The sequence below is a fragment of the Shewanella sp. SM21 genome (genome assembly GCF_025654335.1).
GTDB lineage: Bacteria > Pseudomonadota > Gammaproteobacteria > Enterobacterales > Shewanellaceae > Shewanella > Shewanella oncorhynchi.
On sequence record NZ_JAKKRL010000015.1, the window covers coordinates 1 to 57671 of the forward strand.

Annotated in this window: 59 protein-coding genes (1 of these 59 running past the window's edge); 18 read left to right on the plus strand and 41 right to left on the minus strand. The window is 47.6% G+C overall.

The genetic code is table 11. The annotated features are described in order from the left end of the window. Together L5L94_RS17895 and L5L94_RS17900 are read left to right on the plus strand one after the other, a co-directional pair. The coding region (locus tag L5L94_RS17895; RefSeq protein WP_263163063.1) for a transposase at positions 1-211 on the plus strand (211 nt) is incomplete at its 5' end. Between the two features lie 7 nt (positions 212-218). Next, positions 219-389, plus strand: a complete 171-nt coding sequence (locus tag L5L94_RS17900; protein WP_263164350.1) for a YqaE/Pmp3 family membrane protein — start codon at positions 219-221, stop codon at positions 387-389. A 72-nt stretch (positions 390-461) separates the two neighbouring features. On the opposite strand, the gene L5L94_RS17905 is transcribed toward L5L94_RS17900, so the two are convergent. Next, complete coding sequence (locus L5L94_RS17905; protein WP_263164352.1) at positions 462-2639, minus strand: TonB-dependent receptor; 2178 nt, start codon at positions 2637-2639, stop codon at positions 462-464. Positions 2640-3063: 424 nt separating this feature from the next. Between L5L94_RS17905 and L5L94_RS17910 the strand changes: the two genes are divergently transcribed. Then, positions 3064-3255 carry a DUF2986 domain-containing protein gene (locus L5L94_RS17910; protein WP_113941341.1) on the plus strand — a complete coding sequence of 64 codons (192 nt, stop codon included), beginning with the start codon at positions 3064-3066 and terminating at the stop codon, positions 3253-3255. A gap of 19 nt (positions 3256-3274) precedes the next feature. Here the strand turns inward: L5L94_RS17910 and L5L94_RS17915 are convergent, their stop codons facing one another. The 4 genes from L5L94_RS17915 to L5L94_RS17930 form a co-directional block, all read right to left on the minus strand. Continuing rightward, a complete protein-coding gene (locus tag L5L94_RS17915) occupies positions 3275-3787 on the minus strand; it encodes a M23 family metallopeptidase (RefSeq protein ID WP_263164354.1) in 513 nt (170 codons plus the stop codon). Between the two features lie 37 nt (positions 3788-3824). Further along, positions 3825-4415: a hypothetical protein gene (locus L5L94_RS17920; protein WP_263164356.1), complete on the minus strand. Its 591-nt coding sequence runs from the start codon at positions 4413-4415 to the stop codon at positions 3825-3827. A gap of 12 nt (positions 4416-4427) precedes the next feature. After that, complete coding sequence (locus L5L94_RS17925) at positions 4428-5048, minus strand: CHAP domain-containing protein (protein ID WP_411569225.1); 621 nt, start codon at positions 5046-5048, stop codon at positions 4428-4430. Positions 5049-5283: 235 nt separating this feature from the next. Next, entirely contained in the window at positions 5284-6627 is a 1344-nt protein-coding gene (locus L5L94_RS17930; protein ID WP_105251110.1) for an anaerobic C4-dicarboxylate transporter, read from the minus strand. 264 nt (positions 6628-6891) lie between these two features. Here L5L94_RS17930 and L5L94_RS17935 point away from each other — a divergent pair, with 264 nt between their 5' ends. After that, positions 6892-8070: a PrnB family protein gene (locus tag L5L94_RS17935; RefSeq protein ID WP_105251111.1), complete on the plus strand. Its 1179-nt coding sequence runs from the start codon at positions 6892-6894 to the stop codon at positions 8068-8070. A gap of 4 nt (positions 8071-8074) precedes the next feature. Beyond that, positions 8075-9196 (plus strand): aminotransferase class V-fold PLP-dependent enzyme, encoded by a 1122-nt coding sequence (locus L5L94_RS17940; RefSeq protein ID WP_113941336.1) that lies wholly within the window; start codon positions 8075-8077, stop codon positions 9194-9196. 165 nt (positions 9197-9361) lie between these two features. On the opposite strand, the gene L5L94_RS17945 is transcribed toward L5L94_RS17940, so the two are convergent. Then, positions 9362-9685: a YceK/YidQ family lipoprotein gene (locus L5L94_RS17945; RefSeq protein WP_173242710.1), complete on the minus strand. Its 324-nt coding sequence runs from the start codon at positions 9683-9685 to the stop codon at positions 9362-9364. Between the two features lie 549 nt (positions 9686-10234). On the opposite strand from L5L94_RS17945, the gene L5L94_RS17950 reads away from it, so the two are divergent. The 5 genes from L5L94_RS17950 to L5L94_RS17970 all read left to right on the plus strand — a co-directional run bounded on the left by L5L94_RS17950 (position 10235) and on the right by L5L94_RS17970 (position 15244). Beyond that, positions 10235-11050 (plus strand): hypothetical protein, encoded by an 816-nt coding sequence (locus tag L5L94_RS17950; RefSeq protein WP_263164359.1) that lies wholly within the window; start codon positions 10235-10237, stop codon positions 11048-11050. A gap of 182 nt (positions 11051-11232) precedes the next feature. Next, complete coding sequence (locus L5L94_RS17955) at positions 11233-12102, plus strand: hypothetical protein (protein ID WP_263164361.1); 870 nt, start codon at positions 11233-11235, stop codon at positions 12100-12102. 159 nt (positions 12103-12261) lie between these two features. Beyond that, on the plus strand, positions 12262-13128 hold the full coding sequence (locus tag L5L94_RS17960) for a hypothetical protein (protein ID WP_263164362.1): 867 nt from the start codon (positions 12262-12264) through the stop codon (positions 13126-13128). Between the two features lie 188 nt (positions 13129-13316). Beyond that, a complete protein-coding gene (locus tag L5L94_RS17965) occupies positions 13317-14189 on the plus strand; it encodes a hypothetical protein (RefSeq protein WP_263147822.1) in 873 nt (290 codons plus the stop codon). Positions 14190-14371: 182 nt separating this feature from the next. Further along, on the plus strand, positions 14372-15244 hold the full coding sequence (locus L5L94_RS17970; RefSeq protein ID WP_263164364.1) for a hypothetical protein: 873 nt from the start codon (positions 14372-14374) through the stop codon (positions 15242-15244). A 326-nt stretch (positions 15245-15570) separates the two neighbouring features. Here the strand turns inward: L5L94_RS17970 and glnA are convergent, their stop codons facing one another. After that, complete coding sequence (gene glnA / locus L5L94_RS17975; RefSeq protein ID WP_113941334.1) at positions 15571-16980, minus strand: glutamate--ammonia ligase; 1410 nt, start codon at positions 16978-16980, stop codon at positions 15571-15573. Between the two features lie 1010 nt (positions 16981-17990). Between glnA and typA the strand changes: the two genes are divergently transcribed. Further along, a complete protein-coding gene (typA, locus tag L5L94_RS17980; RefSeq protein WP_105251119.1) occupies positions 17991-19802 on the plus strand; it encodes a translational GTPase TypA in 1812 nt (603 codons plus the stop codon). Positions 19803-19917: 115 nt separating this feature from the next. Here typA and L5L94_RS17985 read toward each other — a convergent pair whose 3' ends face one another. From L5L94_RS17985 to L5L94_RS18005, 5 genes are all read right to left on the minus strand, one after another. Then, positions 19918-20940 (minus strand): GGDEF domain-containing protein, encoded by a 1023-nt coding sequence (locus L5L94_RS17985; protein ID WP_263164366.1) that lies wholly within the window; start codon positions 20938-20940, stop codon positions 19918-19920. A 457-nt stretch (positions 20941-21397) separates the two neighbouring features. Then, entirely contained in the window at positions 21398-21814 is a 417-nt protein-coding gene (locus L5L94_RS17990; protein WP_263164368.1) for a hypothetical protein, read from the minus strand. A gap of 282 nt (positions 21815-22096) precedes the next feature. Continuing rightward, positions 22097-23311 (minus strand): 4Fe-4S binding protein, encoded by a 1215-nt coding sequence (locus L5L94_RS17995; protein WP_105251123.1) that lies wholly within the window; start codon positions 23309-23311, stop codon positions 22097-22099. Between the two features lie 266 nt (positions 23312-23577). Continuing rightward, positions 23578-24231 carry a DUF2959 domain-containing protein gene (locus tag L5L94_RS18000; RefSeq protein WP_263164370.1) on the minus strand — a complete coding sequence of 218 codons (654 nt, stop codon included), beginning with the start codon at positions 24229-24231 and terminating at the stop codon, positions 23578-23580. Positions 24232-24259: 28 nt separating this feature from the next. Then, complete coding sequence (locus L5L94_RS18005) at positions 24260-24481, minus strand: hypothetical protein (RefSeq protein WP_263164372.1); 222 nt, start codon at positions 24479-24481, stop codon at positions 24260-24262. An 81-nt stretch (positions 24482-24562) separates the two neighbouring features. On the opposite strand from L5L94_RS18005, the gene L5L94_RS18010 reads away from it, so the two are divergent. From L5L94_RS18010 to azoR, 6 genes are all read left to right on the plus strand, one after another. After that, positions 24563-25534, plus strand: coding sequence for a virulence factor BrkB family protein (locus L5L94_RS18010; RefSeq protein WP_263164374.1), 972 nt, complete (start codon positions 24563-24565; stop codon positions 25532-25534). Positions 25535-25569: 35 nt separating this feature from the next. After that, positions 25570-26523 carry an alpha/beta fold hydrolase gene (locus tag L5L94_RS18015; protein WP_263164376.1) on the plus strand — a complete coding sequence of 318 codons (954 nt, stop codon included), beginning with the start codon at positions 25570-25572 and terminating at the stop codon, positions 26521-26523. After that, positions 26520-27125, plus strand: a complete 606-nt coding sequence (locus L5L94_RS18020; protein ID WP_263164377.1) for a hypothetical protein — start codon at positions 26520-26522, stop codon at positions 27123-27125. Before L5L94_RS18015 ends, L5L94_RS18020 begins: the two co-directional genes overlap by 4 nt. Before the next feature lie 16 nt (positions 27126-27141). Continuing rightward, entirely contained in the window at positions 27142-27579 is a 438-nt protein-coding gene (gene dtd, locus L5L94_RS18025) for a D-aminoacyl-tRNA deacylase (RefSeq protein WP_131524019.1), read from the plus strand. A gap of 92 nt (positions 27580-27671) precedes the next feature. Beyond that, a complete protein-coding gene (locus tag L5L94_RS18030) occupies positions 27672-28109 on the plus strand; it encodes a thioesterase domain-containing protein (RefSeq protein WP_263164379.1) in 438 nt (145 codons plus the stop codon). Between the two features lie 181 nt (positions 28110-28290). Further along, the gene (gene azoR / locus L5L94_RS18035; RefSeq protein WP_105251130.1) at positions 28291-28887 is read left to right on the plus strand and encodes an FMN-dependent NADH-azoreductase; all 597 of its coding nucleotides are present in this window, start codon (positions 28291-28293) and stop codon (positions 28885-28887) included. Between the two features lie 166 nt (positions 28888-29053). Here azoR and L5L94_RS18040 read toward each other — a convergent pair whose 3' ends face one another. The 3 genes from L5L94_RS18040 to L5L94_RS18050 form a co-directional block, all read right to left on the minus strand. Further along, positions 29054-29239: a hypothetical protein gene (locus tag L5L94_RS18040; RefSeq protein ID WP_263140776.1), complete on the minus strand. Its 186-nt coding sequence runs from the start codon at positions 29237-29239 to the stop codon at positions 29054-29056. Positions 29240-29314: 75 nt separating this feature from the next. Next, positions 29315-29638, minus strand: coding sequence for a rhodanese-like domain-containing protein (locus L5L94_RS18045; protein ID WP_105251132.1), 324 nt, complete (start codon positions 29636-29638; stop codon positions 29315-29317). Between the two features lie 119 nt (positions 29639-29757). Then, positions 29758-30333 (minus strand): helix-turn-helix domain-containing protein, encoded by a 576-nt coding sequence (locus L5L94_RS18050; RefSeq protein ID WP_263164381.1) that lies wholly within the window; start codon positions 30331-30333, stop codon positions 29758-29760. Positions 30334-30496: 163 nt separating this feature from the next. Between L5L94_RS18050 and L5L94_RS18055 the strand changes: the two genes are divergently transcribed. After that, positions 30497-31684, plus strand: coding sequence for a benzoate/H(+) symporter BenE family transporter (locus tag L5L94_RS18055; protein WP_263164383.1), 1188 nt, complete (start codon positions 30497-30499; stop codon positions 31682-31684). A 51-nt stretch (positions 31685-31735) separates the two neighbouring features. On the opposite strand, the gene L5L94_RS18060 is transcribed toward L5L94_RS18055, so the two are convergent. From L5L94_RS18060 to L5L94_RS18185, 26 genes are all read right to left on the minus strand, one after another. Next, positions 31736-32212: a GNAT family N-acetyltransferase gene (locus tag L5L94_RS18060; protein WP_263164385.1), complete on the minus strand. Its 477-nt coding sequence runs from the start codon at positions 32210-32212 to the stop codon at positions 31736-31738. A 165-nt stretch (positions 32213-32377) separates the two neighbouring features. Next, positions 32378-32887, minus strand: coding sequence for a hypothetical protein (locus L5L94_RS18065; protein ID WP_263147790.1), 510 nt, complete (start codon positions 32885-32887; stop codon positions 32378-32380). A 609-nt stretch (positions 32888-33496) separates the two neighbouring features. After that, a complete protein-coding gene (locus L5L94_RS18070; protein ID WP_263147787.1) occupies positions 33497-34240 on the minus strand; it encodes a hypothetical protein in 744 nt (247 codons plus the stop codon). Between the two features lie 21 nt (positions 34241-34261). Next, positions 34262-35530, minus strand: a complete 1269-nt coding sequence (locus tag L5L94_RS18075; protein WP_263147785.1) for a beta-ketoacyl-ACP synthase — start codon at positions 35528-35530, stop codon at positions 34262-34264. After that, positions 35531-36256: a 3-ketoacyl-ACP reductase FabG2 gene (locus L5L94_RS18080; RefSeq protein WP_263147783.1), complete on the minus strand. Its 726-nt coding sequence runs from the start codon at positions 36254-36256 to the stop codon at positions 35531-35533. A 112-nt stretch (positions 36257-36368) separates the two neighbouring features. Further along, positions 36369-36902, minus strand: a complete 534-nt coding sequence (locus tag L5L94_RS18085) for a hotdog family protein (protein WP_219251353.1) — start codon at positions 36900-36902, stop codon at positions 36369-36371. Positions 36903-36906: 4 nt separating this feature from the next. After that, on the minus strand, positions 36907-38106 hold the full coding sequence (locus L5L94_RS18090) for a beta-ketoacyl-[acyl-carrier-protein] synthase family protein (RefSeq protein WP_219251354.1): 1200 nt from the start codon (positions 38104-38106) through the stop codon (positions 36907-36909). Between the two features lie 46 nt (positions 38107-38152). Beyond that, a complete protein-coding gene (locus L5L94_RS18095) occupies positions 38153-38917 on the minus strand; it encodes a DUF3261 domain-containing protein (protein ID WP_173242750.1) in 765 nt (254 codons plus the stop codon). Positions 38918-38921: 4 nt separating this feature from the next. Continuing rightward, positions 38922-40211, minus strand: a complete 1290-nt coding sequence (locus L5L94_RS18100; protein ID WP_263164387.1) for an NAD(P)/FAD-dependent oxidoreductase — start codon at positions 40209-40211, stop codon at positions 38922-38924. A 23-nt stretch (positions 40212-40234) separates the two neighbouring features. After that, positions 40235-42673 (minus strand): MMPL family transporter, encoded by a 2439-nt coding sequence (locus L5L94_RS18105; RefSeq protein WP_263164389.1) that lies wholly within the window; start codon positions 42671-42673, stop codon positions 40235-40237. Between the two features lie 2 nt (positions 42674-42675). Next, positions 42676-43446, minus strand: a complete 771-nt coding sequence (locus tag L5L94_RS18110; RefSeq protein WP_263147773.1) for an outer membrane lipoprotein carrier protein LolA — start codon at positions 43444-43446, stop codon at positions 42676-42678. Next, a complete protein-coding gene (locus L5L94_RS18115; RefSeq protein WP_063884990.1) occupies positions 43446-43877 on the minus strand; it encodes an acyl-CoA thioesterase in 432 nt (143 codons plus the stop codon). Before L5L94_RS18115 ends, L5L94_RS18110 begins: the two co-directional genes overlap by 1 nt. Further along, on the minus strand, positions 43874-45448 hold the full coding sequence (gene hutH / locus L5L94_RS18120) for a histidine ammonia-lyase (protein WP_263164391.1): 1575 nt from the start codon (positions 45446-45448) through the stop codon (positions 43874-43876). Before hutH ends, L5L94_RS18115 begins: the two co-directional genes overlap by 4 nt. Further along, complete coding sequence (locus tag L5L94_RS18125) at positions 45445-47301, minus strand: glycosyltransferase family 2 protein (protein ID WP_263164392.1); 1857 nt, start codon at positions 47299-47301, stop codon at positions 45445-45447. The genes hutH and L5L94_RS18125 overlap by 4 nt, the downstream gene beginning before the upstream one ends. Beyond that, positions 47295-47702: a thioester dehydrase gene (locus tag L5L94_RS18130; protein WP_113941117.1), complete on the minus strand. Its 408-nt coding sequence runs from the start codon at positions 47700-47702 to the stop codon at positions 47295-47297. The genes L5L94_RS18125 and L5L94_RS18130 overlap by 7 nt, the downstream gene beginning before the upstream one ends. Then, positions 47695-49059, minus strand: coding sequence for an AMP-binding protein (locus tag L5L94_RS18135; RefSeq protein WP_113941116.1), 1365 nt, complete (start codon positions 49057-49059; stop codon positions 47695-47697). The genes L5L94_RS18130 and L5L94_RS18135 overlap by 8 nt, the downstream gene beginning before the upstream one ends. After that, entirely contained in the window at positions 49056-49604 is a 549-nt protein-coding gene (locus L5L94_RS18140) for a hypothetical protein (RefSeq protein ID WP_263140735.1), read from the minus strand. The genes L5L94_RS18135 and L5L94_RS18140 overlap by 4 nt, the downstream gene beginning before the upstream one ends. Next, the gene (locus tag L5L94_RS18145; protein WP_011787696.1) at positions 49604-49852 is read right to left on the minus strand and encodes an acyl carrier protein; all 249 of its coding nucleotides are present in this window, start codon (positions 49850-49852) and stop codon (positions 49604-49606) included. Before L5L94_RS18145 ends, L5L94_RS18140 begins: the two co-directional genes overlap by 1 nt. A 9-nt stretch (positions 49853-49861) precedes the next feature. Then, complete coding sequence (locus tag L5L94_RS18150) at positions 49862-50116, minus strand: phosphopantetheine-binding protein (RefSeq protein WP_113941114.1); 255 nt, start codon at positions 50114-50116, stop codon at positions 49862-49864. After that, complete coding sequence (locus tag L5L94_RS18155) at positions 50100-50975, minus strand: lysophospholipid acyltransferase family protein (RefSeq protein ID WP_263164394.1); 876 nt, start codon at positions 50973-50975, stop codon at positions 50100-50102. Before L5L94_RS18155 ends, L5L94_RS18150 begins: the two co-directional genes overlap by 17 nt. Beyond that, positions 50968-51705: a beta-ketoacyl synthase chain length factor gene (locus L5L94_RS18160; RefSeq protein ID WP_113941113.1), complete on the minus strand. Its 738-nt coding sequence runs from the start codon at positions 51703-51705 to the stop codon at positions 50968-50970. Before L5L94_RS18160 ends, L5L94_RS18155 begins: the two co-directional genes overlap by 8 nt. A 337-nt stretch (positions 51706-52042) precedes the next feature. Further along, positions 52043-52939, minus strand: a complete 897-nt coding sequence (locus L5L94_RS18165) for a DUF3014 domain-containing protein (protein ID WP_219255063.1) — start codon at positions 52937-52939, stop codon at positions 52043-52045. Positions 52940-53142: 203 nt separating this feature from the next. Then, positions 53143-55218, minus strand: a complete 2076-nt coding sequence (recG, locus tag L5L94_RS18170; RefSeq protein ID WP_263164396.1) for an ATP-dependent DNA helicase RecG — start codon at positions 55216-55218, stop codon at positions 53143-53145. Positions 55219-55409: 191 nt separating this feature from the next. After that, on the minus strand, positions 55410-56006 hold the full coding sequence (locus tag L5L94_RS18175) for a DNA-binding response regulator (protein ID WP_113941110.1): 597 nt from the start codon (positions 56004-56006) through the stop codon (positions 55410-55412). Then, positions 56006-57085 carry a sensor histidine kinase gene (locus L5L94_RS18180; protein ID WP_263164398.1) on the minus strand — a complete coding sequence of 360 codons (1080 nt, stop codon included), beginning with the start codon at positions 57083-57085 and terminating at the stop codon, positions 56006-56008. The genes L5L94_RS18175 and L5L94_RS18180 overlap by 1 nt, the downstream gene beginning before the upstream one ends. A gap of 118 nt (positions 57086-57203) precedes the next feature. Further along, positions 57204-57671, minus strand: partial view of a hypothetical protein gene (locus L5L94_RS18185; RefSeq protein ID WP_263164399.1) — the 3' portion only. The gene runs 237 nt beyond the window's last position; the window shows 468 of its 705 coding nt (coding positions 238-705); its start codon lies off the right edge, out of view; the stop codon is at positions 57204-57206.

A 57671-nucleotide genomic window follows, 5' to 3' on the forward strand; every position in this document is an offset into this window, starting at 1 on the left:
GAAATCTGTTATTCCAAGGCGCCGCTATAAGAATACACCTCAAGAAAGAGTCGATTGGTGCTTATATCGGTATCGACATTTAGTGGAGAATGCTTTTGGAAGAATTAAGCACTATCGAGCAATATCAACAAGATATGACAAGCTAGCAAGAAATTACGCCAGTATGGTGTCACTGGCGTTTATGTTAATGTGGCTGCCGATGTATTGCTGAACAACATTTGTACAGCAAAGATCAACAGACCCTAGTCATTATTGCGATTTTATTGCCCCCAGTTGCTGTATTTTTGAAGGCGGGAGCGGGTAAAGATCTGCTAATAAACATAGTGTTATGTTTACTGTTCTGGTTCCCTGGTTTATTACACGCACTCTGGGTCGTGACCAAGGCATAATTTGCTTTCTTCCACACAATAAAAAAGCGCAATTTAATTGCGCTTTTTTATGTTTCAAAATGGGTCTTTCACTTAGAAAGGCAAGGTGTAGCCTATTGTTGCAGTACGTCCCATCCCTTTGAAATAACGATCATTTGTACCCATGGTTTGTGAGTAATAATTGAAATAATCCTTATTAAATAGATTTTGCAAACCTAGGCTCAGGGTGCCAGTGTAAAGCGGCATTGAGAAGGAAGCATCGACTGTCGTGTAACCATCAAACTCTGCATACTTATTGCCCGCCGCGTTTTTAAAATCGCGGTCCATGTAGTAATTAGCTTGAACGCGGGTCGACATTTCATTATCGAAGCTATGGGTCCAGAACAGGTTGATACGGTTTGGCGAAATATTTGCACCATCGAGATCGGTATCGACTTGGCTATCACCATTTGAATCGTATTCGCCCTGCTGGAAGGCGATATTCATGCCGAGATCATCATTGCTGGTAATGTAGGCGGTGACATTGGCTTCAATACCATCGATCACACTCTTTTCGCGCTTCACGTCGTAGAAACCATCACTATTTAAGGCCAAACGTGAGCCAAAATCAGTGGCGGAACGATAGTAAGCTAGCTTAGCGCTTAAGTATTTACCTTGGTAATCGGCGCCGACTTCAACGTTATCTGTGACGATCGGTGTGAGCGCCAGTGAGCCATCTATGCTGGGATTGTCGCCGGGGAAGCTTTTACCATCACGCAGAATTCGGCCGATATCCGGCATGCCAAAACCTTGGTTATAGCTGGTATAAACGCGAATGTCAGGAGTGATTTTATAAGAGATACCGACGTTAAATAAGGTTTCATCGAAGGTGGCTGAACCGCCCGCAATTTGCTTATTGCCTGCACCCCATAGGGTTTTGTAGTCATCGACACTTAACTCGGCATGTTCGTAACGAACACCGGTCGATAAGGTTAAATTTTCAATTAAGTCATAATCTAACTGCAAGTATGGCGCAACGTTGTCATAGGTACTTTCGGGAACCCATGAAAAGCCTGTTTTTACTAAATCTTGCTCAGTGGTGTCGCGGAAAAGGTCGACACCGTAGGCCGCATCAATTCCTGAACCAGCAATATCCTTAGCGATTAAGGCGCTTTTTAAGCCCCATTTAACCGAAGAGTTACGCGATTGCTCGTAGTACAAGCTTTCACCTTTACTGCCGACACCGCATTGGATGACTTGGTCGCTGCCTTCGAAGGATGGATCGTAGAAGCTATCGAAACAGCCACCGCCATAAACCGCTTTAAAATCTTGATTAAAGAGTTGCAGGCTAAGTTGCTGGCCACCAATATTGGCGTGGGTGTAAGTCAAACTTGTGGTGGTCACTTGGTTGTTGGCGGCTTCCCATGGCTGAGTTTCTTTAACTGCACCTGTGGGTACACCATTGGGCTTGTCACCTGCAACGGGCATCCAATCGCCATTGTTGTCTGCATTGTAATGGTTAACCATTAATTCAAGGCGTGACTCATCGAAGTTATGGCCAAGCTTGATGAAGAAGTCTTTGCTTTGACTATCCATCGACTCGCCTTGAGTCGTGTCGACACCCACTACGTTATGATTGGCATCGTAATAGACGCCATTATTGCGGTAGCTAACCGAACCTATCATGTCGATAAATTCTGACTCGCCAGAAAACGCATAGCTAGCACCAAAGGTTAAGCCATTGGATTTCATTGAATCAGGCACTGTGACATCGAAACTGGCAACCTGTTCGCTGTCGCCTGTAGGCTTTTTAGTGATGTAGTTGATGATGCCGCCTTGGGCACCGAGGCCGTGCATGGCATTGGCGCCGTGAATGATTTCGATGCGCTCAATCATGGCAGGATCTATGGTTTGTCCCTCTCTACCACCACTGCGAAGTGGGTTCGATTGAGGCACTCCGTCGATCATAATCAATGGTGGACGACCACGCAGGGTTTCACCTGTGTTACTCATCTTCTGGCGGCTCGGTGAAAAGCTAGGCGCTAAGTTACCGATAATCGTCGATAAATCTTTAGTGGTGCGGAACTGTTCTTCTAATTGGGCACGGTCGATGATAGTGACAGTATTGGGGATCGAGCTGGGAGATTTATCCATTCGACTTGCGGTGACAGTGATTTTTTCTATGTCTTTATTTTTGTTGTTTGGACTGTTGTCGGTGGCATCTTGGGCCGCAGCGGATTGGGTTAACGCTGCCAATACGGCTAAAGCAACAAACGAGGTTTTGAATGTCATATAACTTCCTGCTAAGGGCGAATGAGTTTGTTACACCGGCTCCCTTGGCATAGGTTAATATTCCATTAAATTGTATTGCAAATGATAACGATTTTTATTATTCGCGATTTTAGGGGAGGAATTACAGCTTGTCTAGTCACGCCATACAGGAAATTACATGATTTGACGACAGTATGAATAAATTGCGACACAGCACTCGGTATCGAGAGGTTTTACTGTAAAGGCCATGCATATAGTGCGAGTTCATGTCGGTAAGGCATTACTTTTTTTGCATTTGTCTTTGATTTAGGCTGACCTATGCTTTAGTCGCAGGTTTGATTATTTGATTGGATCACGCGTTTGCCTTAGTGCTTTCGATTGTCTGGCGTGTTGATGGAAGGCTATAATCGCGCCCCTTTATACCGTATCTCGCATTGGTACTCTGATGAACCGTAAAAAGAAGATTAATCAAACCTTGAAGAGCAAGGCAAAAAAGGCCAATGCCAAACTGCAATCTAGCAATAAACCTAAATATATTGCGAAGGCAGAGAGAGAAGCATTAGCTGCGGCAGTTGAGCATGAAACCCCATCAAAAACCGCAGAACCTCAGCTTGATATTGCACTGCCAATAAGCTGATTAAAGTAAGTAGTTAAGCCTATAGTGCAGTTAAATACTCGATAGGGTTTTGATAAAAGGCCTTTTTATAACCTTGGGTTGAAGTATCCATCAGCCAAGGTTTAGGCAATAAGCTCAAAATGGAATAGTGCAAATGGGGCGGTTTACCTTGTGCATTGCCCGTATCGCCGACAGTGCCCAAAGTGTCACCTTGGTAGGCAATCAATCCCGTGGCTGATTCAATTTGTGCTAAATGGGCAAAGTAATGAATTTGCCATTTAGGACCTAAACCAACCACTACATTTCCTCCTTTGAAGAAGTCACCTCGATACAAGAGCAGCATAGGCGTTGGCGCAATCACTGCGGTGTTTTTGGCGGCGAAAATATCTATCCCCTTGTGAACGCCCGATGGACCCCAAGGTTCATACCAAAAGGTTTGGCTGTTCCAATCTTTACTGCTGGCACCTTTTACTGGGATCGCGGGTGACTCAGGGATCAGATAACCACCAAGTAGCAGTAACGTCAGTGCTAATCCAACATATTTCAATTTCATTTTTTATCCTGCATTAAGTGTTTGCGTACCTTAAGTTTTAATGAAACTCGCTAAATTCCCGCCAACTTTCAGGATATTGCAAGCGCTCAGTTTCTGAGAGTGATAGCCAATAGGGGCGCCAAAAATAGCTGCACCAAAAGTCGATATTACCTTGAAGACTGCCGAGGGTATCGGGATCGATATTGGGAAAGCTTTCCCATGGATTGGGCGGGGCGGATTTGAATCTGATTAATGCTTCTAACAAGGGTTTGTCATTGGTCACTAAGGTTATGCACACACCCGCAAAATCGTCATATTGGTTCAGCAATACGCAGGTCGCTTGGGTTGGATGTTCGATAAAACCGTTAAAGTTGACCGTTTGCTCGGGCAATGTGTTAAAGCTTGCCTGGCTAAGTAAAGTGTTTAAGGCCTCTTTCCCTTGGTATGTCAGCAAGCAATGCAATTGATATGCAAAAATATCTGCTCTGTCCATAGGTACAACGAGTGGATAGGTTTGTATGATTGGCAAGCTGATATTGGGCATCTGGGTTTGATGAAAAACAGTGCGTAACTCAGTTTGTGGCCTAGATTGCTTGAAGCTATCACTATTACGTGCAAGGCGTTGTTTAATCCAAGTTAATACTGACATTATTGTTATTTCTCAGTGAACCTTACTGGGGAATGGCGTATTTGCGGATTCTGCAATCGGGGATGCCGTGATTTCCGGGGCCTGCCATCTTAACCAACCTTTTACTCGAGGCGCATCAATATACCAGAGGCCGTTTTGTTGAATTAATGCCAACCGTTCGCGTGATGGGCCAAAGGGGCCGGGATTTTGCTGAGCAATTTCAATACTGCTATCGGTAACTGAGGCAATGATTGCAACGTGACCATAGGGGTTAAATATCCATGGAGAAAACACGAGTAGATCATCCTGCATAGGTTTGGTCTGACTCGCATTAGTGTATTGCCGCATAGCGCGTTTTTCATTCCACATGCCATCGCTTAACTTGTTATCAAAAAAGTCTCTAGCATGGCCTAAAGCGTCAGGCATTTTATGCTGGTAGCGTTGGTAAAAGTAGCGTTTAACAAATTCAACACATTGATATTGAATACCTAAGTTATAACCATCTATAGATAGGTTGCGTCCTGAATGGGTATTAACTCCTCCGTTATAATAGATATTAACCCCGTTTAGAGTGTCGATGACTTCTCCTACTTGATGGTGGGAATTAAAGTTAATCCGAGTTATCAGACTGTAGGCACAGTATACGAACCCCATCAGTATCGCGAAAAAAGCTAATAGAATGGATAAGCGTCTAATCATCTTTAGTACGGCAAGCTAAAAAGAGTTGTTGAGTAAGATACTTATCTCACTTTCGGGCTGCGTATTTTATGTTCTGAAGAACATGGACGTCTAGGGTGTGGGTTTTATATTGGCACAGGTTAATACTTTTGTGTGATCTAAGGTTATCTAAAACAAAGGCCGCATCAGCGGCCTTTGTTATTTGTGGAGGTTAGAGTAAAGCGGTTGCGAGTAGATAACCGACAGCCGATGCTGTCGCTACACCGATAAAGCCTGGAATGATAAAGCTGTGGTTAATAATGAACTTACCTATTTTAGTCGTACCTGAACGGTCAAAGCCGATACAGGCCAGATCACTTGGATAGGTTGGTAGCACGAAATAACCGTAGCTTGCAGGGAGGAAGGCGATTAAGAGTTTTGGATCGACCCCTAAGGCGAGTCCCATAGGTGCGATTGCAGTAAGTGCTGCCGCTTGGCTATTAACAAGCTTAGAGATGAGAAACAGCACTAAGGCATAGGTCCAAGGCTGGCTTTGTACTACATGGGACAGGTTTTCCTGCAGTACATCCATATGGCTGATGAAGAAAGTATCACTCATCCAAGCCACACCAAATACTGAGAAAATTGCCACCATGCCCGCTTTAAAAACGGGACCGTTAGAGATGTTAGTCGGTTTGACTTTACAGGTCATCAGGATAAATGCACCTGCAATTAACATCATCATCTGGATCACTAAGTTCATCGAGAGCAAGGTCGACTTACCTTTAACGTCAAAGGCGGGACGCAATTCACTAAATGAACCTAACAGTACCACAGCAGCGATAGCGGTGAAGAAAATCCCCGTTGCCCAGTAAGCTTCCTTCGGATATTTTTGATTTAACAGGGTTTCGCTTTTGTCATAGATAAAGGCTCTTTGGACTGGGTCTTTTATGCGTTCTTGAAACTCTTCGTCTTTATCTAAATCTTTACCACGACGCAGACTCCAAAGTGCAGCAGCCATGACACCGCAAAGTGATGCTGGCACTGACACCATTAAAATTTCGAGCAGATTGTAAGCGCGGCCTACACCCTGTTGTGATGCCAGAATCGACACCATAGACACTACCGCTACCGACACGGGCGAAGCACAAATCGCCATTTGTGAAGCGACAGATGCCACCGCCATTGGGCGTTCTGGGCGAATATTTTTCTTCAGCGCGATATCGGAAATAATCGGGAACATGGTGTAAACCACATGACCAGTACCGCAAAGGAAGGTCAGCGTCCACGTGGTCAATGGCGCCAGAATCGTGATGTATTGTGGATGACGGCGCAGTAAGCGCTCGGCATACTGCATCATCACATCTAATCCACCCGCGGTTTGCAATACGGCTGCACAGCCAATGACTGCAAGTATGGTTAGCATAACTTGCACTGGCGGTTGTCCCGGCGCTAAACCGAAAACAAAAATCAGTAAAAATAAGCCAATACCGCTGATGAGGCCGAGTCCCATGCCGCCGTAGCGGGTACCTAGCAGTAGGCAGCTAAGCACTACTATAAATTCCATTAAAATCATCCGATTTACCTCTGCGGAACTTACCGCTTAGCTATTAGTTGAGTGATGAGTGTCTTCAGGAACATTCTGCGGAGTAAAAGTGTTTGAAAAATTGCGCTGGCGCATGGTGTAAATAAAAAATGGCATTAGTTTTTTCGGAAATTTGACCTAACGCTAGAAACACGTGGCGATAAGTTGCATTCTGGTTACGAGTTTTACGGATTGGGCTAACGCTTTGAGCTCACTCCGTTTAAAAGAACGATAACAATACTCAAGGATAAGCCCGTGAAACCTGCCACCTTTAATACCGAAGCCTTTGATGATTGGATCCGCAGCCGCTTTGTGGAACTCAATTCCGAGCTAGAACAGCTTTACTACCAACAAACAGATCGGGCCAATGTGCTCGATATCGGCGCAGAAGCTAAGTTGGCGCTGGAGAGCGAAGGGCGAGAGTTGATTAAGACCTTGCTCGATGAGGGGAATACTGATGAAGGTTTCGACAGTGCCTTCGATTTACTCGGCAATGTGGGCTTGTATATGGCGGCCTGTCGGCGCCATGAAATTACCGAGCCCTCGCGGGAAACGACATCGCCATTAGCTGAGGCTTCTGCGCTCGCCATGCATATTGGCGCTTCAATAGGCGTCACGCCGCGCTTTGCCACCGCACATTTAACTACTCACAATCGTGCCCACAATGGCATTTATAAGCGCTTTACCGATCTGAGCGCCGAAAAGCTGTTTGTGGATTACAACACTAAAGGCATTTTGGCCTATAAACGCGCCGCCGATGCGCTATTGAAGATCCAGCCTTTGGGCATTTCCCATCCCATCAGTCACGATTTACTGCGAGTCGCTAAACAGGCATTGCAAGATGTGATTGAGTCAAATACCCAATTATTTAATCGATTAGATACTGACCGTTTCTTTTACTGTGTTCGCCCTTACTACAAGCCTTATCGGGTGGGCTCAGTCATCTATCGCGGTGCCAATGCAGGGGATTTTGCGGGGATTAATGTCATCGATTTAACGCTAGGTCTTTGTTTCGCCAATGAAGCTTCCTACTCGCAAATGCTGGTGGACAAGTTTTTATACATGATGCCGGAGGATCAACAGATATTGCGCGAGTGCATGCGTCGGCCGAATTTGATGGATGACTTCCTGCAGGCAAAAGACTGCTCAACCCAAGATTGGTATCAAGAAAACTTGCGACTCTTTATCGAAGTCTGCGAATTACATGGCGAGACTGCGATTCAGCACCATAATGAGTTAGTGACTAAATATATTGCTGAGCCTTCGACAAGTATGGAGCAGCAGCATTTAGCTAAAGTTACCGCCAGTGGTCCGCCACTGCATGTGCTACTCGGCTCATTGGAGCGACTCAGAGACAGACGCGCCGCCGCTCAACGCAGCGATATTCGGACGCGTTATTGTGATATTAAAAAACTAAAAGAGAGTTTGAGATAACACTATGTTTGAAGATTTTAAAAAGGACTTTTACCTAGCAGGTCCAGGATATCTATTAAACCATTCCGTTGGCCGGCCATTAAAATCGACCGAGCAGGTCTTTAAAGAAGCCTTTTTTGCGCCTTGGCAGGAGTCGGGGCGTGAACCTTGGGGCCAGTGGCTGGGTGTGATTGATGATTTTACCTTTGCTTTATCTAAACTATTTAACGGCCACCAAAAGGATTTTTGCCCTCAGGTCAATCTTTCCAGTGCGCTGACTAAAATTGTCATGTCCCTCGACAGATTGAACCGCGAACACGCCGTTGTGTTAATGAGTGAGATTGATTTCCCCAGCATGGGTTTTGCCCTTAAAAAAGCGCTGCCTGCCAGTTGCGAAGTACGTTTTATTCCTAAAGGGCTCGATATCACCGACCCTAATGTGTGGGATGCGCATATCAGCCGCGATGTGGATCTGGTGTTTGTCAGCCATGCTTACTCGAATACGGGGCAGCAGGCGCCATTAGCCAATATTTTCACCATAGCCCGTGAGCGAGGCTGTTTGAGCTTAGTGGATGTAGCGCAATCGGCGGGGATTATTCCGCTGGATCTCGCGCGCCTACAACCCGATTTTTTAATCGGTTCGAGTGTGAAATGGCTCTGCGGCGGCCCTGGTGCTGCCTATCTTTGGGTTAATCCCGCCATATTGGATAGTTGTCAGCCTAAGGATGTTGGTTGGTTTAGCCACGAGAATCCGTTCGAATTTGATATCCATGATTTTCGTTACCAGCATTCCGCACTGCGCTTTTGGGGAGGGACACCATCAATCGCGCCTTATGCCATTGCCACCCATAGCATTCATTATCTTGCTGGTTTAGGTACTCCGTTGCTGCGTAAATACAATCAGCAATTGATTGATGCTGTGGCGCAAGAGCTCGACCATGAGTTTGTGTCGCCGCGGGATACTGAAAAGCGCAGCGGCACGCTTATTCTGCAGTTTGGTAAACAGCAGCATCAAATGATGACGGCATTGGCGAACGCGAATATTAGTGTCGACGCCCGCAGTATGGGGATCCGGATTTCTCCGCATATTTATAACAATATGGCTGATATCAAGTTGTTACTTGATGTGATTAAAGCAAATCGCTAACTTAAATGATTTAAAATGGCTTGCTAGGCTAGGTTGTACCACGTAATTACAACTAACAAGGCACAACACTCTGGGAGGCAAACCGCGACATGGTCGTTCCCGTATGCCGGCGTTAACTCACCGTCACACAGGCAACTTGAGGTTATTTATTGGGTGCGATCATGCTTAAATCTTATAGTCATAGCGGCAGACCATGGGTCGCGGGGTGTGGAGCTTGGGATCGCTGGGCGTGATCGCTAAATCTGCAGGTAGCATAACAGTATCGATGATCAACGCACTGCTCATATCAACGAGTGTCAGCGGGATGGTAAAGAGCAGTAAGGGTGGGGCCGCTAACGCGGAGATCATCATACACTCCTCGCCATTATCAACAGCCGTTTGCACACTTGAGAAAGAGTGACCCCAAGTTGAATTTTCTCCCATCCTCGACGTTATCGTTGCACATCCCGTGAGAGAACAGCACACGACCAACCAAGTCAACCAACGCATAACCACTCCATTGTTTATATGTGAAAAACTGCATTGCTTCGGTATGATCTACTCACTTGATCAACTGAGAGCGTTAGTGATGTGGAACCAGATCAGGTTTCATTTGACGCCAACCTGTTCTGTTTCAACAGCTTGGCATTCTAACTATATGATTATATCTGTCAATTATTCATCAACAGAAACGAGATACAACCAAGCTCAATAACCTAGTTGTTAACGGCGACTCTTGTTTTGGATTGGTATTAAACATGGAGGTTTGTATGCCGTGCCCTTGCAGAACTCAGATGAGTTTTGAACATACTCTTTAAAATCAGTCTCCACTTCCCTCACTGGCCATCTAGCTACTTTTATTACTTTCCTTAAAACTGTTTCAGTAAATATTCGCTTGAGGGTAGGCCGAGAGCATATTATGTTGCTGATTTAAAATGGATGACTGGATTTACTGCCTGGCGATGGCCACGCTACAAGTAGAGTCTACCGAGAGGTAACAGGATGAACAATAAAGCAGCGTCGCCGCAGTCGGCGTCGACAGAGCAAGAGACACAACCGTTGGACGACAGCCGGTATGAAGACCTGCCGCGCAGTGAGTACCTGCAATTACCCCAAGAGGAGCAAGACCGGCTCAATAAGCTACGTCAGCAGCGGGTACGCGAGGCACCGACCCTCTATGAGTGGGATATTAAGGTAGCGACCGTGTATAGCATGGGGTGGCTCGTTGTCATTATTCCCTGCGGGATAATGGTGCTGATTGGCTTGGTGGCGTACTGGTATGAGTCTGACCAATGGTATGGTTTTTTTTTCATGGCACTGATTTTTGCGCCATTTATCCGCTACCTCTGGTTGGCCGACAAACAGTACCATTATCGGCTCACCACCGAGGGGTTAGTTACCACCTATCATGATGCGATTCCAGATGCAGCCTACGCGGTAGTACGGGGGCTGGCTTGGTTTGGGGTGGTAGTTTGTATTGTCGGAGTGGCTTTTTTAGGCCCAGCAGCACTGATTGGTGCAGGCGGAATGGCTCTGGGGGCATTTTTCTTCACAGGTTTTAAAAATATAGAGACAACTTATGAGAGTCCTATAAAAAATGGGCATCGTCATTTGATTAAGGTAACGCGGAATCGTCCATTTATTGCCTGCCAATCGGATGTACGAACAATGGGCTTACGTGCAAGTATCCGTCTTCATTGCCCATTGGATAAGATGCACATTATCTTGTCATTGCTGATGACGCAGTTACCTGATTCTGAAATCCGTGTATTTAAAAATGAGCGCGTGTTAGATGGCGTACCATTTGCGTCATTTGAGTCAGGCGAACCTGCCCAACTGTCAGATTTCGCCCCTGAGAATCCCCAGCCCAGTTAACGTTTTTTCTCGCGCCTGTTATTGGCGTGAGATTCGGTGTCATCAGTGGCAGCTTTGCCACCAAGATGCTAACAGGCCTTATAGCGGCAAGATCGTCAAGGGCGAGAAGAAATTAAGTACGAGCCGTGTGGGTAGGTTAATGATGACCGTGCAGTCCGTGGGTACAGCAAAGGAATAGCTATATGAATAAGAGAGCAGCGCCGCAGCAGTCGGCGTCGACAGAGCAAGAGACACAACCGTTGGACGACAGTCGGTATGAAGATCTGCCGCGCAGTGAGTTCCTGCAATTACCCCAAGAGGAGCAAGACCGGCTCAATAAGCTACGTCAGCAGCGGGTACGCGAGGCACCGACCCTCTATGAGTGGGATATTCGGGTGGCGACTGTGTATGGCATTGGGTGGATCATGGTCCTTATTCCGTGCGGGATTACGGCTCTAGTTGGGTTGGTGACATACTGGTATGGATTTGAGCAATGGTATTATTTTCTCATCGTAGTGATGATTTTTGGGCCATTTATGCGCTACCTCTGGTTGGCCGACAAACAGTACCATTATCGGCTCACCTCCGAGGGTTTAGTTACCACCTATCATGACGCGATTCCGGATGCAGCCTACGCGGTAGTGCGGGGGCTGGCTTGGTTTGGGGTAGTTGTTTGCATCGTCGGCGTGGCGTTGTTAGGCCCGGCCGCCTTGGTCGGCGCGGGTGGTTTTGCCGTGATGGCATTTTTCTTTACTGGTTTTAAAAATGTAGAAACCACCTCAATAAGTGCTATCAAGCGTGGACATCCCCACATGATAAAAGTGACCCACAAGAGGCCATATATATCGTGTGATACAGACAGGTTTTATTTCGGATATTATTCAAATCTCGACTGTTATTGCCATCCCGAAGATATTCATAAAGTGTTGTCGCTACTGATGAAGCAATTACCGGGGTCGAAACTCTTTTTATTGAAAAATGAACGAATAGTTGGTCTCTCTAAAGTTGGCACCCGTGACGGCGAACCAGTCCAATTGTCAGATTTTGCCCCTGAGAATACTCAGCCCAGTTAGCGTTTTTTCTCGCGCCTGTTATTGGCGCTAATTACGACCATTATCTGGATACAGGCTAACAGACCTTTAGCGGCGAGGTCGTCAAGGGTGAGAAGACATTAAGTTCGAGCTGTTAACGATGACCATGCAGTACCGTGGGCACAGCAAAGGAATAGCTATATGAATAAGAGGGCAGCGCCGCAGTCGGCGTCGACAGAGCAAGAGACACAACTGTTGGACGACAGTCGGTATGAAGACCTGCCGCGCAGTGAGTACCTGCAATTACCCCAAGAGGAGCAAGACCGGCTCTATCAGTTGCGTCTGCAGCGGGTGCGAGAGGCGCCCACGCTTTATGAGTGGGATATTCGGGTGGCGACTGTCTATGGTCTATTTTGGTTAACCTTCCTGATCCCGTGTGGCTGTTTAGCACTTATAGGGAGCTATTTGTTATCTGGCGATACTAGCTTGGGTATGGGGTTAATCATCATGGCCCTAATAATGTTCCTATCTGCTCGTTACCTCTGGTTTGCAGACAAGCAGTACCATTATCGGCTCACCACCGAGGGGTTAGTTACCACCTATCATGATGCTATTCCGGATGCAGCCTACGCGGTAGTACGGGGGCTGGCTTGGTTTGGAGTGGTGGTTTGTATTGTCGGGGTGGCCTTTTTAGGCCCAGCAGCGCTGATTGGTGCAGGCGGAATGGCTCTGGGGGCATTTTTCTTTACTGGTTTTAAAAATGTAGAAACCACCTCAATAAGTGCTATCAAGCGTGGACATCCCCACATGATAAAAGTGACCCACAAGAGGCCATATATATCCTGTGATACAGACAGGTTTTATTTCGGATATTATTCAAATCTCGACTGTTATTGCCATCCCGAAGATATGCATAAAGTGTTGTCGCTACTGATGAAGCAATTACCGGGGTCGGAACTCTTTTTATTGAAAAATGAACGAATAGTTGGCCTCTCTAAAGTTGGCACCCGTGACGGCGAACCAGTCCAATTGTCAGATTTTGCCCCTGAGAATACCCAGCCCGGTTAACGTTTTTCTTGCGCCTATTATTGGTATTGGCGCGAGATTCGGTGTCCATCAGTGGCAGCATTGCCACCAAGATGTTGACAGGCCTTTAGCGGCAAGGTCGTCAAGGGTGAGAAGACATTAAGTACAAGCCGTGTGGGTAGGTTAACGATGACCATGGAGTACCGTGGGCACAGCAAAGGAATAGCTATATGAATAAGAGAGCAGCGCCGCAGCAGTTGGCGTCGACAGAGCAAGAGACAAAACTGTTGGACGACAGTCGGTATGAAGACCTGCCGCGGAGTGAGTTCCTGCAATTACCCCAAGAGGAGCAAAGCCGGCTCAATAAGCTACGTCAGCAGCGGGTGCGTGAGGCGCCTACGCTTTATGAGTGGGATATTCGGGTGGCGACTGTGTATGGTATGGGGTGGATCATGGTCCTTATTCCGTGCGGGATTACGGCTCTAGTTGGGTTGGTGACATATTGGTATGGATTTGAACAATGGTATTATTTTCTCATCATAGTGATGATTTTTGGGCCATTTATGCGCTACCTCTGGTTGGCCGACAAACAGTACCATTATCGGCTCACCACCGAGGGGTTAGTTACCACCTATCATGACGCGATTCCGGATGCAGCCTACGCGGTAGTGCGGGGGCTGGCTTGGTTTGGGGTGGTGGTTTGTATTGTCGGGGTGGCCTTTTTAGGCCCAGCCGTCTTAGTCGGCGCGGGTGGTTTTGCCGTGATGGCATTTTTCTTCACAGGTTTTAAAAATGTAGAGACAACTTATGAGAGCCCTATAAAAAATGGGCATCGTCATTTGATTAAGGTAACGCGGAATCGTCCATTTATAGCCTGCCAATCGGATGTACGAACAATGGGCTTACGCGCAAGCATTCGTCTTCATTGCCCATTGGATAAGATGCACACTATCTTGTCATTACTGATGACGCAGTTACCTGATTCTGAAATCCGTGTATTTAAAAATGAGCGCGTGTTAGATGGCGTACCATTTGCGTCATTTGAGTCAGGCGAACCTGCCCAACTGTCAGATTTCGCCCCTGAGAATACCCATGCCGTCTAACGCTTTCTTTCGCGCCTGTTATTGGCGTGAGATTCGGTGTCATCAGTGGCAGCTTTGCCACCAAGATGCTAACAGGCCTTATAGCGGCAAGATCGTCAAGAGTGAGAAGACATTAAGTACGAGCTGTGTGGATAGGTTAACGATGACCGTGCAGTCCGTGGGCACAGCAAAGGAATAGCTATATGAATAAGAGAGCAGCGCCGCTGCAGTTGGCGTCGACAGAGCAAGAGACAAAACTGTTGGACGACAGTCGGTATGAAGACCTGCCGCGCACTGAGTACCTGCAATTACCCCAAGAGGAGCAAAGCTGGCTCAATAAGCTACGTCAGCAGCGGGTGCGTGAGGCGCCCACGCTTTATGAGTGGGATATTCGGGTGGCGACTGTCTATGGTCTATTTTGGTTAACCTTCCTGATCCCGTGTGGTTGCTTAGCACTTATAGGGTGCTATTTGCTATCTGGCGATACTAGCTTGGGTATAGGGTTAATCATCATGGCTTTAATTATGTGCTTATCTGCTCGTTACCTCTGGTTTGCAGACAAACAGTACCATTATCGGCTCACCACCGAGGGGTTAGTTACCACCTATCATGATGCTATTCCGGATGCAGCCTATGCGGTAGTGCGGGGGCTGGCTTGGTTTGGGGTGGTGGTTTGTATTGTCGGGGTGGCCTTTTTAGGCCCAGCAGCGCTGGTTGGTGTAGGTGGAATGGCTCTGGGGGCATTTTTCTTTACTGGTTTTAAAAATGTAGAGACAACTTACGAGAGTCCTATAAAAAATGGGCATCGCCATTTGATTAAGATAACGCGGAATCGTCCATTTATTGCCTGCCAATCGGATGTACGAACAATGGGCTTACGTGCAAGTATTCGTCTTCATTGCCCATTGGATAAGATGCACATTATCTTGTCATTACTGATGACGCAGTTACCTGATTCTGAAATCCGTGTATTTAAAAATGAGCGCGTGTTAGATGGCGTACCATTTGCGTCATTTGAGTCAGGCGAACCTGCCCAACTGGTAGATTTTGCCCCTGAGAATACCCAGCCTAGTTGAATAAAGCGTGGACACTTAACAATAATGGCGCGGTAGTTAACTTCCGACTATATAGGTGGTTTTTCTGCTGCATCCATGTTTAGTTTAGATCGGTTTTTAACCATCTATCTCTATTGTTGCTGTTGTCGCGGTGTCTGGCGTGCCTTCTCTGAATGATAAAAGAGTGGTTGGCGATGATGCCTATTTAGAGAACAACGCGATGATTGAATCAGAATAAAAGTTGTATATACCTTCAAAATACAAAAAGCCCCGATAGCGTTGCTATCGAGGCTTTTATATTTTCTGTATAAATTACATAAAGCGAGCCGGTTGTATAGCGCTAGCCATTACAGGCTGTAGTACATTTCAAACTCAAGTGGGTGAGTTGTACGTGCTACGCGCTCAGCTTCTGCTGTTTTCAGTACGATATAAGATTGGATGAAATCTTCACTGAACACGCCGCCTTTTGTCAGGAACTCATGGTCAGCTTGCAGATTTTCAAGGGCGTTTTCTAATGACGTTGCCACTTGTGGGATTTCAGCCGCTTCTTCTGGAGGCAGATCGTACAGATCTTTGTCCATCGCTTCACCTGGGTGGATCTTGTTTTGGATACCGTCAAGACCCGCCATCAGCAGCGCTGCGAAACCTAAGTATGGGTTTGCATGTGGATCTGGGAAACGTGCTTCGATACGACGGCCTTTAGGGCTTGGTACCACTGGAATACGGATTGATGCAGAGCGGTTACGGGCAGAGTAGGCCAACATAACAGGTGCTTCAAAGTGTGGCACTAAACGCTTGTAAGAGTTAGTGCTTGGGTTAGTGAAAGCGTTCAGCGCGCGAGCGTGCTTGATGATACCACCTATGTAGTACAGAGCCGTTTCACTTAAACCTGCGTATTTGTCGCCAGCGAACAAGTTAACACCGTCTTTCGCCAGAGATTGGTGAACGTGCATGCCGCTACCGTTGTCACCAACGATGGGTTTAGGCATGAAAGTCGCAGTCTTACCGTAAGCGTGTGCCATGTTGTGCACTACGTACTTCAGAATTTGGATTTCATCCGCTTTCTTAGTCAAGGTGTTGAAGCGAGTGGCGATTTCGTTTTGACCTGCAGTCGCCACTTCGTGGTGATGCGCTTCAACCACTTGGCCCATTTCTTCGAGCACTAAACACATAGCGCTACGTAGGTCTTGTGATGAGTCAACCGGTGCAACTGGGAAGTAACCGCCTTTAACAAATGGACGGTGACCTGTGTTGCCGCCTTCGTAGCTAGTGCCTGAGTTCCAAGCCGCTTCTTTAGCGTCGATCTTAACGAAACAACCTGACATGTCAGTACCGAAACGGACATCGTCAAATAGGAAGAATTCTGGTTCTGGTCCAATCAATACAGTATCAGCGATACCAGTAGAGATCAGGTAAGCTTCTGCTTTTTTAGCAATTGAGCGTGGGTCACGGTCGTAACCTGTCATAGTACCTGGTTCAAGAATGTCACAACGGATCAGCGCTGTGGTTTCTTCGGTGAAAGGATCCAGTACGAATGTCGTTGGATCTGGCATCAGTACCATGTCTGATTCGTTAATGCCCTTCCAACCTGCGATAGAAGAACCGTCAAACATTTTGCCGTCTTCGAAGAAATCAGCATCTACCTGATGAGAAGGAATAGATACGTGCTGCTCTTTACCTTTAGTGTCGGTAAAACGTAAATCAACGAACTTAACTTCTAATTCTTCAAGTTGCTTTAAAACTGATTCAACTGACATTCTCAAGCCTCCGGTAGGGTAAAGGGATGCCCCTTCTATAATCTTTTAACTCAAGTGATTTATCTTGAGCCAAACTTACGAGCTATAAAGCGATATCCATGCCAATAATGTAACTTACTGATTAACATGGTTTAAAATCTTTGTTGCACTTAATTGGATTCGCGTGTGCACCATAATAGTGCTTTTGTCTGTGGCATTTTGGTGCATTACTCCATTTTGGTGCGCACTGAATTGATTCATGCAAACCTTAAGCTGGGATGCACAGCGATAACATGCACCGCTTATATGGCAATGAGATGGCAATGACACTTTAGCTTTCACTATCTCAGTAAGTACTGCCTCTGTGAAGCTCACACATACTTTCAGCGCCGATCGGGACTATTTACCACCGCATAACCGCCGCATAATTGTCATAAAACCACGCTAGTCTGTCCAACTATGCCACGCATTATCAATCCAATAGTGGTTTATTATCATATTATTAGGAAAGAGTTCGTTCTCATGTGCGAAATGTCTTTGCTGTTCACAGGCCAAGTGAAATCAGTGATGCGTAAAAAGGTATTCCGTGACAATGAAGTGAGTCTTAATGCCATCGGGTGTAAACGCCAACATGAACGTTAGATTAAGTGTGCCGCAGAATTTATTGCAGTGTGTTCACGTGGTAATTTCTCTGTATCTAAGTCGATTTTGCTGATGCTTAAATCGACATTAGCAGTGCTAACATTGAATACGAAAAATAGCAAATTCAGCTGCTTAACTCGAATTTTTCCTACGAATATGGCAATTAAACAGAGCGTTAACTCTGGCTATAGAGGATTTCATTCAGTGGATGATTGGCGGAAATTACCCAAGGATTGGCGAATTGTTTTATAAGTGTTCAAAAATAATCCTGTGCGCCAAGGCCGCTCTGGAGTAGAATGGCACGCTTTTTATTGTGGTAGATCGAGCTCGATCACCATAACGAATTACTGAAATATCCCTATTTTTGTTTGATGGTAAGAGGTTTATCCGTGCTAGAGAATTTACGTAACATCGCCATTATTGCACACGTTGACCATGGCAAAACGACCCTGGTAGACAAGTTGCTGTCACAGTCAGGCACCCTTGCAACCCGAGGAGAAGCCACTGAGCGGGTGATGGACTCCAACGATCTTGAAAAGGAACGTGGGATCACGATTCTGGCAAAGAATACTGCCATCAAGTGGAACGACTACCGTATTAACATTGTTGATACCCCAGGCCACGCCGATTTCGGTGGTGAGGTTGAGCGTGTTCTGTCTATGGTTGACTCAGTATTATTGCTAGTTGATGCCGTTGACGGTCCAATGCCACAAACTCGCTTCGTAACGAAGAAAGCGTTTGCTCAAGGCCTAAAGCCAATCGTTGTTATCAACAAAATTGACCGTCCAGGTGCACGCCCAGATTGGGTTATTGACCAAGTATTCGACCTGTTCGATAACTTAGGTGCAACTGACGAGCAGCTAGATTTCCCAATCGTTTACGCTTCTGCGTTAAACGGTTTTGCAACTTTAGATCCGGATGTAGCGAGCGATGATATGACGCCGCTGTTCCAAACTATCGTTGAAAAAGTATCTTTCCCAGATGCTGACGCCGAAGGCGCGTTCCAGATGCAAATTTCGCAAATCGACTACAACTCATACGTGGGTGTTATCGGTATCGGCCGCATCAAGCGTGGTAGCGTGAAAACGAACCAACAAGTGACTATTATTGGCGCTGATGGCAAAACTCGTAACGGTAAAATGGGCCAAGTATTAGGTTACATGGGTCTAGACCGTACTGAAGTTGAAATTGCTAACGCTGGCGACATCGTTGCTATCACTGGTTTAGGCGAGCTGAAAATTTCTGACACTATCTGTGCCGTTGGTGCAGTAGAAGCTATGCCACCTTTGACTGTTGATGAACCTACTCTGACCATGACTTTCCAAGTTAATACTTCACCTTTTGCAGGTAAAGAAGGTAAGTATGTGACTTCACGTAACATTCTGGAGCGTCTGCAAACAGAATTAGTCCACAACGTGGCACTGCGTGTTGAAGAAACAGAAAGTCCAGATCGCTTCCGTGTATCTGGCCGTGGTGAATTGCATTTATCAATCTTGATTGAAAACATGCGTCGTGAAGGTTACGAGTTAGCCGTATCACGTCCAGAAGTTATTCTGAAAACTATCGACGGTGAACTGTGTGAACCATTTGAAACCTTGACTGTTGACGTTGAAGAAGAAGATCAAGGCACAGTAATCGAGAAATTAGGTACCCGTAAAGCTGAAATGAAAGACATGCAGCTTGATGGTAAAGGTCGTGTACGTATCGACTTCATCATCCCAAGCCGTGGTTTAATCGGTTTCCAAACTGAGTTTATGACTGCGACTTCTGGTACTGGTCTAATTTATCACTCATTCGACCATTACGGTCCACATAAAGGTGGCGATATCGGTCAACGCGCTAACGGCGTATTGATCTCTAACGCAACGGGTAAGGCATTGACCTTCGCACTGTTCGGTCTACAAGATCGCGGTCGTCTCTTTATCGGCCATGCCGCTGAAGTATACGAAGGCCAAGTGGTTGGTATTCACGCTCGCTCAAACGATCTGACAGTTAACTGTTTGAAAGGTAAGCAGCTGACCAACATGCGTGCTTCTGGTACTGACGAAGCCCAAGTGTTGACTACGCCAATCACAATGACACTTGAGCAAGCGCTTGAGTTCATCGATGATGATGAATTAGTTGAAGTAACGCCTAAGAACATTCGTGTTCGTAAGAGACACTTGACTGAAAACGATCGTAAGCGCTTTAACCGCGGTTAATGCCAGCCTGTTAATTCAGGTGACACGCCCTTAAGGTGAGTCAATCGGTTTAAAAAGCCCTGCATAGGAAACTGTGCAGGGCTTTTTGTTGGGATAAATTGAGTAATGGGTATTATTAGTCCTCATCCATCACCCGTATGCAATTGCGCCCTGCGGATTTTGCGCGGTAGAGGGCGGCGTCCGCTTGGCGAACGAGTTCTAAAGCATTTTGTTTGTTAGAGGGTTGCAGATAGGCGACGCCTGCGCTCACTGTTACAATCCCAAGGTCGGTATTTGCATGCGGAATGGCAATGGCTTGGATCAGTTGATGGATGTGCTGTGCTGTCTCAAGTACGGTTTGATTATCGACATTTGGTAATAGAATGACAAATTCTTCGCCGCCGTAGCGAGCGACTAATTCGCCCGCTCTGCGACCGGACTGGGACAGTGTACTCGCTAATTGTTTAAGGCAATCGTCTCCGGCGAGGTGCCCATAGTGATCGTTAAATTGTTTAAAGTGGTCAATATCGAGCATGATTAGGGCCAGTGAGGAATTGCTCCTTTGTCCCCGACTCCACTCCGTTTGTAACATCATGTCAAATAGGCGGCGATTGCCGATATTGGTTAAACCGTCGGTATTGCTGAGTATTTCAAGTTGCCTATTGGCTTCTGCCAGTTCACTAGTTCGAGCTGTGATCATGGATTCAAGTTCGACGTTACGTTCCTCTAATCGCGCAATCGGGTAAATTTCCCCTTTGTGGGCTAAGCCGTAGGGGATGGATATGCCGCTGTGGACAATCATCCAGTCGTTGTTTTCTCGGTGAAATATCAACACTAGCCGTGCTGTCTCGCGGGAAAGCATAGGATTAGGGATCGGTAAGTGGATATGAAAAAAGGCAGTCACAACCACGAGGTTGTCGGCAAGGTCTTGTAAAGAAAGATCTAACATTTCGATGTGGATTCGCTCAGGCACTTGTGCAAAGTCCTGACGAGTGATTAGCACCCATTCTTCTCTGCTGGTGACAAGCTGATCACTGCTCCCTGCATAGCCGCTAAAGTTATCACTAAAGCGACGAGTTAGCCTGTCATCACGGGAGGCATACATCTCAATATATTCGTCAAATAACGAATGGATCAATTGCTGTCGGTCGGGTCGCATAGGTTAGCTCCGTTGGGGAACATAAAACCATTTTTCTAATATCCGTATAGGAATATTATCTGCGATAAAGTCTAGCTGTTGCCTGATTGTAATCAATTTTATGACGTATATATTAAAAATACTGCAGAGAGTGATGTAAGCCATTATCTGCAGTATGTTTTGTGAGACAAAATTGTTTTGCATTCACTTAATGTATCATTTAGCCCAAGTATTATTTAACACAGCCTGTTGGGTTGGTTCAAAATCAGGCAAAGCTTGTTGGTATTGCTTAGCATGGGCTGCTGATAGGTTACTGGATTGCGTTAGCTGAGTGTGTCACTGGACGGCAGGTGAGGTCTTTTCTGGATAGTATTACTTGGCAGTGGCTTTATTGCTGACGCCTATCATCGCTGTGGTGCGACCGAGGACATCGGGATACTCGATAGGACTTAGAGCCCTATCGAGTGAGCAGTCAAACTTATGATTTAGCTTTATCTGCCAATTTTACCGCATTGACACTTTCACCTTTGAAGCTGATAGTCACATTTTTCTGAGCGACTTCATTATCTTTCAGCAAAGTCTTAGTGGTTTCTGCCAGCATTGGAGAAGCTGCATTTAACGCACTAAGATCATAGGCCCAAACTTCTAGATCCGCTTCATTATAAGTGCTAGCAGGCGCACCTAATTTTTCAGTGATTGTTTGCTTGGTTGTGCCTTCTTTAATGCCGAATGTATTTTTAATCGCTTCATTCGTTGCGCTGTCTAACGCATTGGTTGCCGTATCATTCACTGTGTCAGTGACAGATTGAGTTGCTGATTTAACGATTGAATCGAATGGGCCAGCATAAGCAAATAATGGCAGAGCAGTAAGAGCGATCAATAATGATTTTTTCACACAATAATTCCTTTGGTTAATACATTCCTTTATTAAATGCGCGCGAATTAGACCAGTAATTAGATTTTGTGTCAATTAAGCATCTGTTCTATATGATTTTATTTTAATCCTTTCAGATTGCTCCTACTAAGTGGGTCAACCTTTAGTTGTACCTAAAGGTTTCCATTTTGAGGTTTTCTAGTCTTATCTGCTGCTGTTTTCAAATTTCGTTAGTGTTTTATTCCATCGCAATTGGATCCCGTCATATGTGTCATTTTAGGTGTTCTAGTGATGTCGCGTATTCTAGTGCCCAATTCTATTAATCACTTGGATCAATTCCATGCGGATGTTGTCTGGTGTTTGGCTATGCCAGAACCCCGCTAAGTAAGCGCCCAGCGGTAGGATAAATAATGCGATGAGCACTAATGCGAGCAATCCCTTATGACCGAGTCTGTGGCCAGATTTCAGTCCAAGGCCGAGGGCGGCGGATTTAGGGCAAGCCGCGACACAGCGCATGCAGGCTTGGCACTCGTCACTGCGAACCGTGGTTTTAGTGTGCACTATGATGTTTGCTGGGCAAGCGCGGGTACACTTGTCGCATTTCATCCCTTTTGCTTCGATAAGACAGTGCTGGGTATTGCGGCGAATTTTTAATGGGCTTGCAAAGCTTAAGATCCCAAGCATAGCGCCATAGGGACACAAGTAACGGCAGAATCCCTGACGACGCCATGCCGCTAAAGCGAGGATCAGCGCAAATACCAGTAGCGTGATTAGGCTGGGTGTTAGGAAGAATAATGCCATCTTCAAGTCGGCAATCTTATGATAATTACCTTCAAGATAATGGGGGATGGATTGTGCTGGCATACCAATGACTATGTAGCAAAGTGCTAGGAGTAATAGATATTTCAACATTCGCAGTGGCCAATCTAGCCAAGCAGGTGGTGTAAGCTCTGATTTAATAAAGCGTTTTCTAAAGGAATACAGGTATTCCCCTGCCAAACCTAATGGGCAAGCCCAACCGCAAAATGCCCGCTTGCAGAGTAAACCTGTGAGTAATACCGCCGCTAGCATGACTGCTGCCGCAGGATGGGTTTGATCCCACAAATTGAGGCTGATAATGGCTTTAAGCTCAATGCCACCCGCAATCGGTAAAAAGGCATCGACTACGTCGGGGCGCATTAGCCAAGGTGTGATTCCTTGCTTAAGCAGTACGGTATTGATTGTGTATTGTATGGCAACCAGCAAGAGCGATAGCGCTAAGACATGTTGAGTCCCTTCACGAAGGGTATTGATTTTAATTTCACCCTTGAGTGCATCAGGCGCAAATTTATGCCCAAGTAGCATCAGTGGTAGTGCAATAAGAAGCCCGAGAGCCAGTGGCCAATAAAGACTCATTGCCACCGCACCGATACTGAGCAACAGAGTGGCGACAGCGCCCCATTTCTGGCCGCTCCAATAGCTGAGGGAGGCGAGATACATGAGTGCCAACATCAGCGTGAGTGATTCGATAAAAGTCATAGTGATGAATACAGCTAATAAGTTACAAGTACAGGCTCTGAGTGGTGAACTGAGGATAAGTTTTTGAGTAATAAGTGAAATTGTGCGTCAGATCTAAGATTCGCGCTATCAATCAATTAAAGCGCGCCATAGCTCACAAAGCTAAGTGTTTTAGTCTTGCACAAATAAAGTATGGCTTGCAGGGACAGCGTGCGAGGTCACACAAAGAATAAAAAGCCCCAGCAATTTATTTTGCTAGGGCTTAGGCGTTCAGTGGGGCATTTGGATTAATTTTTTGATTTTTCGAGTGCTTCGATAAATTTGCTCGATTCGTTAATCGAGGTGTTCATCTCTTTAATCAGGGCCGAAATATCGGTTTGCAGACTCGCAAATTCGCTTTTAATCGCACCAATGGCTTGGGCGTTTAAGTTATGCTTGAGATACAGCATATTGTCTTTCATAGCGGTGAGAATCGGCGGCATTTTCGACTCGGCACGGCGCATACTTTTAATCAATTGTTCATAGGCGCGGCGTGTTTCTTTGAGTTTAGTTTCACTGTTGCGGCGTAGGTTGGCTTTACTGATCTCGCTAATTTCATTTTGCCACTCATCGAACAGGGCTTCGGCTACATCTTCGACTTTATTGATGCGGTTGCTGACGTTATCGGCGGCACTTTGAGCCGATTCGTATTCATCTTTGGCTCTGCTATAGGCTTTTTCTAAGTTGCCATCACTGTAATTGAGCAGTGCTTGCATTTCTTCTAGGGCAGAGCTGAACTCTTTTTGAGCATCCTGTTGGGATTTTTTCGCATCTTTAACTCTGTCGACCATAATATCGCGTTTATGGTAACCGACCTTTTCCATTGCGCCGTAGTAGGCACTCTGGCAACCACTAAGCAGGAGACTTGTGGCAATCAGCCCTGAAGCTATCAGTCTTTTCATTGGGTGTTCCGTCGCTGAATGAAATTAATTAATCGGCTTTAAATCGCGCCGCATCGATAATGCTCCACAGATGAAAGATAGCACCTATTATCGCGGGCACAATCAGCCACCAGAGGGCATAACCCACCACTGTGATAATGAAAAATAACAGTGCGGCCATTATTCTGCCTTGCAATAATTGGCCTAGCCCAGGAAAAAATAGGCTAGCAATAGCGGAAATAACGTTACCTGCAGATCCTTGTTGAGACATCAATTCACTCCTTAGACTTGTAAATTAAGCGTTTATTGTACGAAGATAACGAGTCTATACCAACAGAATCAAGAGAAACCCGTGACTAAGAAGATAGAACTGGCACAAATTCGCGCCTTATTCCTCGGGATCTGGCAATTCCTGCTGCATTTGAGACGGCGTTTAGTTGAAGATCAAATCAATATCCGCGCCGGACATTTAGCCTATGTCACACTGTTGTCACTCGTGCCTATGGTGGCGGTGACTATGTCTATGCTGTCAGCTTTTCCGGTATTTAAGGGGATACGTGGACAGATAGAAGGTTTCGTTTATCAGAATTTTTTACCCGCCGCTGGCGACACAGTGCAAGTGTATATCAATGAGTTTGTGGCCAATGCCTCTAAGGGGACTGCGGTTGGGATTGCGGCCTTAGTTGTGGTTGCCATTTTGCTGATTTCTGCCATTGATAAATCGCTTAATAACATTTGGCGTACTAAAGAGAAGCGTTCAGTGGTGGTGGCTTTTTCTATGTATTGGATGGTCATCACTTTGGGCCCGGTATTGGTGGGGGCCAGTTTGGTCGCCACTTCCTACGTGGTGTCATTGAAGGTCTTTGACGGTCAGTTGTCGGGTGTGGTGCCCGTGTTTCTTGAGCGTTTGCCCATGCTGTTCTCAGTTGCGGCATTCTTGCTGTTGTATATGGTGGTGCCTAATCAAAAAGTGAAGTTTCTACATGCACTATTAGGGGCGATTGTTGCCGCAATCTTGTTTGAGTTAGGCAAAAAAGCCTTTGCTTTGTATGTCACTCAGTTTCCGAGTTATGAAGCGATTTATGGTGCTTTAGCCGTGATCCCCATTATCTTTGTCTGGGTGTATTTATCGTGGATGATAGTATTACTCGGCGCGGAAATTACCGCCGCGATGCCTGAATATTTAGATTATGAGTCGAGCTCAGATGATGACGAAACCGCTCTGAATCCTAAGCCCCTAGAAAATGCCTCCCAAGAAAATTCCGCTGCGGTGTTAACTTCGGCTGAGGTGACGGCACTCAAGGCGGTGGCTAAATCTGAATGACCCCATTAGAGGATTATTAATGGCGATGACACTGAATGCCTGAATCCTTCCCATCTTTTATCCGTCGCGACTGGTTTAACGTTGGCAATGGTCAGCAATTGCATCTGGCGCAATACGGTAATCCACAAGGTATCCCGCTGCTGTATTTGCACGGCGGTCCAGGAGCGGGTTGTGATATCGGTGATTTAGCTTTATTTAATGGCGATCAATATTGGATTTTGCTTTTAGATCAACGCGGTTCTGGGCAATCTTTACCCTTTGGCGATTTAGCCAACAACCATCTCACTGGTTTGATTAGCGATATTGAGGCGATTCGCCTTGCATTGGGTATTGAGCGTTGGTGTTTAGCCGGTGGCTCTTTTGGGGCCACATTAGGCTTAATTTACAGCGGATTATTCCCAGAGCGGGTGATTGCACAGGTACTGTGGGCGTTATTTATTCCATCCAAAGAAGGTCTCGACTGGCTCTATGGCGCTGACGGCGCGGCAAAATTGCAACCTGCTGCTTATCGACTCTTCAATGACATTTTTCCGGCTCAGTTATCGCTGATTGAATTACTAGATTCATATCATCTAGGTTTGGCATCGGCCGATGAAAATGTGCGATACCATTTTGCGCGGCGTTGGGTACAGTGGGAGTTGCAGCTTGCGGGGGCGAGGTTAGTGCTACCAAGGCTGTTACCCGAATCCGTATTAGCATTAGCCAATATCGAGTTACACTTTGCTCGACATAATTACTTCAATGCCATGAATGTGTTACAGCGCGTGACGCCTAGAGTGAAGGCGCGTAGTGTGTTATTGCAAGGAATGCAGGATGCGATTTGCCCAGCGACGCTATTACGCGATTTTTTGGCTGGGTTGGAGCATGCTATTACAATTCAATCTGTTGTCGATGGCGGACATATGCTCAATAGTGAGTCTCTGTTTTTGGCGGTCACAGCAGAAATCCATGCTATGTGGTCGTGGATACATCAAAGGGAAATACAATGAAAACATTGCTCATCAGTGCCAGTTTACTCGGATTAACCGCCTGTGCCGCTACGGCGCCCTCGCAAACCAGCACGATTGACCCAGTGGCGACTCAGGAGGTCGTGAGTGCCCCTGTCGCGCCCAAAGTTGTTGAACTCGGTGGGTTGACCAATGAAACTGCCGCTGATCGCTTGTACCAAGCGCTGATTAACGCAAATTATCTGGCCACCCAAGTTGCGCCGACTAAAGTTGCTGTGCAGTTTGGCAATAACCAATTCTTGCTTGAGCCGAGTATCAATTCAGCGGGCATTGACCGTATTTTAATGAATCGCTTCTATGCTGTGCACCCGCAATTGCAGGCTAGCCAAGAGTTGCCTGCCGTGATTGGCACCTTGAATCAGAAGCTTAATTTTGCCAAGTTTGTGTTGTTGGACCAAGGCGCAGTGATTCAAGTGCAAGGTACAGTGACCTTTGCCGACCGTATCGAAATAGAAGAATTACGTCGCTTTATGCTGTGGACGAACGGCGGCTTAGCGCAGGTCGTACAATCTTTGCCTGATGGCGTAGAGCAATATATCCGCCCGCTACCGCTAATGCCGCAAATGGTTCCCGTTAAGCCTTAATCTAAAAGGAAAAGTTGTGATTGCTTTAATTCAAAGAGTGAGTCGCGCCAGTGTGGTGGTTGATAACCAAACCCTAGGTGAAATCAATAAAGGCTTGTTGGTTCTGCTCGGTGTCGAGCAAGAAGATACCCGCGAGAAGATGGAAAAGTTGGCGACTAAAGTCATGAGTTATCGCGTTTTTTCCGATGAAAATGGCAAGATGAATCTCAATCTAGAACAAGTCGGTGGGTCTTTGTTAGTCGTGTCACAATTTACCTTGGCTGCCGATACGGGTCGTGGCTTGAGGCCGAGTTTTTCAGGGGCGGGTACGCCGGAACAAGCCTTAGGCTTGTATGAAGAGTTTGTCGCATTCTGCCGCGCTAAGGGCGTTCACACAGAAACCGGACAGTTCGGCGCCGATATGCAAGTGTCCTTAGTCAATGATGGCCCAGTGACCTTTAATCTGCAGGTGTAGCTTCTATCGTGATGTTTAAGGGGTCTAGGTGATGGGATGCTAGGCATACTCAATGTCGCTTGTACTAAGAGGGAGTATTAAGGGGAATGCATATGGATCAATTGCTTATTAAATTACGTCAGACTTGGCATAGTACGATCCCCGTTAGCGAGTTTATGCAGATAGTGCCACTCGATTACAGCGAGGGAGAATTTCGAGTCACAGCGCCGATGACGCCCAATATTAATCTGCATCAGACCATGTTTGCGGGCAGCATTTATACCTTGATGACCTTAACAGGCTGGGGTGCCGTGTGGCTAAATCAGCAGTTAGTGGGCGTGGCGGGTGATATTGTGCTCGCCGATGCCCATATTCGTTATCTTGCTCCTGTGACTTGTGACCCTGTGGTAAAAGTACAATGGCCAGATGTGGATCTCAGCCCGTTACAAAGGGGGCGCAGAGTTAAGGTGAAGCTGGAAGTGCAATTGTATTGTATGGATTCATTGTGTGCGGTTTTTGAAGGCCTGTATGTTAGTACGTCGAAAGTATGAATGCGTCGAAAGCAATTTAGTGTATCTGTACGTCGAAGGTGATGTATAACCTTTCTAAAAAATCGAAGCTAATCTCAGATTTTATCCGCTTTATTTCTTTTTTATGGGCTAATACACTAGCGTCATAGAGTTGAGATATTCCATCTGACTCTGAGTCATTTACCTATTTTCGGAGCAGATTATGTCTAAAGTCTTAATTTTAAAATCAAGCATTCTTGGCGGTTATTCACAATCTGCCGTGTTAATTGATCACTTAGCGAGTCACTGGGAAACCCAAGGCGCCGCTATTACAGTGCGTGATTTAGGCGGTAAAGACGTACTACCTATGGTAGACGGTGAAATCGCTTCTGGGTTACGCGGTGGTGCAGAATTATCGGCACGTCAGCAAGAAATGCTCGCCTTATCAGATACCTTAGTCGCTGAATTAAAAGCGAACGATACGATTGTTATCGCTGCACCTATGTACAACTTTACGATTCCGGTTCAACTTAAAAACTGGATCGATTTTGTCGCCCGTGCCGGTGTGACTTTTACTTATACTGAAACAGGTCCAAAAGGATTAGTGGAAGGTAAACGCGCTGTGTTGGTGACGACCCGTGGCGGCGCTCACAAAGATGGCCCAACGGATCACGTTGTACCTTACTTGAAAACGGTTTTAGGCTTTATGGGTATCACCAATGTTGAAGTGGTTTACGCCGAAGCACTGAATATGGGCCCTGAAGCACACGATAAAGGCATGGGCGAAGCGAAACACAGTATCGATCAGCTGAAAGCTTAATTGTCCCATTGATTAGCTGAGTCATTTGATTTAGCTGAATAAATAATGCCAGCCCTTAATAGGCTGGCATTTTTGTATGTGCATTTCAGCTAAGCACGCTTGGCTTAAGTGGGTAGGTTTGAGCGGCTGGACTCGAGCGGCTAGTTTTAAGTGGCACGCTTAGCTCTTATTCGCAAAGGCTGCAGCCTTTGGCGAGGGTGCTTGTCTCAACATAACGCATCTTAGTGCTGGCTTGGTCGCGATTACGACTGATGCTAAAGCGTGTATGGCGTTCAGTTTCAAGCGGCTTTTCAGCAGTGTTACTCTGTGTGGCTTCAAACTGTAACGCTTTGGCATGATTTGTTTTATGCATACACCACCTCGCAGATATTTAAGTCATCGCAATATACAGACTGGCCTGATTAGCGCCGTACAACCAAGGCTTAAATTAGCTCGGCTGGCAGCAGACTAAATCTTTAAGCGAACCACCATTTACTACGCAGCTAAAGCCATTGGCCTTGAGAATGTCGCAGCCCTTTTGTGCTCGAATCCCTGCGCCACAGTAGAGCACGAAGGGATGTTGCTTATTGTCGACTTGGTGTAACCATTGGTCGAGCGTTGGCAATGGCACATTAATGGCTTGGGGCAAGTGACCGGAGGCAAATTCCTCTGGTGAACGCACATCAATCACCCGTGCGCCTTGCTCAATCAATTGCCAACATTTTTCGCCCGAGTGGCTGCCGGATAACTTAGCCAGTAAAGATTGAAACATAGCATTGCTCCTACCATTAGAAAATTTTCAATAAGTTTATTCTAATGAATTGGCGTGTGCAAGCGTTGCAAATTATCGGCAGTGAATGGTTTTTGGCATTGCCGGCACTAGACAAGTAGTTAGAGGCTAGACACATTAGCTCGTTGATAGTGAATGATGTCGTGGAATACCACGGCTTGCTCGTTGAGATTGCGATAGCCATGGGGTTTGTCGGCCGCAAATCGTACTGCTTCACCTTGGTTGAGTGTTTGCCACTCGCCATCGACTAGCACTTCCATAGTACCGCTCAAGACAATGACATGCTCAGTGACACCCGTTTCATGGGGCTCAGAAAGGCGCTGATAGTTTGGCAGCAGGGTCAGTTCAAACATCTCGAAACCGAAGCGCTCTTCAAAGGGGAAGAGTGAGGCGACTAGCATGCCGTCGGTGGCGGGTTGTTGGCGTAAGTCGTCGGGCTTACGGAATACTGCGCCTTGGCTCTGGGGCGTGGGTTCGAGAAAGGTCGACAGCGAGATATTGAATCCACTGGCAATTTTCCACAGCGTCGCAATGGTTGGGCTTGATTCACCGCGCTCGATTTGTCCTATCATGGCCTTACTCACGCCCGTCTCTTGGGCGGCTTTATCTAAACTCCATCCCTTTTGGTTGCGAAGTGCTTTAAGCGTGGTGGCGAGATAGCTGTTTATCGTCTGCACAATGGCCCCATCATTTTTATGAAAATTTAGTTTGTACGTTATAACGCACAGGTGTTATCTTGTCCATCTCGTACGTTATAGCGCACAAAAGCTATCTTGTTCATTTTATAAGTTATAGCGCACAAAGTAATGGCGACATCAATTGCAGAGAAAGGGAGTGGATATGTGGCGAGATGCAGGGAGTTTATCAAAAATATCAGCGGGATTTATTGCGGTATTAGTGGGTTATAGCAGCTCGGCTGTGATCATCTTTCAAGCAGCGGAGGCTGTGGGGGCGACACCGGCACAGATCAGTTCATGGCTGTGGGCTTTAGGTGTGGGCATGGGCGTGACCAGCATAGGGTTATCGCTTTACTACAAGAATCCTATTCTAACGGCTTGGTCTACACCGGGCGCAGCGCTAATGGTGACGAGCTTAGCGGGGTTGAGCGTAAACCAAGCCATAGGCGCTTTTCTGGTGAGTTCAATTCTAATCACCCTTTGCGGTGTTGCGGGCTGGATGGATAAGCTTATCCGTGTCATGCCGCAGTCGGTGGCTTCCGCCATGTTGGCGGGGATCTTATTGCAATTTGGGCTAGGGCTATTTCAGGCGATGCAAACCCAGCTGAGTCTGATATTGATCATGCTGTTGGTGTTTGTCATCGTTAAGCCTTTTGCGCCGCGTTACATCATCTTACTGACCTTGTTGGTGGGTATAGGTATGAGTTTTCAATTAGATTTACTCAAGCTAGATGCCGTTCAGCTGCAACTGGCGATGCCCGTGTGGACTACACCTGAGTTTTCGTTGGCGAGTGTGATTGGCGTGGCGCTGCCGCTGTTTGTAGTGACTATGGCCTCGCAAAATATGCCGGGCGTTGCTGCGCTGCATGGTAATGGCTACAGGCCGCCCATTTCACCTTTGATCACGAGCACAGGGCTAATCGGGGTTATCCTCGCGCCCTTTGGCGGTTTTGCCTTTAACTTATCCGCTATCACAGCGGCGATTTGTATGGGTAAAGAAGCAGATCCGAATCCCGCGACCCGTTACTGGGCTGCGGTGTGGGGCGGGGTATTTTACTTTATCACTGGGTTATTGGGCGCCACTGTGGTTGGCCTGTTTTCTGCTTTCCCGAAGGAGTTAGTCCTGGCCATCGCCGGATTAGCCTTGCTCGGCACTATCGCCAATAGCCTGACCGCCGCATTAGCTAAAACGGAAGATCGCGAAGTCGCGGTGATCACTTTCTTGGTCACTGCATCGGGTTTTAGTGTGCTGGGTATCGGCAGCGCATTTTGGGGACTGTTGCTTGGGTTTATTATCCATTGGTGGAACGGGCACAGAACTGCATCAGTAGTTAAGCGAGCGAATACTTAACTGCAGCAAAGCACCTTAGAGATGAATTTCAAACACTAAGGCGCATGTGTTTTAGATTCTCTTCGTCATAAACACGCTATTGGGGTCGAGTTGGTAGCCGTCGAAGGGGCCACAGATTTCAAAACCAAATTTGCAGTAGAGCAGGCGGGCAGGATTGAAGAAGTTCATCGAACCTGTCTCTAGACTCAGGCGTTTGACGCCAGCGCTTTTGGCATCGTTAATCAAGTGCTGCAATATCTTAGAAGCTATGCCCTGTTGCTTATAGGGCGCGGCGGTGCGCATAGATTTGATCTCGGCGTGCTCGGCATCTAACCATTTTAGTGCACCGCAGCCCGCTAAATTATTGCCATCCCATAGGGTCCAAAAGCGAATATTGGGCTGACGCAGGCCATCAAGATCTAATGCGTGCACACTTTCAGGCGGTGAGGTTGCCCGCATATCGTTGAGGTGTTCCTGCAGTAAAGCCGCAATCTCAGGCCCTTTAAGGTCATCTAAGGTGATTTTCATGGCTCTTATGGTGGATTTCATGGCAGATCGGTTACTCCCTATAATTGTGGCTTATCCATAATGGCGTCATTGCTTTGTTATCTGTTTGCCAATGCGCCGTTGTAGATAAGCAAATGTTAGGCCACAAAACTAGGGAGTAGAAAAGGTATCAGTTGAATGTTGAGCCGTACATCTCTCAAGATAGGACTATTGTGGAGGCTCAATTTTTCTTAAAAAAGTAAATTTATCTTCATACATTGATTCATATTTTATTTCAATATTTACTTCATTTAATGCTGAAATAAGATCATTAATCTTGACAAAGCCATTCTTATGTTCATTTGTAGAAAAAAGCCATTGTGATTGTGAAGGTAAAATAGTGCCTGGGATACCCAAAAGATTGAAATGAAAATGCTCATTTCTTAATTCAGGAAATAATCCTAGATATCTAAAATCTCCCAAGCTAAATTCTTTATTATTCCGTTTTATCTTCGCTGAAGTAATAACCGCCGGTCCAATGCCATCGTTAGTGAAATGAACTCCTATTTTCTCGCAGTGATTTGATATTTCAACTCTACAGTTAAGGATTGGTTTAACGGATAATTTATTATGTTTCTTTGTCATCTTACCCTGCCAAATCGTTGCAACTAAGGCAAACAGTGCAATAAATACTGACGAAATAGCAATAATGATTTCAGGAGTAATCCAGTTAAACATGCCACAATTTCCAATAAAGTAAGAGTAAGGCAAGATATCGCTATCTTTACTTGATTACAATATCAGTAGATTTAATTTGAAATTAATCACCATTTCCTATCATATGTGCATGAAAGTCGTACAGCTACACTCTGAAATATACATCTTGCTCACAACGAATAATTACCTAACTAGATGTTGTAAAATTTGGTTAGCGAAGTTTGCAGTTATTAAATGTTAGCTCGCGTCTTTGTAAGCCTACAGATTACACTAATGCTCGAAAGGCAAACCATGGTGATTGGCGAGACGACCGTCCGCCCCATGGACGGGGCGGTCGAGCATCCAGGGATGGACTTGCTGCGTGTCGTCGAGCCGGTACCATGGTTGGCCTCACTCTGAACAATATCTATGTTTAACTGCCTCTTCGCCTTCCGTAACTTTCGTTTATCAACTTAGATTCCCTAGGTTTCTTTCACAGTGTTGTGAGTGAATGTCATGGCAAGCCTGTATAGGCGAATATCAGCAAACGCTAAGGCCAACAGTAATTTAAAAAGTGATCCAAACGGATATAAAAATGGCCGAGGATAAGCTCGGCCATGATTTACTCGATTAAGCGTAAAATGGGTAGGTTTAGTAGTATTTCTTCAAATAACTCTCGGCGTAGTTTTTGAGTTTTTTGTTTGAGCTCGCGGTTGCCATATTTTCAATCACATTGCGGTAAGCGGTATTCCCTGAACTAGCTAGCGCTTTTGCCATGTTGGCATAGGTATCGATGGCGAGTTTGTCATCGGCCATTAAGCGTGGTGTTTTCAATTCGTTACTGAGTACGGCTAGGATAAAATCATCGTACTGGCGGTCATCTATGATGCGTTTAGCCGCGAGACGCATTAATTCTAAATCATTGCTGCGTAGGGCATTGGCGAAGGCATTATTTTGCTGACTTTGATCGGCAGTATATTGGCTTTTATCCGCAAGAATCGCATTCCATTTTTTATATATCGTTATGTTTTCTAAAGCTTGACCTGCGTATTTTTTGAGTTTTTTAGGATAATCACCATTAACAATCTTGTTGATGGTTTCGCTGTACTTATCATTGCCTGAATAAGCTAAGCCTTTGACTAACCAAGCACTGTAGTCAATGGCATTTTTTTCAGTGGCTTGGGGCAAAGATGCGAGTAGCTTTGCTTCGAGCGCATCAAAAATGGCAGGATCGGATAAACCAGTGATGGTGAGTGATTCAATGGCTTCTTTTTGCTTGAATTGGTTATCACCCTTAAAGATTTCTTGATAGGTTTCAACCGTATATTCCTGAGCCAATAAAGGCGAGCTTAATAAACTGATGCTAAGCAGCATACCTGCAAAGAGTGGTTTCATGGTGATGTCCTTATGTGGTTTTTATATGTTGTTATTGGCCCAGCGTTTAAAAATCAGCGAGGTATTAATACCGCCAAAGGCGAAATTATTACTCATCACATAATCTGTATCGATTGGACGTAAATCACTACGGATATAGTCCAAATCGGCGCATTGTGGGTCGATACTTTCAAGATTAAGTGTCGGCGCAAACCAGCCCGCATTCATCATCTCAATACTCACCCAAGCCTCTAACGCGCCGCATGCACCTAAGGTGTGGCCCGTGTAGCTTTTAAGGGATGAAATCGGCATACCAGCACCAAAAACTGCATGGGTCGCGTGGCTTTCGGCGATGTCACCGCGATCCGTTGCCGTACCATGGGCGTTCACATAACCTATGGCGCTAGGCTCAAGCTGTGCGTCTTTGAGGGCCAACCTGATGGCGATTTCCATGGTCTGCGCGTTTGGTTGGGTGACGTGTTGGCCATCTGAATTCGTGCCAAAACCGACTAACTCAGCGTAAATCTTGGCACCGCGCGCCTTGGCGTGTTCTAGCTCTTCGAGTACCAGTGTACAAGCACCTTCGCCAATCACGAGGCCATCACGGCTCACATCGAAGGGGCGTGGCGTGAGTTCGGGGGTGCTGTTTTTAGTGCTAGTGGCAAACAGGGTATCGAACACGACAGCTTCTGTGGGGCAGAGTTCTTCGCCGCCGCCCGCCAACATTAAGGTTTGATGACCGTATTTGATGGCTTCATAGGCGTAACCTATGCCTTGGCTCCCCGAGGTACAGGCGCTGCTAGTGGTGTGAATTCGGCCTTTTAAGCCGAAAAATACCCCCACATTCACCGCTGTGGTGTGTGCCATCATGCGGATATAACTCGTGGCGGTGACGCCCGACATATCACCGGTTTTCAACATATCGCCAAAGGCGATGATGGCATCGGTACTGCCAGTGGACGAGCCATAGGCGATACCCATTTCACCCGAGGACACGATAGGATCGTCCAACAATCCCGCATCGATTAATGCAAGTTCACTGGCGCGGGTCGCCATGATAGAAACCCGACCCATAGAACGAATTTTCTTGCGCGAATAATGGCTTGGCACTTCAAAGTCGTTAATGGGCGCGGCTAAGCGGGTATTGAGGCCATCGTATTTATCCCAGTCACCCATAGTAACGACACAGTTTTTCTGCGCCTTAAGGCTCGCCGCTATCGCCTCCCAATCATGGCCCAGGGCGGTAATGCCGCCAATGCCAGTGACAACCACTCGTTTCCCTAAGCGGGTTTGATTTGTCGGCTCGCTCATTTAGATCATGCCTCCATTGACCGATATCACTTGGCGAGTGATATAGGCGGCATCGTCAGACATTAAAAATGCGGCTAAGGCGGCGATTTCACTCGGTTTACCCATGCGGCGCATCGGCACTAATTGCTCGACCATATCCTTAGGAATATCGGCCACCATGTCGGTTTCAATCAAGCCGGGAGCGATACAGTTGACGGTAATTTTGCGTTTTGCTAGTTCTAATGACAATGCCTTAGTTGCGCCGATAATACCCGCTTTTGAGGCGCTGTAATTGACTTGGCCACGGTTGCCCGCAATCCCAGAAACCGAAGCTAAGGTGATGATGCGCCCGCCCTTGCGGCCTTGTACCATAGGCATGACGCAGGGGTGGATGACATTATAAAAGCCGTCTAAGTTAGTGTGGATGACGCTGTCCCACTCGCTTTCTGTCATGGCGGGAAAGGCGGTATCGCGGTTGATGCCAGCATTGAGGATCACGCCATAATAGGCACCATTGGCCTCGATGTCGGCTTCAATGGCGGCTCTGACGCTGGCGCGGTCGGCGACATCAAATTTCAGCAGGCTCACATTCACCCCAAGCGCGCGGATTTGCGCGGCAGTGTCATCGGCAGCCGCTTGGTTACAGTGGTAATGCAGGGCGATATCGAAACCTGCCGCGGCGAGTTTTAGGGCGATGGCTTTACCAATGCCGCGGCTCGAACCGGTAACTAATACTCTGTTATTCATCTGTTTTCTCCACCCCATTTTATCGTTATGTGTCGGTATGGGGTTTCATGTATTTATGGTAAAAAGGTCGCTTGTTAAGGCGCTTTAAGGCTTTTTTATCTACATTATTGCTTTAGTGCCCAAGGCTTCTATTTGCCGCGTCTTGATTGCCTGCAAGATAGGCTTGTGTGTCCTGAGGTTGGAACACGTTCACATTGGCTTGGGCCACTAAGCTCTTTTCTAGCTCAGTGCCGGCTTCGGGCAGCAGATAAATTTGGCAATCGAATACCGCTAATCCCGATTCCTCTTGATAGAGGCGGCTGACTTGGGTGCGATAGGTGCGCCCGAGCTCATATTGCTTTGCATACAAGGTTAATTTGCGCGATCCCAATAGAAAACCGACGCGGATTTTATCATTGCGAAGCTTTGCCTCAACCCCAGCAAGGGCGGCAATACTTTGGGCCATATATTCGATACCCACATAATTGGGTACAGCTCGATGTTTATCATCGAAATAAGGGCTCTTGGCCGTGATAGTGACTTCGGTCTCTAGGTTATCGCGCCGATAGCCAATGATTTTATCGAGCAAAATCATCGGTGCCCTATGGGGAATAAAATCGGCAATATCCTGTTCGGCAAAGGGTTTATTGATCTTAAGTAACTGCATGGTACTAGGCCTCGTTACGGCAGAAAATCAGGCTGGCATTGCTGCCGCCAAAGGCGAAGGAATTGCTCATCACATAATTAAGCGCGCCCTTAGCGGCGACTTGATGGCGCTCGACTAAGGCAATGGACGGATCCTGTGGATCGACTTGTCCGTCCCATTGGTGGGGCGGCAGGGCTTTGCCGTGATTATGTGCTGAAAGTAATAAATAACAGAAGGCGGCTTCAATGGCGCCAGCGGCACCTAAGGTATGGCCGACTAAGGGCTTGGTCGAGCTACAAGGGGGCGTGTTCACGCCAAACACTTCAACCACGGCGCGGCTTTCCATCGCATCATTTTTAGGCGTGGCTGTACCGTGTAAGTTTATGTAACTAATGTCTTTTGCTGCAATGTGTGCATCTTGCAACGCCGCGTGCATGGCTTTGATCGCGCCTTCGCCTTCGGGGTGTGGCGCCGACATATGGTGGGCATCGCTCGACTCGCCAATACCCGCTAGCATGACCTCTGACTCGCCCAACGTCAGGACGAAAAGCGCCGCGCCTTCGCCGATATTGATGCCATCACGGTTGATGCTAAAAGGATTGCAGTGGCCTTTCGAGACAGACTCTAAGGCGTGAAAACCATTGACTGTGAGTTGGCATAAACTGTCGACACCGCCGACAATCACCATATCGCAGAGGTTAGCCTGTAATAGGCGTTTGGCACTGGCAAACACTTTGGCGCTGGATGAGCAGGCGGTTGAAATTGTGTAGCAAGGGCCATCTAGCTCAAAATATTGGCGTAAAAAGTCGCTGGTGCTGCCGAGCTCTTGCTGGAAATAGTGGTAATCCGCCGGAAAGTATCCGTGTTGATTGCGGTAGCTCAGCGCGGCTTCTCCTTTTGAAATCCCTGACGTGCTGGTGCCTAGCACAACACCAATACGGGCATGACCAAAATCCCGTTTCGCTTGTTCAACTGTGGTCGCAATTTGCAGTGCGGCGCACAGCAGTAATTGGTTGTTACGGCAATCGAACTGAATGAGTTTTTCGGGAATGGTTGGTAGCGCTGTCGTCACGGGGGCAACTAAGGTTGGGTGCTCGAACAGGAGAGTGTCACTGCGCAGCATCGCACTGGTATCACCGGCGATCAGGCGGTCTAAAACCTGCTGGGGATCTTGCCCTAGCGGGGTACACAATCCAATCTGTGTAATAGCTACTCTGTTCATCATTGTGTGTCTTTTTACCATGGCACAGTTAAGTGCGGATGCTAACAGATTAAATAGGTTCGATTTCTAGCTCAAATTTAGCTTGTGGCATAGTTAAGCTGATGTGGGCTTGCCAAAGAGCATCGCCGATATTTTGCTGATAACGGATTTGCACCACATGGGTTTGCTGGCCGCTTTTACTGATCAAGGTATCTTGACTATAGATCTGGCGACAGGGGATTGTATTCACTCGGGTGCCTATAAGCGTATCGCCCTGATTTCCCCCAACCGTATCGCAAAGACCTGTGACTAAATGACCACCTTCTAAATGGGCGCGAATACTCTGTTCAGGCCAATAGATCAGTTGCATCATCGCCATTAAATACTCAGCTTTAAAATTGTCCCCTAGCAGCACGCTTTGTTCACTGCTGAGTGTATTACCATCATAAACTAAGGTAAACAAAGCCTGTCCGAGTGGCGCTAAGCCAACGAGTGTCATGCGCTCATCCTCTAACTCTAATTGAGTGAGCAGTTCGTGGGACTTATCACCCACTTTAATGCTGACCTTTTGGCTAAAGGATTGGGGTGAGGATACGCCCGTTTTGCTCTCGGTTTGCGGGCTGCTAATGTCCGCAGGTTTGGCCGTCGGCTTAGTCAGAGGCTTATCGGCTGCGGGGGCAAAATCATGGGGCAGTGGCGCCAAGCAATAACGCATGTCTTTAGCGAGGCCGACACAGGTTTGCCTGAACAGCAGTTCGCTACATCCCGTCAGCCCTAGACTGATGATCAGTAGCGCGGGGAACACTCGCCATTTCGCGTTAAAGTTGAGCGACATGCGGTTACGCCTCTGCAAATTCAGGAATGGCAACTTGGTTTTGGCACAATTCGACCACCATGTTCAGGCGGCGCTCCGAGTCTTTAACGAAGGGATTATTGAGGTCCCAAGCGTAGCCCGCCAGAATCGAGCAAATCATTTGCTTGATGCGTGGATTCGGTTCTTCATAGAAGATCACATCCTGAAAGCGGCCATCATACCAAGCTTGCACATAGGTGCGGAAGGTATTCACCCCCTGCATTAAAGGTGCTGAGTAATCGGCTTGCCAGTCAACCGTTTCGCCATTGAGTTGTTTAGTCACACATTTTGCCGCCATCGATGCCGATTGCATGGCGATAGTGACGCCGGAGGAAAATACCGGATCAAGGAACTCACCGGCATTACCCAGTAGGGCGAACTTGTCGGTCGCAAGGCGTGACACATTGGCGGAATAGCCCTTGAGAGTGGCGCATTCTTGCACCACCTTAGCGTTTGCCAGTAGGGCTTTTAGTCCTGGTTCTTCATTGACTATGTTCATCAATTGTTGCTCAAGCGAACCTTGTAAACGCGCCAGTAATTGCGGTTCGGCAACCACGCCGAGTGAGCAACGGCCATTGCTAAAGGGAATGAGCCAATACCAAATGTCTTTATGCTCTGGGTGGACGCTGATTAAAATTTTATTTCGATCAAAGTTAGGATCGCTGATGTTGTCTTCCACATGGGTAAAGATGGCGCTACGCGGTGGTAGGCAAGACGGACTTTCTAAGTCGAGCAAGCGGGGTAACACACGGCCAAAACCACTGGCATCAAGCACATATTGGGCGCTGATTTGATAAAGCTCGCCCTGTTCATTGCGCACCATTAAGCATGGATTCTCGGTTAAATCTATCGCCTCGACGGTTTCGCCGTAGCGGATGTCGACCCCTTGGCTTTGGGCGGTATCGGCTAACAGTTTATCAAAACTGGCGCGCTGCACTTGGAATGTGGTGCCCGGCCCTGGGGTAAATTTATCGGTAAAATCGAAGGTAGTGTAAGTGCCATTGCGACGAAAGGCGGCGCCATTTTTATGTTGGAATCCGGCGGCATTGAGCGCATCTAACATGCCGGCTTCTTCGATAAACTGCATGCAGCAGGGCAGTAAACTTTCACCGATGGAGAAACGGGGGAAATGTTGTTTTTCTAACACCAGCACGCGCTTACCTTGTTGGTGTAGCAAGCTGGCGGCGATGGCGCCTGAAGGTCCTGCGCCGATAATAGCCACATCGACGGCAAGTGAATTTGGCATAGCCGATAAATCGTGAGCGGGTGTAGGCATGTAAAGTACGTTCCTTGTCGTTATCAGGACTTTTTAGTCGTTAAAATCAGTGGCGAAAGTAAAAAGGTTAAACCTATACCTAGTGACAGGGTTAAACCAAAATAATGAATCGCTTGGGTCTGGCTAAAGGCGAGTAAACCAAAGGCTAATAGGGTCGAGCAGGCGGACATAAATACCGCCATCATCACTGCCTTGCCGTGGTTTTGAGCAGAGGCAAAGAACAAGCTGTAGTCTATCCCAATCCCGAAAACTAAAATGAGCGCGAGTGCATGGAACAGACTCAGTGGCGAGCCCGTTAAGCCTAAGGTTGCAAGCGTTAGCAAGGCCGCAAGGGCTGGAACGGCAACGACAACCGCGGCTTTTTTAATGCCAAAATTCAGGCTAAACAACAAGAGTGCGATACCGAGTGCGAGCGCTAACAGCTTTAGAGTTAACTGTCGGTAATGGCCCATGACGGCGGAGATATCCGCGACTTTATCGATAAATTGTACGCTTTCATCATGGGCAAAGCGCGCCTTGATCGCGTCGATCTGTTTAATGCCGCCAAGCAAGACAATGGCACCATGCTCAGCGCTCGCGCCGCCATCATTTAGAACGTCATAGTCGGTGGCCTTGCTATTTGGTGCTAGCCACAGCGGTGCGAGTTGCTTGCCTGCCTCTAGCGTAAAGAAATCTGCTGGACTGATATATTGCTCTTTAGCTGCTAAGTAGCTTGCTTGCAGCTCTGGCTTTAAGTTCTCATCCAACCCAAGGCTTGTGAGCACAGTATCTATCTGAGTTTGATAGATTTCACCCTGTAAGCGATAAGCCGTGTCTTGCCTTTGATGACTGGGAAGATATCGGCTGAGGCTGACGTAGTTGCCTAACTCTTGGTTCGCAATAGCGGCATCGAGCAGTGGCGACACTCGCTCAAGCTGCTGCAGCAACGCTTCTTCACTCGCGGCGCGTACCAGTAAGAATTGATTATCTGTGCCGCCGCTGAGTAGCTGCCTGAGCTGATTTTCAGGTTCAGTCACGCTTGCGGGGCTTTGCTGCAAATGGCGAATATCGTCATCGACGGTTAACTTTGTTACGCCAACCAGACACCACACCATTATCACTAAAGCAAACATGCCCATGCCTAAAGGTGTGGTCAATCGGTTGGATAACTGAGTGAGGTTGGCAAGGTACTTCCCCGCTAACGCTAATGGGCGGGAGCCCGATGGCAAACGACTTCCCGCTAACTGTGGGTAGGCGAGAATGAGGGTGAGATAGGCCCCGAGTAGTCCCGCGGCGCAGAAAATCGCCACTTGCTGCATCCCAGGAAACGGCGCTAAACCTATGCCCACATAAGCTAAGGCACTGGTGATAAAGGCAAGTGTCACTGTGGGGAAGATATACGCGACCGTCGCCTTTGCGTTGCGTTCGGTATCGCTTAAGCGCTCGCAGTAAAAATGAAAGCTGTAGTCGATGGCAATGCCAATTAAGCTAGTGCCAAATACTAAGGTGAGTAAATGCAGCTCGCCAAACACGCTTAAGGTAAAAGTCACTGCCAGCAACAGCCCGCTGGAAATGGTAACGATTGCCAACAGTAGCGGCATCACTGAGCGAAACGCCAGCCAGACTAAAGCTATTACCCCAAGTAAGGATGCAAGACCGAGGATCGAGATTTCACTCTTAGCCGTTTGGGTCGCCGCAATCGCGTGAAACAGGGCACCAGCCTTAAGCAGTGTAATATCGGGATAGCTTTGTTTAACCGCATCCAATCCTAGGGCTAATGCCGTCATCTGCGCCAATTGCGCATTGGGATTAAAAGCACTTTCTTGGCCCTTTGCCATAACAACCGCGGCGACATTATCGCCTTGATTCGCGAGCAGTATCCCTTGGCTGGTCCTGACTTTTGAACTCGGCGCGAGGGCGAGTAAATTGGCGGGGAATAACAACAGCGGATCTTGGGCGAGCAAGTTGCTATTGGCGTAACTGAAGGCGTTGTAAAGCTGCGCCGTGGCCGCTTCAATCAGATTTCCAATGTCTTTCGTTGCTAACGCCTCAGCTTGTGGTGCTGTCAGTAATTTAAATCTGTGGTGGAAATAATATTGCCCCAACGCTTCACCGAGCTGCATATCGGCGCTGCGAATATCTGTGAGCGCGCCTTGCTTACCCCTTGCAACAAGGTCAGCTTCAAGCTTTTGCATCAACAGCTTAGCCGCAGCGATTGCCGTGGTTTCATCCTTGGCGACGAGTGCAATATAGACTTGATCGGCGAGCGTGGTTTCAACTTGGTTAAGGGCGCGTTCTGTGAGTTTGTCCTGCTGTAAATGGGGCAGCATGGCGAGGATATCGCTCTGCATCCGTGCGCCGTTTTGCCAGAGTTGCAAAGTCCACAGACTGGCAGACAGCATCAATAGCAACCAAATAGCTAGGCGCCATTTAGGGGATGATTGCATTAGCGCTTGATTGGCGCGCGCGGCGAAGTTGGCCATGGCTAAGGTTTATTCGCCTTGTCAGCCACAGCATATTGCGCCAATTCGGTTTCGCTGAGTTTGCCTTGGGAAAGCGCACTAAAGTCGATGCGGGTCATATCCTGAGGGCTCACACTCGGCGCCGCGCTCAGCAGCACTAAGGATTGCAAGGTATCGCCACCCTCTAACACCATATTGGCGATGGCTTTTTTCATTAAGGGATCTTTGGGCGTTAGGCCTAATTGCCATTGGCCGTCTGTGCTCAAGCTTTCTGTTTTTAACCTGTCTGCGATTAGGAAGTGCAGTTCAAAGTTCTCACTTAAACCGGAAATATCACCGCCGAGCATAGCGCGCACTAGGCTGGGCAATAAATCCCCCATAGCGGCAGCACTGGCATTCGCATCGGCCTTGCTGACTTGGACTCGACCTTGGCTATCGCGCTGAATAAGCTGCTTATCCTTTAAAATCAGCAGGGATTCGAAGGGTTTTATCTGCTGCCAAATCAGCCCTTGCTCTTTGTCGAAGATAAACTGACCTTGGCTGATTAACGGCTTTTTGAGCACCTTTAGTTGCCGAGATTGCACAAACTGGCCTCGCACCGTTTCGCCCAAGTTAAGCTTTTGGCTTAAGGCGACAAGCTGCGCGGTATCCGCACTTTGGCTAAAGAGTGTTTGATAAACACCGGGCTCAGCTAAGGTTTCTGCTTTGAGTGGCAGGGTTATCAAAGCACAAGCCAAGCAGAGAAATAATGCACACTTCGCCAGCACAGAGCTCTTCGTGAGTACTGAGTTCATTAGTCTTCCACCTTGGCGAGCAGGGTGGCGATTTTGTCACGGAATACGTCTGGGGTAACAAAGCACAATTCTTGGGTGCTCATATCGACCGCTGCTTGAATGGTATAACCCTTAGTGATGCGCGCACCGGTTTCGACGTCGCGGATTTGATAATTGATCTTTAAGCGGTTTTCCCACTCGACTAACTCGGCACGTACCGTGATTTTTTGCTCGAAGGTGCTAGCTTTGACGTATTTAATCTGCAAATCGATAATAGGCCACGCATAGTTAGATGCTTGCATTTGGCGGTAGTTGTAGCCCAACTCATCGAGCAGCTTGCAGCGAGCAATCTCGAAATAACGCAGGTAATTGCCATGCCAAGTGATCCCCATGGAATCCACATCGTGGAAGGGGATTTGCATTTCCATATCGATAGTGAGCAATGATTTCATCGGCACACTTCCCATTCACCCGCTTGGATTTTAGCTATGGTTTGGCGCAGCACGGCTTCAAGCGGCCTATCTTCAATTAAGGTCTCAAAATCACCGCGCACTTGGGCGAGTGTTTTCGCCAATGAAGGGGTGAGCGAGGCTTCGTCCAGCTCATTTTGGGCGATACGCAGGCCAATGCCTTGAGTCATGGCGAGTAATGCAGCCGCTGCGACTTGTTCGGTCAATTGCAGCACGCGCATACAATCGCGGGCGGCGATAGTGCCCATGCTCACCTTGTCTTGATTGTGGCATTCGGTTGAGCGTGAGAACACGCTGGCGGGCATAGTGTGTTTGAGCGCTTCTGCCGTCCACGCCGATACGCCAATTTGCACCGCTTTAAAGCCATGATTAATTGCGCGGCGCGGGCCGGTTGAGCCGGATAAGTTAGCGGGTAAGCCATTATTAAACTTAGGATCCATTACCAGTGCCATTTGGCGATCGATAAGATCGGCTAAGTTAGCCACAGTATTTTTCAGTGAATCCATCGCAAAGGCGATATGGCCGCCGTAAAAATGGCCACCGTGGAGAATATGCTCGCCTTCGCCGTCGACAATTGGGTTATCGTTGGCGCTGTTGACTTCGGTTTCGATAAACTGACGCATAAACGGCAGCGCATCCTGCAACACGCCGATAATGTGCGGCGCGCAGCGGATGGAATATCTGTCCTGCAGCCTGTCAGAATTACGTGGATGTTCGTGGTGATTTAAATCTTCCCGTATCCAAGTGGCGATTTGGTTTTGCCCTGGATGCGGTTTAGCGGCAAATAAGATTTCATCAAAATGGTTCGAGTTGCCTTTTAGCGTTAACGAAGCCATAGCGGTAATGCGGCTACTTAAGCGGGCAAGATATTGGGCGCGATCGAAGGCTAAACAGGCCAAGGCCGTCATCACAGCCGTGCCGTTCATCAGGGCTAAGCCTTCTTTTGGCCGCAGTACGTGCGGGGTGATGTTGAGCTTAACGTACACAGCTTGAGTCGCTTGGCGCTCACCTTGGTAAATCACTTCGCGCTCGCCGACTAACACGGCGGCCAAATACGACAGCGGCGTTAAATCACCGCTGGCGCCGACCGAACCTTCTTCTGGGATTACAGGGACTATGTTGAGATTGAGCAAAGTTTCGATGCGCTTTAATAGCTCATAGGTCACGCCAGATTTGCCAATGGCTAAGGAGTTTAAACGGCAAGCCATCACAGCGCGGGCCTGCATTATGCTTAAGGTCTCGCCTAAACCGCAGCCGTGGAAGCGGGTTAAATGCAGTGGCAATTCGTGGACCAGATCTAAGCTCACATTGACTGTGCAAGAGTCGCCATAACCAGTTGTTACACCATAAACCACGCCTTCTTCGTGCAGCAGGCTATCGATAAAGCGCGCACCTTTTTGAATATATTCTTGATAATCCGCATCATCACAGAGCATGACTGGTGCGCCCTTGGCGACGGCAACCACTTGTTCTAAGGTAAGAAATTGACGGCCGAACTCAACAGTCTTTAAGTCTGATTGATTCTTTGAGTCGGCGGCTTGGGTGTGGCTCATGAATGACTAGTCCTGTCTGTCTTATGATCCTGCTCTGGGATCTGCGGTGATGCTGATTCTGTTGTTACAGCATCGGCTTGTACTGAATTGGTTGATGCGCGTTCTAATTCGCTGTCTTTACGCCAAAAATCGAAGAAGTTAAACCATTGCAAAGGCTCGCGTCTGGCAAAGTATTCTAAGCGTTCGCTGTAGCGATTTACTGCCTGCTGTAATCTGTCCATTCTGCCCGCCCTTGGGCCTTTAAGTGTTTCGGCGAAGTGTTCTAAATGCACCCGATAACGGCCCTGTTCCCGCAGACAAAACATTAAAAAAACAGGGCAATCGAGTAAGCCAGCCAAAATAAACGGCCCTTGGGGAAACGCGGCATCTTGACCCATAAACGGCGCGTACATGACGCGACCTTGGGTATTCGGCGAGGTTCTATCGCCCGCGATCACCACCAGTTCACCGGCTTCTATTTTTTGCTGCAACAGCATAGACGTCGCGGGGTTAAGCTCGGTCACTTGAATAAGATTAAGCGTGCTATCTGGATTTAACTGTTTGAGTACCTTATTGAAATTTTCCGCATGGCTCGTTAACACCATGACATTCACTTTGACTTTGCGCTGGTGGATTGAAATGGCGCGGCAAAGTTCTAAATTGCCAAGGTGAGACACCAATAACACGGCGCCTTTACCGCTTTCGAGTTGGTCGGCCAGCACTTGGCGATCGGGGAAATCCACTTGGCTCAATTGGATGCGATCGCACCAGGCATCGATTCTATCGAGTGCGGCATTGCCAAAGGCTAAAAAGTGATTCAGGCTATCGCGCCAGCCTATGGGCTGATTGAGCTTAGGATGTTGCGGCTCAAGTACTTGTACGCGGCGCAGGAAGTCTAACGAGGCGTTACGGGTGACTTTGCCTGTGAGAAAGAAATAGCAAATCACCGGATACATAATGGCGCGGCACAACCAATGGCCGCCAAAGCGATAGCTCTCGGCTAACAGTTTGATGCCCCAGTAACTGCCGCGCTCCTTCATGCCCGACCAATGGGTGGTCGCAGTTATTTGCTGCTTCGATGAGGTCTCTGAAACATAGGCTTGTTGCTGTGATTTACGCTTCAATAGCCAAGGCAGGCGTTTGAGCATGCCGAAAAATAACTTGGTATGCAGTTTAGTGATGCGCACATTGTCGGCCACACCTTGAAAGTGACTAACACCACCTTCGGGATAAATCACCTTAGTCGGCTGGAATAAAATTTCCACCCCTTGCCAGTAGAGTTTGACGAGGATTTCAATATCAAAATCCATTCGCTCCGTTAAGGCTTGCTGGCGCAGTAATCGCTCAGTAGCGGCCAGCGGATAAACGCGAAAGCCACACATAGAATCTTGAATATCAAAGCTTAAGGTTTCGACCCACACCCAAAAATGAGTGATATAACGGCCATAAAGCCTGCCCTTAGGCACGGATTCATCGTACTCGGGTTTGCCTGAAATCAGCGCATCGGGTTTAGCCTGCGCCCTTGCTACCATAGCTGGAATATCGGCTAGATTGTGTTGACCATCGGCATCGACCTGCAGTGCATGACTAAAGCCATCGCGGTAGGCTCGGCGTAGGCCCGTCATCACAGCAGCGCCTTTACCACGGTTGTAAGGATGCAGCAGCAAAGTCACCCAAGGATAGGTTTGGGCTAAGGATTGCAGTAGATAACGGGTTTCGTCATTGCTGCCATCATCAATCAAATAACAGGGCAGATTAAATTGGGCGAGTTCGGCCAAGGTCTGGGCAATTGCGGCACTGTGATTGTAATTGGGGATCACTAAGGCGAGCTTAATGGGCGCCGACTCAACTAAGTCGCTGGGAGGTGTTAGCACTGGCTCGCCCCATCGCTGCTGTTGGTATCAGAAGGCTTGCTGTTAACGGGCGAGATATCGAAGGCGATACGACCTGACGCGTAGCGGTTTTCACCATCGCTATAGGCGAAGGTAAGTTTTCCCTTAGCCGCATTGTTGCTAATGCTTAAGGTGACTTCTTGCCCCGGCAGTATGAGTTGCTGAAACTTAAGCACTTCTAAGTTGGCTACGGCTTCGCAATAGCCGAAATATTGGCAGCCTAAACGCACCGCCCAATCTAATTGCGTCACGCCTGGCAGTACGGCTTGCTCGGGAAAATGTCCCTTAAAAGATTCAAGGTCGGCCGCCACTAACAGACGTAATTCAATGTTATCCATGCCGATATTGGAATGCAGGATCGGCGGTAAACTCGATTTAATCATGATCAAATAACTCGACTAACTGGGCAGTGACACGCTTACCCTGAGTGTTAAGCGGCAAAATATCGGGATAACGCCAGCGGCGTGGCAGGGTGACTCGCTCAAATTGTGTCAGTAAATGTGCTTTTAACGCATTGTTGATACTGAGTTTTCCCTGCTCTTGATGCACGCTGCGGCCAAGTGCGGAGAGGGTCACGACCGCGCCCAGTTGGGATTTAAACTGCGGCAATACGACAAGTGCGGCTTGCTCAACATAGGCGTGACTGCCTAACAGCGTTTCCATTTGCGCCAGTGACAGGCGTTTTTCTTCAATCTTAACGATGCGATCGAGTCGGCCCTTGAGTCTAAACTGGCCATTTTCGGTCGGTTCGATTTTATCTTCGCAGCGCAACCATTCATCGTCGGCTAAATAGGGTGATTTAAGTAGCAAGGCTCCGTCGCTAGGATCTTGATCTATCGATATTCTGTCAAACACTTGCCAAGGTTCATCGGCCTCATGCTGACGGCGATAGGCGATGCCGCCCGTTTCTGTGCTACCAAAAATTTCGATGGGCAGATGGCCATAGCATTGGCTGATCCCCTGAGCCGCTGCAAAACTTAAGGGCCCGCCGGAGCTAAACACTAAGCTGGGTGAGCGCAGCTGCCGCTCGTGCTCTAAGGCCTTAGGTAAACGCGATAACTGGGCAGGGCTACTGATCAAACACAGGTTTGGCAGTAAGGCGGTGTAATAGCTTAAGGTTTCTGGGTATTCAATCTGCTCGCTTAAAAATGGCCGACTGGCGGCGAGTGGCCACAAAATCTTGAATAACAGGCCATAGATATGCTGGTGGGAAACCGTTGAAACCACACTGCAATGGGGTAAATGTTCGGCAAAGGTATGTTCGAGCACTGAGACTTCAACGTCTAATTGCTGAAGTGTTTTACGGATCGCCTTAGGTTCGCCACTGCTGCCGGAGGTAAATAGCACAAGTTCGCCGATAGCCTCGCTCGCCGGCCAAGGCTTGCTCGGTAGGCTCAGCTCTTTTCTCAGTAGAATAAAGGCCTGACTTTCACACAATGGCTTGTCCGACAATATGCCTTCAAACTGGTGGGTTAATTCGCTCAGCGTGCCCGTTTGGGTGTTGGCTGGTAAGATAATTTCCTTGCCTGCTAACAGCGCCGCACATAAACCGACAGCAAACAGATCGCTGGTATCACTCGCGAGCAGCCATTTTTTCTCTGGCGCGGCCAGCAGTTGCTCATAAAAATACGCCACCTGATTGGTAAATAATGCACCTGTGACTATGTCGTGGTGATTAAAGCTGATCAGTTGTTGGGCAAAGGGCCCTTGGGTTAACCAGTTTTTGAGTAGCTGTGTCATGTTTTCTTCAACCAAAAGCTGCGATATAACCATTCCCCACCGAGGAGCAGTCCCATGAGTACGTATGCAATCAAACCGTTATACAAGGTCCAGGTTGCTAAGCTAGTAAAGCCAGCGGTGTAAGCCGCCATAGTGCCATTGAAGATAAATAAGCCGCACCAAAGTAGCGTGACTTTTTTAAGATACCCAGTGGCTTCATCCGGTAAATCGGGTTCTTTCAAACGGGCTAAACGTTCGATCATGCTAGGGCCAGTGTGCAGTGAATAACTGAACAGCGCCAGCATAGTGAGATTTATCACTACTGGGTAATACAGCAGCCAATCACTGCGCTTGGCAAGATAACTGCCTGCCGTGAGCACAATCCCCACCAATAGTGGTAAAACTAATGTCTTAACCCTTTGCTTTTGTAGCATTAGCCGCATTATCAGCAATAAACACAGCACGAGCGCTATGGTGCCAGCAGGCAAGTAACTGAGCCCTAAATACACGGCAACGGGGTAGGCCAGCAAAGTTAGGGCGGTTAAGACCTGTAGCAAGGCTCGCATTAGGTTTTAACTAAACCTTCGATAGCATTAATCACATCGTTGATTGTGCGAACTGATTTAAATTCATCGGGTTGGATCTTTTTACCTGTCAGTTGCTGCAGTTTTATCACTAAGTCGACTGCATCAATACTGTCGAGATCGAGCTCTTCATACAGGTTGGCCTCAGGCGTAATCGCCTCGGCATCAATTTCGAATTCGTCCACTAAAATAGTGGTCAGCATAGCGAGGATTTGTTCACGATTTTGCATATTCCTCTCCTATGGACGCTGTGATTCGATAAAGCGAGCTAAGCTGGCAACACTGTGGAAATGGGCCTTAGTGGCATCCGAATTGGCTTCGATTTTGACATCAAATTTTTTCTTGATGGCTAAGCCGAGCTCGAGGGCGTCGATAGAATCTAAGCCTAAACCTTCGCCAAATAGCGGTGCATCGGTTTGGATATCATCAATGCTGACGTCTTCTAGATCGAGACAGTCGATGATTAACTGCTTTATTTCATTGTTTAAGTTCATAATTATTTTCGAGTTGTTGTTTATAGTAATGTTCAAGATCCCGCGTCAGCTGCCGGGCCATTTTTGCATGCTCACCTAAAGCCGCTTGGTACTTCTGGTAAGAAACGATTGTGCCGATTTCAACGGCCATTCCCATGGTTTGCCTTGGGATTTCATACCAAGGTTGCTCCTTTGTCAAACCACGGACATTGGTACGTAGCACCACAGGTAAAATATCCGCTTCGGCCCTTAAGGCGATATTGGCAGCGCCGCGGGCAAAGTGGTTAATGGTCGCACCGACCACCGTACGCGTGCCCTCGGGGAAGATGATTAAATTGGTGCCTCTTGCGAGCACTTCGCGGCAATCCTCTAGCATCAATTCGGCGCCGCGATTGGGAATATAACCCGCGCAGGACACCACACCCCGCAAAAATGGATTACGCCACAAAGCTTGTTTGACTATGCAGCCCGCATTGGGCATGAGACTTATCAATACCACCACATCGACTAAACTGGGGTGGTTGGCAATGACGATAACGCCTTTGGCATCATGTAATTTTTGGGCATCGTGGCTGCTGACCTTAATCACACCTGCCCAAGTGAGCATGGCGACAAAGCCTTTGAACATTAAATGCACGGCCTTTTGTACCCGAATAATCCGCGCCTCTGGTGTGCCTGGCCAAAAACGCAGTAGCGGCAGAATGGTCAAGGAGCTTAATAAGCCGCCTAAGCCAAAGGCGATATAACAACTCACGCCGCCTAGCCAACGTGGCACATAATTCAGCCCTTCGCGGCGAGTTTCCGGCAAGGTATAAGCGGCATTGAGTATTGAATCTTGATGATCCTTGGCGGCGTCATGGCTGTGGGCTGCATCAAACATGCTCAAGTCTCCAATGCCATTGGGATAAGCAGCCTGAAATATTTTGCGCCGTCGCTAGGGCGTGGATAAATGCACCATAGGTCAGCGGATTTAAAGCTGTTGCTTTAGAAATGCGGCTCACCGTGAGCTTGGCCGAAGCGGGTGTATCGAAGGGCGCGAGCTGTAGGCCTAGGGCCAAAGGTAATTCAAATTCTTGGGTAAACTCATCGTACACCGGAGGCACTGGGTCATCACCGAACACCAATAGCAATGGTTCTGGCGATTGATGTAATTGGGCGAAGGCTTCGACCATAGCTTGGGACAGGGTTTCTGTGCCCGCCGCAACAGAGGTTGAAGGCGCGGTATTGGCCGCCACTATGCCAAAAATGCCGCTGGCGGTGTTGTGCACCGACTGACTAAAACCTAAGGGCGATAAGGGCTGTTTGGCGATAATGTCTTCGAGCAGGCCAATGGTGCGCTGTAACTCTCCATGGCGCGAGGCAAAAATAGAGCGACAATTTGCAGGCATTTCGCACTGAAAACTCACCTCTAACATCATCTTAGTCAAGCGACTAAAACGGCGGCGCTGCATGGCGGGAATTTGTTTGAGTGCGGGAGCTGTGGTATCCGACTGTGGTGGCGTATCGAGATTGAGCTCAGCCGAACTCTCGCACCAAGTTTGCCAACTTTGATGGTGCTGATATTGGGGGGCCCAAGCGCCCCAAGAGAGAATGCTGAATGTTAGTTGCACTACTTTGCCTCGACACTAAATTTAAGCTGTCTTAGTTATCCCTAACTAAGTTAGAACATTAATGGATTGTCATACCATAGTGAGGAGTATACGCGTTAGAAGAATGACGCTCGAAATGCCCTCTACAGCGTGGTCATTCTACACTATGCCCTTTCTTTTTATGAAGCCATTTGCATTGTGCGGGTTAACGGAATGGGATCAAGTGCTGTGATTTACAGCACTTATTCGACATTGAGTAACAAATATCGCAGTGGCTATCTGATTTCGCTGACGCTTTAACTTACAGGTTAAAATGAAAAAAGGCGCACTGAGCGCCTTTTGGCATGAGCTTGATAACCTATTGCGACAATTGATTCTCGATTTTACGCAGCGCTACTTTCAACTTGCGAGTATTTTCTGGACCCATACGGATCAACAGTTTTTGTGCACTGGGTAGTGCCTCTAAGTTAGGGTCAACGAATTGATAGTTAACGCTAATTGAATTCAGCTCAATCGGATCTTCAATAATAGGTGCTGCGAGTAACATTTTAATCGCTTGCAGCATTCTGTCGTTAAATTTGGCGTTGCTGTAGCCGAGTTCGGTAAAGGCTTCCTCTAGGAGCGGCGTCAGTTGCTTGTAAGTTGTGATTAAGCTCTGTTCGTCCATTTTGGCAATCGAGTCAACATAGGCATCGTATCTGTGGAAACCCTCAGGATTTAAATACACTTTGTTGGTGATTTCTGAGACTGAGAACAGCTTCTCTGGTCCTTTAAGTGGGCTAACTTTACGGGTTAATTCACCCTGAGCTAGGTTATCCACGAATACCACAAATTGGCGGACGAGATCTTGCTGCACTAACGAAGAACTCAGCACATTGTTATTGATCATGGCGAGGGCTTTTTGTTGCACAAATGCATCACTTTCAGCCAGCACAGGCACAGGTTCTACGACAACTTCAGGCTCTGCCACTGCAGTGGTTTCAGTGCTATTGGTGTTCGTTTCTGTAACGGCAGGCGTCGTCTCTGTGGTTTCAGGCTCTGGCGCACTTTCGAGCGTCATAGGTTCAGATGGCGGTGTTTCAGGCAATACAATAGGGGCGTTAGGAATGAGTTTAGGTGAGTCAGAATCACCGCTGTAGTAATAATATCCTCCGGCAGAAAGTAGCACGACGAGCACTATCGCAAAAAGCGCAAAGCGATTGCTGCTAGAAGAAGTCTCTTGAGGTGTTATTCTATCATCTTGATTAACTTGCATTTTACATCCTTCGCTTGAGTGTCAAGGTAACTTGGTGAATACATGCAGCTAACATTAAAGTGCAAGAGCGGGCTATTTGAAGGCCGCAGGTTCATTTTGCAAGTTTCCATGCGCTTGTCTATAGCGCTTAGCTGAACATAAACAATTTATTTCGAGTAAAGGCAGATGTTACGCCTCGTTCTTTACCCTTTAATATTTGCGGCCTAAGCCTGCACATAGTGCTGTCTGTGCCCGAGCCAACGTAAAATAATTGCATCGACTTTTTCGGGAGCTTGCGCCATTACATGGCTCGCTAATTTCTGAATGTGTGGGATCAAAGCTTGATCGCGCACCAGATCGGCAATTTTGAGCTCAGCCAGTCCTGTTTGCTTAGTGCCAAGCACTTCACCCGGGCCACGAATTTCTAAATCTTTCTGCGCTATGATGAAACCATCATTGCTTTGTCTGAGTACGCTCAGTCTTTGGGTGGCGGTATGGCTCAACGGCGCCTTGTAGAGTAACACACAATGGCTTGCGATGGCGCCTCGACCGACTCGTCCGCGCAGTTGATGTAGTTGTGCTAGACCTAAACGTTCAGGGTTTTCAATGATCATCAGGCTGGCATTAGGCACGTCGACGCCCACTTCAATCACGGTTGTTGCTACCAGTAGATGAATAATGCCTGCCTTAAAGTCGGCCATGATTTGCTGTTTCTCGGCGCTCTTCAATCTGCCATGCACTAGGCCAATATTGAGCTCGGGCAGGACGAGGCGCAGTTCTTCGGCTGTGTCTTCGGCGGCTTGGCATTCGAGCACTTCGGATTCTTCAATCAGAGTACACACCCAATAGGCCTGACGTTGGTCGCTGATGACAGCGTTGCGGACCCGTTCAAGCACTTCGTTACGGCGTAAATCAGCAATCGCCACAGTGGTCACTGGAGTTCGCCCCGGCGGCAGTTCATCGATAATGGACGTGTCGAGATCCGCATAGGCCGTCATCGCTAGCGTGCGCGGGATCGGCGTTGCCGTCATGATCAATTGATGCGGGTGGAAACCTTGGTTCACGCCCTTTTCCCGCAGGCCTAAGCGTTGGTGTACGCCGAATCTGTGTTGCTCATCGATAATAATTAACGCGAGTTTGCTAAAGACTACATGCTGCTGGAAGATGGCATGGGTCCCAATTACCATCTGGGCTGCGCCAGATTCAATATCCGCAAGGGATTGGGTTCTGGCCTTGCCTTTAAGTTTTCCCGCCAGCCAACCTACCTTAAGTCCGAGTGGCTCAAACCAAGCGGCAAAGTTAGTTGCATGTTGCTCGGCCAATAACTCGGTCGGTGCCATCATGGCAACTTGATAACCGTTTTCAATCGCTTGTAATGCCGCCATCGCCGCGACTAAGGTTTTGCCAGAGCCAACATCCCCTTGCACTAAGCGCATCATAGGGTGCGGTTTTTCTAAATCTTTGCCTATATCAGCCACGACTCTTTGCTGGGCGCCAGTCGGTTTAAAGGGCAAAGCGGCGAGGAAAGGATTGAGCAACTGTCCCGTGGCCTGCATGGTGACAGCGGCATCTAAATTACTGCGCTGCCTTAGGCGTAACATGCTGAGATTGTGGGCGAGTAATTCTTCCTGCACGAGTCGCTGCTGTGCAGGGTGTTGGCCTAACTCTAAATCGAACTGAGAGATCCCCGCAGGAGGTCGGTGCAGCGTCTGCAGCGCTTGTTTAAGGCTGATGTTATTCGGTTGCAACTGCGGTGGCAGCAGCTCAGTTAAGCCACCCTCTTCCAGCAATACCAAAGCTTGCTCCGTCAGCTTTAGCCAACTCGCCTGTTTTAAGCCCTCAGTTGTGGGATAAATCGGCGTTAGGGTATCGCTTAGGTGAACATCTTCACCGGGATACACGACTTTATATTCTGGATGCACTATCTCAGCTTGATGACTACCACGGCGCACTTCACCATAGGCGCGGATCATCAAACCATTTTGCATGGCATTACGTTGGGCGACGGAAAAGTTAAAGAAGCGCATGCTCAAGCTGCCTGTATCGTCGCGCACATTGCAGACCAGCATACGCTTGCGGCCTTGGATTATTTGTGTCGATTGGATTTCAGCTTCTATAGTGCCGTAACCGCCTAGGCTGAGGGCGGCAATGGGATAGATTTGGGTTCTGTCTTCGTAGCGCAGGGGTAAGTGAAACAGCAGATCTTGTACTGTTGTGATGCCGAGCTTTGCGAGTTTCTCCGCGACCTTTTTGGCGACGCCTTTGAGGTCGGTGATCGGAACAAGATCCAATTGCTGCAAGTCGTTAGCACTCAATCACTGTGAATTTATACATATATTAACAGAGAATAAGCGTAAGGCAATCTCAAGGGGAATTAGGGTGTTATCAAATTTTGTTTGGAAGCATAGCTAATATCCTTCTGTGGCCTTAAGACCACAAAATTGTTGATAAGATATCGTTAGGCTGAAAGCGTGGTTAACTGTGAGTGTTATTACAACCAGCCTTTTTGCTTGGCAATGCGGGCTGCATCGATTCGATTACTGGCATTGAGTTTGGCTATGGCTTCTGAGAGGTAGTTGCGAACAGTCCCTTCGGCGATAAAAAGAGTTTCGGCGATGTCGGAGGTGGATTTGCCTTCGCTAGCGAGACGAAGAGCGCGGCGTTCTTTGTCGTTGAGCGGGTCGACATCGCCAATCGCCATCATGGCAAGTTCAGGATCGATCACTCGTTTTCCCGCCATTACTTGTTGAATCGCGTTGACTAAGGTTTCCGAGGGCGCATCTTTAAGCAGAAAGCCGCCCACACCCGCTTCGATGGCACGTTTAATATAGCCCGCACGGCCGAAGGTGGTAATGACCACTATCTTGGTTTGGCTATGTTGCTCCTTTAACCATGTGGCCAGCTCTAAGCCTGTGCGGCCGGGCATTTCGATATCCGTTAGCAAGAGATCAAAGCTTTGCTGTTTGAGTAAGCTTAGAGCTTCGTCACCGTCACTCGCTTGGGTGATACTAAAACCCCCTGCAAGCGTAAGGAGTGCGGCGAGTGCTCCTCGCACCATAGCTTGATCTTCCGCCAATAAAATCTTCATTAATGTGTTGCTCCCTGCAAAGGTAAACTGACGGTAAAGGTATATCCCTGTTCGAGATTATAGCTCAAGCTGCCGCCTAAACTGTCGAGACGCTCGCGTATACCAGTGAGGCCATTACCTTCTATAAAAGGTTTGGCCGCGGCATTGTCTTTGACTTCTAGCAGCAGGCGGTCTGATTGCTTAGAAAAGTGGATAGAGCATTCACTTGCACCGCTATGGCGAAGAATATTATTAATGAGTTCGGTGAGGATCAAACTCAGTTGGCTTTCTGTGGTTGCACCTAGCTTGGGTAGCTCACCACTGAGCTCGACACTTAAGCCTTTATCCCTTAAGGATTTACAAAGCTGCGTCACGCAACTCTCTAGACCCTTGTGTTTGTAGTCTGACACTGTGTGGCGGATCTGGCTTAAACTTTCCCTCGCAATTTGTCCTAGCTCAATCAATTGGGTTGATGCGAGTTCATATTCTTGTTTTGCGATAAGCTTTTCGGCTAGCTCGGCCTTAAGGGCGATGGAAGAAAGGCTATGCCCCATAATGTCGTGTAGATCCCGCGCGATACGTTCACGCTCAAGCATAGTGGCCAAGGTGGTAATTTCTTGGGCACTTTGCTGTTCTTTCAATTTATGCCGATAACGTCTGCGTTCGGCGACACCAAACATGCCCACGCCGAGCACTAATCCCGAGCCGTAAAGCGGAAAGTAGTAACTGTTAAAGTGGTAAATCTCATTGAGGGCAAACAACAGGCCGATGAGGGCTGCAATAGCCAACAGACAGGTCCGGAGAGGATAAAAAAAGCCAATGAAGAAGGCGGCAAAGGTAAATAGCGAGATAGAGCCTGGGTTGATTGGTGTGATCGCTATTGCTATGACCACCATAATGAGAATGGGCAGATAGGCGCTACGGCTATTGCACTTATAGGTCCAAAAATAACTGGCAATAAAAGGGATTAACACGGCAAAACTGAGGGCGATTTTCCAGCTTGGATAGGGATTTATGGCAAGTGGGATCAGATAAAACACTAAGTTTATCAAATACACCCAAGCAAGTTTTCGTTCGAGCTGAAGGGGAGTGCTTATCATGATGCCTCTGTGTCACTGAGTTGGTTGTTGAATGCCCACCGATGGCATCTGTTTTAATTTATTCTTTTTAGGGATTGGCGCTATCGTCAGCGCCATAGATCCCCGTTAACAACTTTGTCTATTTTGCACTTAATTGCTGATTTTGTTGAAGCAAAAATTTTGCCCAACCATAATCTGCTTGTACTTTGATCGCTTGTTGCCAATCTTCAATCGCGCCTTGGCTATCGCCTAATTCCTGTTTAGCGAGCCCGCGCCACGTGTAGGCTTCGGCTTCACCCCAGCAAATGTTGTCGCAAGGCTGGGCGAATCTTTCTATGGCTGTAGTGGCTAAGGTCTTAGCATTTTGCATGCTGCCGCCAAATATGGCTGGCGTGTTATAGGCGGCGATGGCTTTAACAAGCGCTACCCGTGGATTTTGTGGTTCTAATTGTTCGGCACTGGCAATCGCCTTGGCGGATTTCATGCCGAGCGTTGCACCTTTGCTATTGTCTAAGGCGATTTGCATGCCATAAACCGACGATAATAGCGCGAGGGATTCTGCATTCGCTTGGCTGGTTTCGAGTGCTTCTAATGTGGTTTGCGCTGC

Coding starts and splice junctions, on each gene's coding strand:
- L5L94_RS18075 (WP_263147785.1), bottom strand. CDS start 35,530: ATGAGCGAGCCGACAAATCAAACCCGCTTAGGGAAACGAGTGGTTGTC.
- L5L94_RS18055 (WP_263164383.1), top strand. CDS start 30,497: ATGTGGCGAGATGCAGGGAGTTTATCAAAAATATCAGCGGGATTTATT.
- L5L94_RS18165 (WP_219255063.1), bottom strand. CDS start 52,939: ATGCAAGTTAATCAAGATGATAGAATAACACCTCAAGAGACTTCTTCT.
- L5L94_RS18020 (WP_263164377.1), top strand. CDS start 26,520: ATGAAAACATTGCTCATCAGTGCCAGTTTACTCGGATTAACCGCCTGT.
- L5L94_RS18070 (WP_263147787.1), bottom strand. CDS start 34,240: ATGAAACCACTCTTTGCAGGTATGCTGCTTAGCATCAGTTTATTAAGC.
- L5L94_RS18140 (WP_263140735.1), bottom strand. CDS start 49,604: ATGCGAGCCTTGCTACAGGTCTTAACCGCCCTAACTTTGCTGGCCTAC.
- L5L94_RS18030 (WP_263164379.1), top strand. CDS start 27,672: ATGGATCAATTGCTTATTAAATTACGTCAGACTTGGCATAGTACGATC.
- L5L94_RS18110 (WP_263147773.1), bottom strand. CDS start 43,446: ATGAACTCAGTACTCACGAAGAGCTCTGTGCTGGCGAAGTGTGCATTA.
- L5L94_RS17915 (WP_263164354.1), bottom strand. CDS start 3,787: ATGAAATTGAAATATGTTGGATTAGCACTGACGTTACTGCTACTTGGT.
- L5L94_RS18175 (WP_113941110.1), bottom strand. CDS start 56,006: ATGAAGATTTTATTGGCGGAAGATCAAGCTATGGTGCGAGGAGCACTC.
- azoR (WP_105251130.1), top strand. CDS start 28,291: ATGTCTAAAGTCTTAATTTTAAAATCAAGCATTCTTGGCGGTTATTCA.
- L5L94_RS17905 (WP_263164352.1), bottom strand. CDS start 2,639: ATGACATTCAAAACCTCGTTTGTTGCTTTAGCCGTATTGGCAGCGTTA.
- L5L94_RS18080 (WP_263147783.1), bottom strand. CDS start 36,256: ATGAATAACAGAGTATTAGTTACCGGTTCGAGCCGCGGCATTGGTAAA.
- L5L94_RS17960 (WP_263164362.1), top strand. CDS start 12,262: ATGAATAAGAGGGCAGCGCCGCAGTCGGCGTCGACAGAGCAAGAGACA.
- L5L94_RS18150 (WP_113941114.1), bottom strand. CDS start 50,116: ATGAACTTAAACAATGAAATAAAGCAGTTAATCATCGACTGTCTCGAT.
- L5L94_RS17945 (WP_173242710.1), bottom strand. CDS start 9,685: ATGCGTTGGTTGACTTGGTTGGTCGTGTGCTGTTCTCTCACGGGATGT.
- L5L94_RS18005 (WP_263164372.1), bottom strand. CDS start 24,481: ATGTCTCAACAAGGATCTGCAGGTAACGTTATTTCCGCTATTGCTAGC.
- glnA (WP_113941334.1), bottom strand. CDS start 16,980: ATGTCAGTTGAATCAGTTTTAAAGCAACTTGAAGAATTAGAAGTTAAG.
- L5L94_RS18100 (WP_263164387.1), bottom strand. CDS start 40,211: ATGCCTACACCCGCTCACGATTTATCGGCTATGCCAAATTCACTTGCC.
- L5L94_RS17930 (WP_105251110.1), bottom strand. CDS start 6,627: ATGATTTTAATGGAATTTATAGTAGTGCTTAGCTGCCTACTGCTAGGT.
- L5L94_RS18115 (WP_063884990.1), bottom strand. CDS start 43,877: ATGAAATCATTGCTCACTATCGATATGGAAATGCAAATCCCCTTCCAC.
- L5L94_RS18000 (WP_263164370.1), bottom strand. CDS start 24,231: ATGAAAAGACTGATAGCTTCAGGGCTGATTGCCACAAGTCTCCTGCTT.
- L5L94_RS18180 (WP_263164398.1), bottom strand. CDS start 57,085: ATGATAAGCACTCCCCTTCAGCTCGAACGAAAACTTGCTTGGGTGTAT.
- L5L94_RS18065 (WP_263147790.1), bottom strand. CDS start 32,887: ATGTTTAACTGGATTACTCCTGAAATCATTATTGCTATTTCGTCAGTA.
- L5L94_RS17955 (WP_263164361.1), top strand. CDS start 11,233: ATGAATAAGAGAGCAGCGCCGCAGCAGTCGGCGTCGACAGAGCAAGAG.
- L5L94_RS18155 (WP_263164394.1), bottom strand. CDS start 50,975: ATGTTTGATGCAGCCCACAGCCATGACGCCGCCAAGGATCATCAAGAT.
- L5L94_RS17920 (WP_263164356.1), bottom strand. CDS start 4,415: ATGTCAGTATTAACTTGGATTAAACAACGCCTTGCACGTAATAGTGAT.
- L5L94_RS18145 (WP_011787696.1), bottom strand. CDS start 49,852: ATGCAAAATCGTGAACAAATCCTCGCTATGCTGACCACTATTTTAGTG.
- L5L94_RS18105 (WP_263164389.1), bottom strand. CDS start 42,673: ATGGCCAACTTCGCCGCGCGCGCCAATCAAGCGCTAATGCAATCATCC.
- hutH (WP_263164391.1), bottom strand. CDS start 45,448: ATGAGCCACACCCAAGCCGCCGACTCAAAGAATCAATCAGACTTAAAG.
- L5L94_RS17910 (WP_113941341.1), top strand. CDS start 3,064: ATGAACCGTAAAAAGAAGATTAATCAAACCTTGAAGAGCAAGGCAAAA.
- L5L94_RS18090 (WP_219251354.1), bottom strand. CDS start 38,106: ATGATGAACAGAGTAGCTATTACACAGATTGGATTGTGTACCCCGCTA.
- L5L94_RS17970 (WP_263164364.1), top strand. CDS start 14,372: ATGAATAAGAGAGCAGCGCCGCTGCAGTTGGCGTCGACAGAGCAAGAG.
- L5L94_RS17965 (WP_263147822.1), top strand. CDS start 13,317: ATGAATAAGAGAGCAGCGCCGCAGCAGTTGGCGTCGACAGAGCAAGAG.
- L5L94_RS17985 (WP_263164366.1), bottom strand. CDS start 20,940: ATGCGACCCGACCGACAGCAATTGATCCATTCGTTATTTGACGAATAT.
- L5L94_RS18095 (WP_173242750.1), bottom strand. CDS start 38,917: ATGTCGCTCAACTTTAACGCGAAATGGCGAGTGTTCCCCGCGCTACTG.
- L5L94_RS17940 (WP_113941336.1), top strand. CDS start 8,075: ATGTTTGAAGATTTTAAAAAGGACTTTTACCTAGCAGGTCCAGGATAT.
- L5L94_RS17995 (WP_105251123.1), bottom strand. CDS start 23,311: ATGACTTTTATCGAATCACTCACGCTGATGTTGGCACTCATGTATCTC.
- L5L94_RS18130 (WP_113941117.1), bottom strand. CDS start 47,702: ATGATTAAATCGAGTTTACCGCCGATCCTGCATTCCAATATCGGCATG.
- L5L94_RS17925 (WP_411569225.1), bottom strand. CDS start 5,048: ATGGGGTTCGTATACTGTGCCTACAGTCTGATAACTCGGATTAACTTT.
- L5L94_RS18085 (WP_219251353.1), bottom strand. CDS start 36,902: ATGCAGTTACTTAAGATCAATAAACCCTTTGCCGAACAGGATATTGCC.
- L5L94_RS18060 (WP_263164385.1), bottom strand. CDS start 32,212: ATGAAATCCACCATAAGAGCCATGAAAATCACCTTAGATGACCTTAAA.
- L5L94_RS18045 (WP_105251132.1), bottom strand. CDS start 29,638: ATGTTTCAATCTTTACTGGCTAAGTTATCCGGCAGCCACTCGGGCGAA.
- L5L94_RS18135 (WP_113941116.1), bottom strand. CDS start 49,059: ATGACACAGCTACTCAAAAACTGGTTAACCCAAGGGCCCTTTGCCCAA.
- L5L94_RS18015 (WP_263164376.1), top strand. CDS start 25,570: ATGCCTGAATCCTTCCCATCTTTTATCCGTCGCGACTGGTTTAACGTT.
- L5L94_RS18040 (WP_263140776.1), bottom strand. CDS start 29,239: ATGCATAAAACAAATCATGCCAAAGCGTTACAGTTTGAAGCCACACAG.